Source organism: Paenibacillus sp. G34, assembly GCF_056856875.1.
Genome location: NZ_CM166469.1, coordinates 634,387 through 692,057, shown reverse-complemented (window position 1 = coordinate 692,057; position 57,671 = coordinate 634,387). Strand labels below are relative to the sequence as shown.

At 45.4% G+C, this 57,671-nt stretch carries 50 protein-coding genes, 3 rRNA genes, 1 pseudogene and 1 riboswitch (1 of these 55 running past the window's edge); of the genes and pseudogenes, 13 read left to right on the top strand and 41 right to left on the bottom strand.

From position 1 onward, the window contains the following. Window positions 1-148: 148 nt before the first annotated feature. From AC1VYS_RS03205 to AC1VYS_RS03195, 3 genes are all read right to left on the bottom strand, one after another. Window positions 149-1,510, bottom strand: coding sequence for a hypothetical protein (locus tag AC1VYS_RS03205; protein ID WP_482912970.1), 1,362 nt, complete (start codon window positions 1,508-1,510; stop codon window positions 149-151). After that, entirely contained in the window at window positions 1,507-2,088 is a 582-nt protein-coding gene (locus tag AC1VYS_RS03200) for an RNA polymerase sigma factor (protein WP_482912969.1), read from the bottom strand. Before AC1VYS_RS03200 ends, AC1VYS_RS03205 begins: the two co-directional genes overlap by 4 nt. Window positions 2,089-2,249: 161 nt before the next feature. Then, window positions 2,250-2,984, bottom strand: a complete 735-nt coding sequence (locus AC1VYS_RS03195; RefSeq protein WP_482912968.1) for a class I SAM-dependent methyltransferase — start codon at window positions 2,982-2,984, stop codon at window positions 2,250-2,252. A gap of 171 nt (window positions 2,985-3,155) precedes the next feature. Here AC1VYS_RS03195 and AC1VYS_RS03190 point away from each other — a divergent pair, with 171 nt between their 5' ends. After that, complete coding sequence (locus AC1VYS_RS03190) at window positions 3,156-4,511, top strand: MATE family efflux transporter (RefSeq protein ID WP_482912967.1); 1,356 nt, start codon at window positions 3,156-3,158, stop codon at window positions 4,509-4,511. Window positions 4,512-4,726: 215 nt separating this feature from the next. Here AC1VYS_RS03190 and rrf read toward each other — a convergent pair. The 6 genes from rrf to AC1VYS_RS03160 all read right to left on the bottom strand — a co-directional run bounded on the left by rrf (window position 4,727) and on the right by AC1VYS_RS03160 (window position 13,599). Beyond that, window positions 4,727-4,843: ribosomal RNA gene (gene rrf / locus AC1VYS_RS03185) — 5S ribosomal RNA — on the bottom strand. Window positions 4,844-4,992: 149 nt separating this feature from the next. After that, window positions 4,993-7,918, bottom strand: a 23S ribosomal RNA gene (locus AC1VYS_RS03180). Window positions 7,919-8,225: 307 nt separating this feature from the next. Continuing rightward, window positions 8,226-9,781 (bottom strand): 16S ribosomal RNA (locus AC1VYS_RS03175). The 16S, 23S and 5S rRNA genes sit together here, the layout of an rRNA operon. Window positions 9,782-10,388: 607 nt before the next feature. After that, window positions 10,389-11,612, bottom strand: a complete 1,224-nt coding sequence (locus AC1VYS_RS03170; RefSeq protein ID WP_482912966.1) for a TraB/GumN family protein — start codon at window positions 11,610-11,612, stop codon at window positions 10,389-10,391. A gap of 205 nt (window positions 11,613-11,817) precedes the next feature. Then, on the bottom strand, window positions 11,818-12,681 hold the full coding sequence (locus tag AC1VYS_RS03165; RefSeq protein WP_482912965.1) for a DUF421 domain-containing protein: 864 nt from the start codon (window positions 12,679-12,681) through the stop codon (window positions 11,818-11,820). A 168-nt stretch (window positions 12,682-12,849) separates the two neighbouring features. After that, window positions 12,850-13,599 (bottom strand): IclR family transcriptional regulator, encoded by a 750-nt coding sequence (locus AC1VYS_RS03160; protein WP_482912964.1) that lies wholly within the window; start codon window positions 13,597-13,599, stop codon window positions 12,850-12,852. 200 nt (window positions 13,600-13,799) lie between these two features. Here AC1VYS_RS03160 and AC1VYS_RS03155 point away from each other — a divergent pair, with 200 nt between their 5' ends. The 4 genes from AC1VYS_RS03155 (at window position 13,800) to AC1VYS_RS03140 (ending at window position 19,124) form a co-directional block, all read left to right on the top strand. Continuing rightward, window positions 13,800-15,035 (top strand): MFS transporter, encoded by a 1,236-nt coding sequence (locus AC1VYS_RS03155; RefSeq protein ID WP_482912963.1) that lies wholly within the window; start codon window positions 13,800-13,802, stop codon window positions 15,033-15,035. Window positions 15,036-15,056: 21 nt separating this feature from the next. Continuing rightward, complete coding sequence (locus tag AC1VYS_RS03150; protein ID WP_482912962.1) at window positions 15,057-16,763, top strand: CocE/NonD family hydrolase; 1,707 nt, start codon at window positions 15,057-15,059, stop codon at window positions 16,761-16,763. 322 nt (window positions 16,764-17,085) lie between these two features. After that, on the top strand, window positions 17,086-17,556 hold the full coding sequence (locus tag AC1VYS_RS03145; RefSeq protein ID WP_482912961.1) for a MarR family transcriptional regulator: 471 nt from the start codon (window positions 17,086-17,088) through the stop codon (window positions 17,554-17,556). Between the two features lie 149 nt (window positions 17,557-17,705). Continuing rightward, window positions 17,706-19,124 carry an MDR family MFS transporter gene (locus AC1VYS_RS03140; RefSeq protein WP_482912960.1) on the top strand — a complete coding sequence of 473 codons (1,419 nt, stop codon included), beginning with the start codon at window positions 17,706-17,708 and terminating at the stop codon, window positions 19,122-19,124. Window positions 19,125-19,376: 252 nt separating this feature from the next. Here AC1VYS_RS03140 and AC1VYS_RS03135 read toward each other — a convergent pair whose 3' ends face one another. From AC1VYS_RS03135 to AC1VYS_RS03110, 6 genes are all read right to left on the bottom strand, one after another. Then, complete coding sequence (locus AC1VYS_RS03135) at window positions 19,377-19,559, bottom strand: hypothetical protein (RefSeq protein ID WP_145407867.1); 183 nt, start codon at window positions 19,557-19,559, stop codon at window positions 19,377-19,379. Between the two features lie 187 nt (window positions 19,560-19,746). After that, the gene (locus AC1VYS_RS03130) at window positions 19,747-21,045 is read right to left on the bottom strand and encodes an ABC transporter permease (protein ID WP_482914894.1); all 1,299 of its coding nucleotides are present in this window, start codon (window positions 21,043-21,045) and stop codon (window positions 19,747-19,749) included. Continuing rightward, window positions 21,038-21,940: an ABC transporter ATP-binding protein gene (locus AC1VYS_RS03125; protein WP_090918540.1), complete on the bottom strand. Its 903-nt coding sequence runs from the start codon at window positions 21,938-21,940 to the stop codon at window positions 21,038-21,040. The genes AC1VYS_RS03130 and AC1VYS_RS03125 overlap by 8 nt, the downstream gene beginning before the upstream one ends. Window positions 21,941-21,960: 20 nt before the next feature. Further along, window positions 21,961-22,863, bottom strand: a complete 903-nt coding sequence (locus tag AC1VYS_RS03120) for an ATP-binding cassette domain-containing protein (RefSeq protein WP_482912959.1) — start codon at window positions 22,861-22,863, stop codon at window positions 21,961-21,963. 12 nt (window positions 22,864-22,875) lie between these two features. Next, window positions 22,876-23,265 carry a GntR family transcriptional regulator gene (locus AC1VYS_RS03115; protein ID WP_482912958.1) on the bottom strand — a complete coding sequence of 130 codons (390 nt, stop codon included), beginning with the start codon at window positions 23,263-23,265 and terminating at the stop codon, window positions 22,876-22,878. Between the two features lie 92 nt (window positions 23,266-23,357). Next, the gene (locus tag AC1VYS_RS03110; protein WP_482912957.1) at window positions 23,358-24,071 is read right to left on the bottom strand and encodes a hypothetical protein; all 714 of its coding nucleotides are present in this window, start codon (window positions 24,069-24,071) and stop codon (window positions 23,358-23,360) included. A gap of 217 nt (window positions 24,072-24,288) precedes the next feature. On the opposite strand from AC1VYS_RS03110, the gene AC1VYS_RS03105 reads away from it, so the two are divergent. Next, window positions 24,289-24,648, top strand: coding sequence for a hypothetical protein (locus tag AC1VYS_RS03105; RefSeq protein WP_482912956.1), 360 nt, complete (start codon window positions 24,289-24,291; stop codon window positions 24,646-24,648). 117 nt (window positions 24,649-24,765) lie between these two features. Here AC1VYS_RS03105 and AC1VYS_RS03100 read toward each other — a convergent pair whose 3' ends face one another. The 9 genes from AC1VYS_RS03100 to AC1VYS_RS03060 all read right to left on the bottom strand — a co-directional run bounded on the left by AC1VYS_RS03100 (window position 24,766) and on the right by AC1VYS_RS03060 (window position 32,487). Then, window positions 24,766-25,137 carry a hypothetical protein gene (locus tag AC1VYS_RS03100; protein WP_090918546.1) on the bottom strand — a complete coding sequence of 124 codons (372 nt, stop codon included), beginning with the start codon at window positions 25,135-25,137 and terminating at the stop codon, window positions 24,766-24,768. Window positions 25,138-25,216: 79 nt separating this feature from the next. Continuing rightward, entirely contained in the window at window positions 25,217-25,681 is a 465-nt protein-coding gene (locus AC1VYS_RS03095) for a DUF420 domain-containing protein (RefSeq protein WP_090918548.1), read from the bottom strand. 32 nt (window positions 25,682-25,713) lie between these two features. Further along, window positions 25,714-26,646, bottom strand: coding sequence for a cytochrome c oxidase assembly factor CtaG (ctaG, locus tag AC1VYS_RS03090; RefSeq protein ID WP_482912955.1), 933 nt, complete (start codon window positions 26,644-26,646; stop codon window positions 25,714-25,716). A gap of 172 nt (window positions 26,647-26,818) precedes the next feature. Then, a complete protein-coding gene (locus AC1VYS_RS03085) occupies window positions 26,819-27,139 on the bottom strand; it encodes a cytochrome C oxidase subunit IV family protein (protein WP_482912954.1) in 321 nt (106 codons plus the stop codon). A gap of 3 nt (window positions 27,140-27,142) precedes the next feature. Continuing rightward, window positions 27,143-27,769 (bottom strand): cytochrome (ubi)quinol oxidase subunit III, encoded by a 627-nt coding sequence (locus tag AC1VYS_RS03080; RefSeq protein ID WP_441927094.1) that lies wholly within the window; start codon window positions 27,767-27,769, stop codon window positions 27,143-27,145. Then, window positions 27,766-29,616 (bottom strand): cytochrome c oxidase subunit I, encoded by a 1,851-nt coding sequence (ctaD, locus tag AC1VYS_RS03075; RefSeq protein WP_482914893.1) that lies wholly within the window; start codon window positions 29,614-29,616, stop codon window positions 27,766-27,768. Before ctaD ends, AC1VYS_RS03080 begins: the two co-directional genes overlap by 4 nt. Before the next feature lie 71 nt (window positions 29,617-29,687). Then, window positions 29,688-30,740 (bottom strand): cytochrome c oxidase subunit II, encoded by a 1,053-nt coding sequence (coxB, locus tag AC1VYS_RS03070; protein ID WP_441927092.1) that lies wholly within the window; start codon window positions 30,738-30,740, stop codon window positions 29,688-29,690. A gap of 598 nt (window positions 30,741-31,338) precedes the next feature. Continuing rightward, on the bottom strand, window positions 31,339-32,094 hold the full coding sequence (gene map, locus AC1VYS_RS03065; RefSeq protein WP_482934469.1) for a type I methionyl aminopeptidase: 756 nt from the start codon (window positions 32,092-32,094) through the stop codon (window positions 31,339-31,341). 204 nt (window positions 32,095-32,298) lie between these two features. Next, window positions 32,299-32,487 (bottom strand): hypothetical protein, encoded by a 189-nt coding sequence (locus AC1VYS_RS03060; protein WP_017690840.1) that lies wholly within the window; start codon window positions 32,485-32,487, stop codon window positions 32,299-32,301. A gap of 395 nt (window positions 32,488-32,882) precedes the next feature. Between AC1VYS_RS03060 and AC1VYS_RS03055 the strand changes: the two genes are divergently transcribed. Both AC1VYS_RS03055 and AC1VYS_RS03050 read left to right on the top strand, forming a co-directional pair. Continuing rightward, window positions 32,883-33,155: a transposase gene (locus tag AC1VYS_RS03055; RefSeq protein ID WP_482912952.1), complete on the top strand. Its 273-nt coding sequence runs from the start codon at window positions 32,883-32,885 to the stop codon at window positions 33,153-33,155. 71 nt (window positions 33,156-33,226) lie between these two features. Continuing rightward, a complete protein-coding gene (locus AC1VYS_RS03050) occupies window positions 33,227-33,565 on the top strand; it encodes a DUF4870 domain-containing protein (RefSeq protein ID WP_123067295.1) in 339 nt (112 codons plus the stop codon). Between the two features lie 256 nt (window positions 33,566-33,821). On the opposite strand, the pseudogene AC1VYS_RS03045 reads toward AC1VYS_RS03050, so the two are convergent. After that, window positions 33,822-35,167 (bottom strand): annotated as a pseudogene (locus AC1VYS_RS03045) (nucleobase:cation symporter-2 family protein). 1 nt (window position 35,168) lies between these two features. After that, complete coding sequence (locus tag AC1VYS_RS03040) at window positions 35,169-35,756, bottom strand: xanthine phosphoribosyltransferase (protein WP_482912951.1); 588 nt, start codon at window positions 35,754-35,756, stop codon at window positions 35,169-35,171. A gap of 224 nt (window positions 35,757-35,980) precedes the next feature. After that, window positions 35,981-36,080, bottom strand: a riboswitch (purine riboswitch). A gap of 269 nt (window positions 36,081-36,349) precedes the next feature. On the opposite strand from AC1VYS_RS03040, the gene mscL reads away from it, so the two are divergent. Continuing rightward, complete coding sequence (gene mscL, locus AC1VYS_RS03035) at window positions 36,350-36,844, top strand: large conductance mechanosensitive channel protein MscL (RefSeq protein WP_482912950.1); 495 nt, start codon at window positions 36,350-36,352, stop codon at window positions 36,842-36,844. A 298-nt stretch (window positions 36,845-37,142) separates the two neighbouring features. On the opposite strand, the gene AC1VYS_RS03030 is transcribed toward mscL, so the two are convergent. After that, complete coding sequence (locus AC1VYS_RS03030; RefSeq protein ID WP_482912949.1) at window positions 37,143-37,445, bottom strand: hypothetical protein; 303 nt, start codon at window positions 37,443-37,445, stop codon at window positions 37,143-37,145. Window positions 37,446-37,524: 79 nt separating this feature from the next. Here AC1VYS_RS03030 and AC1VYS_RS03025 point away from each other — a divergent pair, with 79 nt between their 5' ends. Beyond that, a complete protein-coding gene (locus tag AC1VYS_RS03025) occupies window positions 37,525-38,322 on the top strand; it encodes an NUDIX hydrolase (RefSeq protein ID WP_482912948.1) in 798 nt (265 codons plus the stop codon). Window positions 38,323-39,457: 1,135 nt separating this feature from the next. Here AC1VYS_RS03025 and AC1VYS_RS03020 read toward each other — a convergent pair. Together AC1VYS_RS03020 and AC1VYS_RS03015 are read right to left on the bottom strand one after the other, a co-directional pair. After that, the gene (locus AC1VYS_RS03020) at window positions 39,458-40,258 is read right to left on the bottom strand and encodes a TrmB family transcriptional regulator (RefSeq protein ID WP_482912947.1); all 801 of its coding nucleotides are present in this window, start codon (window positions 40,256-40,258) and stop codon (window positions 39,458-39,460) included. 65 nt (window positions 40,259-40,323) lie between these two features. Then, window positions 40,324-41,145: a zinc ribbon domain-containing protein gene (locus AC1VYS_RS03015; protein ID WP_482912946.1), complete on the bottom strand. Its 822-nt coding sequence runs from the start codon at window positions 41,143-41,145 to the stop codon at window positions 40,324-40,326. 414 nt (window positions 41,146-41,559) lie between these two features. Here AC1VYS_RS03015 and AC1VYS_RS03010 point away from each other — a divergent pair, with 414 nt between their 5' ends. Next, window positions 41,560-44,265: a UvrD-helicase domain-containing protein gene (locus tag AC1VYS_RS03010; RefSeq protein WP_482912945.1), complete on the top strand. Its 2,706-nt coding sequence runs from the start codon at window positions 41,560-41,562 to the stop codon at window positions 44,263-44,265. Window positions 44,266-44,383: 118 nt separating this feature from the next. Then, complete coding sequence (locus tag AC1VYS_RS03005; protein ID WP_482912944.1) at window positions 44,384-44,752, top strand: hypothetical protein; 369 nt, start codon at window positions 44,384-44,386, stop codon at window positions 44,750-44,752. A gap of 78 nt (window positions 44,753-44,830) precedes the next feature. Here AC1VYS_RS03005 and AC1VYS_RS03000 read toward each other — a convergent pair whose 3' ends face one another. The 8 genes from AC1VYS_RS03000 to AC1VYS_RS02965 form a co-directional block, all read right to left on the bottom strand. Further along, window positions 44,831-46,501, bottom strand: a complete 1,671-nt coding sequence (locus AC1VYS_RS03000) for an ATP-binding cassette domain-containing protein (RefSeq protein ID WP_482912943.1) — start codon at window positions 46,499-46,501, stop codon at window positions 44,831-44,833. A 44-nt stretch (window positions 46,502-46,545) separates the two neighbouring features. Further along, window positions 46,546-46,974 (bottom strand): hypothetical protein, encoded by a 429-nt coding sequence (locus AC1VYS_RS02995; RefSeq protein ID WP_482912942.1) that lies wholly within the window; start codon window positions 46,972-46,974, stop codon window positions 46,546-46,548. Window positions 46,975-46,985: 11 nt separating this feature from the next. Then, the gene (locus AC1VYS_RS02990; RefSeq protein WP_482912941.1) at window positions 46,986-47,594 is read right to left on the bottom strand and encodes a CPBP family intramembrane glutamic endopeptidase; all 609 of its coding nucleotides are present in this window, start codon (window positions 47,592-47,594) and stop codon (window positions 46,986-46,988) included. 21 nt (window positions 47,595-47,615) lie between these two features. Beyond that, window positions 47,616-48,332, bottom strand: coding sequence for a hypothetical protein (locus AC1VYS_RS02985; RefSeq protein WP_482912940.1), 717 nt, complete (start codon window positions 48,330-48,332; stop codon window positions 47,616-47,618). A 43-nt stretch (window positions 48,333-48,375) separates the two neighbouring features. Next, on the bottom strand, window positions 48,376-49,287 hold the full coding sequence (locus AC1VYS_RS02980) for an ABC transporter ATP-binding protein (protein ID WP_482912939.1): 912 nt from the start codon (window positions 49,285-49,287) through the stop codon (window positions 48,376-48,378). Window positions 49,288-49,650: 363 nt separating this feature from the next. Continuing rightward, window positions 49,651-50,901 (bottom strand): radical SAM protein, encoded by a 1,251-nt coding sequence (locus AC1VYS_RS02975; RefSeq protein ID WP_482912938.1) that lies wholly within the window; start codon window positions 50,899-50,901, stop codon window positions 49,651-49,653. A 265-nt stretch (window positions 50,902-51,166) separates the two neighbouring features. Continuing rightward, window positions 51,167-52,237, bottom strand: a complete 1,071-nt coding sequence (locus AC1VYS_RS02970) for a Gfo/Idh/MocA family protein (protein WP_482912937.1) — start codon at window positions 52,235-52,237, stop codon at window positions 51,167-51,169. Window positions 52,238-52,275: 38 nt separating this feature from the next. After that, entirely contained in the window at window positions 52,276-52,752 is a 477-nt protein-coding gene (locus AC1VYS_RS02965; RefSeq protein WP_482912936.1) for a GNAT family N-acetyltransferase, read from the bottom strand. 250 nt (window positions 52,753-53,002) lie between these two features. Between AC1VYS_RS02965 and AC1VYS_RS02960 the strand changes: the two genes are divergently transcribed. Then, the gene (locus AC1VYS_RS02960) at window positions 53,003-54,064 is read left to right on the top strand and encodes a copper amine oxidase N-terminal domain-containing protein (RefSeq protein WP_482934468.1); all 1,062 of its coding nucleotides are present in this window, start codon (window positions 53,003-53,005) and stop codon (window positions 54,062-54,064) included. A gap of 326 nt (window positions 54,065-54,390) precedes the next feature. On the opposite strand, the gene AC1VYS_RS02955 is transcribed toward AC1VYS_RS02960, so the two are convergent. The 4 genes from AC1VYS_RS02955 to AC1VYS_RS02940 all read right to left on the bottom strand — a co-directional run. Beyond that, window positions 54,391-54,990 (bottom strand): hypothetical protein, encoded by a 600-nt coding sequence (locus tag AC1VYS_RS02955; protein ID WP_482912934.1) that lies wholly within the window; start codon window positions 54,988-54,990, stop codon window positions 54,391-54,393. A 125-nt stretch (window positions 54,991-55,115) separates the two neighbouring features. Continuing rightward, window positions 55,116-55,514 (bottom strand): RidA family protein, encoded by a 399-nt coding sequence (locus AC1VYS_RS02950; RefSeq protein ID WP_482912933.1) that lies wholly within the window; start codon window positions 55,512-55,514, stop codon window positions 55,116-55,118. A 193-nt stretch (window positions 55,515-55,707) separates the two neighbouring features. Beyond that, window positions 55,708-56,685, bottom strand: coding sequence for a M15 family metallopeptidase (locus AC1VYS_RS02945; protein WP_482912932.1), 978 nt, complete (start codon window positions 56,683-56,685; stop codon window positions 55,708-55,710). Between the two features lie 464 nt (window positions 56,686-57,149). Beyond that, window positions 57,150-57,671, bottom strand: partial view of a hypothetical protein gene (locus AC1VYS_RS02940; protein ID WP_482912931.1) — the 3' portion only. Its footprint extends 294 nt past the window's final position; only the last 522 of its 816 coding nucleotides appear in the window; its start codon lies beyond the right edge, outside the window — the gene reads right to left on this strand; it ends in the stop codon at window positions 57,150-57,152.

Here is a 57,671-nt window from a genome sequence, read left to right as displayed (position 1 = left end):
CCCGCATAGCTATGGAGTCCGTTTTCTGTTTATGGCTCAGGTATCAGTTTAGACGTTATGCTCCAAATTGAAAAGTACGTACCTTATTGTGCCTTGGTTCCTAAAAGTAAGTTGTATTTAATATAATTAAATACAAGGTTGTATCCCTCTACAATTTCCCCCTGCTAATCATGGTGATACGTCCATCTTCTTTATATTCGACCTCAAATATATCATTGGCAGACTCTAATTCAAAAGTTACCATGCCTAATGCATCGGCTTTTCGATGCAGCTTGTAAGCATCCAAATCAATGTTAAATATGTTCTTAATGATTGGCCCTGCTTTTTCTCTTATTATCGTTTCGTCCATATTATATAGTTTTTCATGGTAAGCCTCCATTTCTTTGCTATCTCCGATGAATGAACCATAATTATTAACATCTCGAACTCTATAACCCACTCCTTCTTTTCCTTCAGTCATTTCAACAAAGTAATTTTGATCAAATCGAAAAAAGAAAATCTCTCCACCCAGCTTATTATCCTTCGTTCGATGTATGCTTTCCAAATTTAAATTCGTTTTCCCCGACAAAGCGGCCACCGATTCCTTAGCATCTGCCAAAGCCGACCGAGATACCTCATCTGAATTAATTTCCCCTGAGACCGATGTGACCTTATCCTGCTCCCATTCAATATACCCAAAACTTGTTTCATTCTGTAATGCGAGTGTAGTACGTATTACAGGTAATATCTCCCCTTGGTTCATGTTTACAAAACGCCGAACAAGTATGGGTTTTAGCGTAGGAGCACTACCGATGCTCTCCAAAAGCGAAGGCACCTGACGCATATATCGATGTTCCAGCTTACTTGGCTGCATCTCGGCTCTCATCTGCACTTCACGAAGATTACCCGTCTTGGCGTCCAGCCAGATTTGGGCGTAATCTGTTCCTTTTTCCTGGCCTGCTTCGACGTATATTCTGCCAGACACAGGCAGATCTTGTACTTTGGTAATGCGTAGCTGTTTGCCCAGATCATCTCTCATCGTCATCGCAACATTCTTTTTCATCTGATCCGTAAGAACATCGACATTCAGGTGATCTGTAAACAACAGAGCTGAAGCTGGATTAATCTGTTCCATCAGCGGTTTCGCGAGTTGCCCGTCGTCCCAGTTCCACATAAAGATTCCACCTGCGATAACCAATGCACTCAACCCTGCAACGAGAATGCCTCTACGACTTTTTCTATGACGTTGATGACCTGGACCAACTTTGGATGCATCTTTATCTTTATCATTAACTGCATTTGTGACTGCGACTGTATCTTTGAATCCTCTTAATGAATTGGAACGTAAACCGGAGCGCTTCACTGAAGTCTCTGAGGGGCTCATTTCTTTCATTTCCTCCCCCTTGCTTCTTATCGTCCTTATCCACTCCAACTGTTGCAGCACCTTACGTTTGTGATCTTCAGTAAAAGGAGACGCTGCAAACGGCCCTTTACGGATTTCCTTTTCCCATTGATCATCCTCATGTTTCATTTACTTCTCTCCTCCCACTGCTTTCGAACCTTATCCTTAGCCCTGGATAGCCGTGATTTCACGGTTCCTTGACTAATTCGTAACATATCTGCGATCTCCACCGTTGTGAGCTCATACCTCAGATGCAGTAAAAGAATTTCCCGAAACTTCTCCGGCAGCGCCAGAACAATATCCCAGATTTCATGTACATGTGCTTTACGCATCACTTCCATCTCGGCGGATGGATGAGCAGTTCGCTCTCGCGTCATTGGTCCTGATCCCGATCGGTCTTGATCTGGCTCTCCTAAAGGCAACGTTGCTCCCCATAAGCTGCTTCGGAAAAACCTCGATTTTCGGTATGTAAACGTCGTGTTTCTTGTGATCGTCAAGAGCCATGTTTTAATCGAGCAATCTCCCCGATAGTTTGCGATTCCTGTGTATGCCCGGACAAACACTTCCTGTGACAAATCATCTGCCTGCTCCGCATTTTTAGTTAAAAAGTAAGCATAATTCCACACATCATTGCCATAATCGTGCATCAGACTGGCAAGTGTGTCATTGTTGATGGTCTGGGCCTCTGCCAGAAACGAATAGTCCAACTGATGTTCACCTCACTTAATAGGACTAAACCAGATGCCAGTTGGTTCCCTGAATTTGCACATTATTTCTTATACTTTAAGAAAAATAAAAAAACAGCATGTTCAACACACTGAACACGCCGATCTTCCAAGACTTATCTCCCATACATAGAAGCCTGTAATTATTCTTTCGTTGCAGCGATCATCAGAAACATCGGTCTTCGAATCTCGTCTGACATACCGGGAATCTGCTCCATCATCTCCAAAGAGGGTTTGGATTCTGCCACCTGCTCAATCACGAAGCCTGCACGAATCAACTCATTCAGATGTGTTGCCATTGTCCGATGATACTTCACCACATCATGATCCAAAAAGTTTGCGATCCGCTGTCCTTGTTCATGATAATGATCCACAGGCCAATGCAGTTTCTCCCCTTGAGCATCATAATACCAGTCCTGCTCTGCACGAGCGGTGAATATCGGATGTTCAACAGACAAGATAAACATCCCGCCAGATACTAGACAATGATTGATTTTACGATACACTTCATGCAAATGTTCGATGTAATGCAGAGCAAGTGAGCTCATAACCACATCGAAATGATTCTGTTCAAAATGAATATCTTCGATGGGCAATTGCCGATATTCAATCTGTGGATCATCCGTCAGCTCACGTGCACGCTGCAGCATATTTTCGGATAAGTCTACACCGATGACAGAAGCCGCCTTTTGTTCACGCGCATATCGGCAATGCCAGCCGAAACCGCATCCCAAATCAAGTACTCGTTTATCCTTCAGATCAGGTAATAATGTTTGTAGTTCATGCCATTCTCCAGCTGCATCCAGCCCTCCAACGGAGCGATCCATCTTGCTATAATTCTGAAAGAATGTATCTTCATCATACTTGTTTTGCTTCATTGATCTTACCTCCCTGCGTAAATCCTCTCTCATACTCTATCAAATAATATCAAATAAACGTTGTGAATTTCAGAAAAGTTGCCAATTGAATTGTACTCATGTTATTATACAGAACGAACGTTCAGTATAATATATTGCAGTGATTTTTTAAACTTACTATCGGAGGTCATTATGAGTACGAATTGGACGCATCCACTTGAGAGGCAAACCGTAGGCAAAGCTTTTATCAGCTATCTGGTGCCTTCAGTCCTGGGGATGCTGGTCATCGCATTTAACTTTATTATCGACGGCATTATGGTAGGGCACAAACTTGGGTCAACCGCCATGGCTGGAATCGGCATCGCTTCTCCTGTATACACCTTGTTTGTGGCGATGTCTCTGTGGATCGGCATGGGCGGAGCTACGTTATACTCTAACCATATGGGCAGGAAAGAAAATCAAAAGGCCAAAGAAGTGTTCACCAAATCCATTATTCTCATTTCGCTGGCTACAGTGGTTATTGGTTACACGGCCTTTACATTCAAAGATAAACTCGTATATGCACTGGGTGCAAATGCGGATACCTTTCCCTTCGCAGCCGACTACATGAATATCATGTTACTTTTTGGGTTTGTTTTTACGATCGAAAATGCATTATCCGTGTTTGTTCGCAACGATGGAGGTCCAAACACTTCAATGTATGCCCAGATTACCTTTGCTGTGGCCAACATTGTAATCAACTTTATCACGTTATATGTGCTGGAGTGGGGAGTACGAGGGGTTGCAATGGGCACCATTGTATCAGCAGCTTTGGCATTGCTCGTGCTGTTCAGTCACTTTTTCAAAAAATCAAACAATCTTACATTTACAAGGTTCACATGGAGCACCAAATTGCTAGGCATGATTGCTCTCATTGGCTTTCCCAGCTTCCTGGCTGAACTCGGTATGTCTGTCTTTTCGGTCTCACATAACATCTCTATGGAGCGGATTGGAGGAACGGATGGTGTTGCCTCGTTTACGGTTTTAAATTATATCCACGGGGTTGTCTTAATGGCATTCCTTGGTTTAGCTTCTGCTGCACAGCCTCTAATCAGTTATTATCATGGTGCACAGCGAGCAGAACGAGTTCAGGAAACGATTCGTATTGCGGTAAAAACAGCTTTATCCTGCGGTGTAGTTCTGCTTCTCGTTGTTCAAGTCGGAGCTCCCTATTTTGTACAAATCTTTGGTAACTTCAGCAGTAGTGTAACGGATCGTGCCGTATACGGGCTACGGATCTTCACTATCGCCTATATATTCATGGGAGTTAACTTTGTCATGAGTACGTATTTCCAATCCATTGGTAATGCCAAAATGGCGATCTGGATTACAGCCGCACGTGAGATGATTATTATGATTGCTCTGATTGCCATTCTTCCTTCATTCCTGGGTGTTACAGGTGTATGGCTGGCTGTACCTTTATCTGAAATGCTCGTGCTCATCACGATAGCACTTTATTATCGCAAACGCTCCCTCACTGAGCGGGTCGGCTTGTTACAAGCAGATTAAACATCATCGAGATTCGAAGAAGCAAAATAGATGTAATATGGATTGCCAGTATGTTGAACTAATAGATCGAATCTAACCCCAGCCAAATCTTCAGAGATTAGGCTGGGGTTAGCCTGTTTACAGATGTATTAACAATCATATCCTTAATAGTATGAACAAGAGTATCGACAATACAAAAAGACACACCTGATTTTCATCAAGTGTGTCTTTGATTTGCTTGGCGGCGTCCTACTCTCCCAGGACCCTGCGGTCCAAGTACCATCGGCGCTAGAGGGCTTAACGGTCGTGTTCGGGATGGGTACGTGTGGAACCCCTCCGCCATCGCCACCAAACGCGATTGGATCGAAGCAATGCTTCTTCCATTCATTCAGAACTGAAAATCATACACACACTCGGTGATGTACCCATTTTCACTTCATTCAGAGTGTTGTTCTCTGAAAACTAGATTCGAAACGAAACTCATGCGAATTAAAACTTGCTATTGGATAAGCCCTCGACCGATTAGTACTGGTCAGCTCCATGCATTGCTGCACTTCCACCCCCAGCCTATCTACCTCGTCGTCTTCAAGGGGTCTTACATACTGGGAAATCTCATCTTGAGGGGGGCTTCACGCTTAGATGCTTTCAGCGCTTATCCCGTCCGTACATAGCTACCCAGCGGTGCTCCTGGCGGAACAACTGGTACACCAGCGGTACGTCCATCCCGGTCCTCTCGTACTAAGGACAGCTCCTCTCAAATTTCCTACGCCCACGACAGATAGGGACCGAACTGTCTCACGACGTTCTGAACCCAGCTCGCGTACCGCTTTAATGGGCGAACAGCCCAACCCTTGGGACCTACTTCAGCCCCAGGATGCGATGAGCCGACATCGAGGTGCCAAACCTCCCCGTCGATGTGGACTCTTGGGGGAGATAAGCCTGTTATCCCCAGGGTAGCTTTTATCCGTTGAGCGATGGCCCTTCCATGCGGTACCACCGGATCACTAAGCCCGACTTTCGTCCCTGCTCGACTTGTAGGTCTCGCAGTCAAGCTCCCTTATGCCTTTGCACTCTTCGAATGATTTCCAACCATTCTGAGGGAACCTTTGGGCGCCTCCGTTACTCTTTAGGAGGCGACCGCCCCAGTCAAACTGCCCACCTGACACTGTCCCCGCACCGGTTTACGGTACCAGGTTAGAACCTAGATACGATCAGGGTGGTATCCCAACGGTGCCTCCACGCAAGCTGGCGCTCACGCTTCAAAGGCTCCCACCTATCCTGTACAGATCGTACCCAAATTCAATATCAAGCTGCAGTAAAGCTCCATGGGGTCTTTCCGTCTTGTCGCGGGTAACCTGCATCTTCACAGGTATTAAAATTTCACCGGATCTCTCGTTGAGACAGCGCCCAAGTCGTTACGCCATTCGTGCGGGTCAGAATTTACCTGACAAGGAATTTCGCTACCTTAGGACCGTTATAGTTACGGCCGCCGTTTACTGGGGCTTCGGTTCACAGCTTCGGATTGCTCCTAACCACTCCCCTTAACCTTCCAGCACCGGGCAGGCGTCAGCCCGTATACTTCGCCTTACGGCTTCGCACAGACCTGTGTTTTTGCTAAACAGTCGCTTGGGCCTTTTCACTGCGGCCCCCTCGTGCTATTCACACTACCGGGGCACCCCTTCTCCCGAAGTTACGGGGTCATTTTGCCGAGTTCCTTAACGAGAGTTCTTCCGCGCGCCTTAGAATTCTCTTCTCGCCTACCTGTGTCGGTTTGCGGTACGGGCACCTTCATCTGGCTAGAGGCTTTTCTTGGCAGTGTGAGATCATGACCTTCGCTACTGTAATTTTCACTCCCCATCACAGCTCAGCCTTACGGTTAGCGGATTTGCCTACTAACCAGCCTTACTGCTTGGACAGGCATCCATCAGCCTGCGTCACTACCCTACTGCGTCCCCCCATCGCTCGTAACGATTTACGGTGGTACAGGAATTTCGACCTGTTGTCCTTCGACTACGCCTTTCGGCCTCGCCTTAGGTCCCGACTTACCCTGAGCGGACGAGCCTTCCTCAGGAACCCTTAGGCTTTCGGCGGATCAGATTCTCACTGATCTTTTCGTTACTCATACCGGCATTCTCACTTGTATAATGTCCAGCGCTCCTTACGGTACACCTTCAACCCTTATACAACGCTCCCCTACCCCTGATGCAAAGCATCAAGCCATAGCTTCGGTGGTGTGTTTAGCCCCGTTACATTTTCGGCGCAGAGTCACTCGACCAGTGAGCTATTACGCACTCTTTCAATGGTGGCTGCTTCTAAGCCAACATCCTGGTTGTCTGTGCAACTCCACATCCTTTCCCACTTAACACACACTTGGGGACCTTAGCTGATGGTCTGGGCTGTTTCCCTTTTGACAATGGATCTTAGCACTCACTGTCTGACTCCCGGAAGTAAGTCTATGGCATTCGGAGTTTGACTGAGCTTGGTAACCCTTGCGGGCCCCGCACCCAATCAGTGCTCTACCTCCACGACTCTGTTTTCCGAGGCTAGCCCTAAAGCTATTTCGGGGAGAACCAGCTATCTCCGAGTTCGATTGGAATTTCTCCGCTACCCCCACCTCATCCCCGCATTTTTCAACATGCGTGGGTTCGGGCCTCCAGTGCGTGTTACCGCACCTTCACCCTGGACAGGGGTAGATCACCCGGTTTCGGGTCTACGTCCACGTACTATGTCGCCCTATTCAGACTCGCTTTCGCTGCGGCTCCGGCTCTTCACCTTAACCTTGCACGGGAACGTAACTCGCCGGTTCATTCTACAAAAGGCACGCCATCACCCCTAAAACGGGCTCTGACTTTTTGTAAGCACACGGTTTCAGGTTCTATTTCACTCCCCTTCCGGGGTGCTTTTCACCTTTCCCTCACGGTACTGCTTCACTATCGGTCGCTAGGAAGTATTTAGCCTTGGCAGATGGTCCTGCCGGATTCATACGGGGTTTCACGTGCCCCGCACTACTCGGGATCCGTCTCGGAGGGAACAGACTTTCAATTACAGGGCTTTTACCTTCTTTGGCGGGCCTTTCCAGACCTCTTCGCTTAACCGGTTCCTTTGTAACTCCATGTGAGACGTCCCACAACCCCAAAGAGCAAGCTCTCTGGTTTGGGCTTCTCCGCGTTCGCTCGCCGCTACTGACGGAATCACTATTGTTTTCTCTTCCTCAGGGTACTTAGATGTTTCAGTTCCCCTGGTATGCCTCTACATAACCTATGTATTCAGTTATGAGTAACTGGATATTACCCCAGCTGGGTTTCCCCATTCGGACATCCCCGGATCAAAGCTTGCTTACAGCTCCCCGAGGCAGTTTCGTTGTTCGCCACGTCCTTCATCGGCTCCTAGCGCCTAGGCATCCTCCGTGTGCTCTTAGTAGCTTAACCAGGTCGCTCGTGTTCGAGCTGTCGCTTCCCTTGTTTTGGACTACGTCCAAAGCCAAAAGTCGCTCCATTTCGATCACTCGCTCCAGCAATCTACCGTTTTTATTGAAACTTGCTATACACAAGTTCAGCTAAAAAGGAATGTTCTAATTCGCGTTTGTTTCGTTTCGATATCTAGTTTTCAAAGAACAAGCTCCATAATAAGCAAGCTGTTTGAGAGTTTGAGCTCTCAAAACTGAGCAACGAGTGAGTAGTTTGCAGCTGAGCTGCTTATTTGAATGTCTTCGTTGCAGAAGACGATTCTCCATAGAAAGGAGGTGATCCAGCCGCACCTTCCGATACGGCTACCTTGTTACGACTTCACCCCAATCATCTATCCCACCTTCGGCGGCTGGCTCCTTGCGGTTACCCCACCGACTTCGGGTGTTATAAACTCTCGTGGTGTGACGGGCGGTGTGTACAAGACCCGGGAACGTATTCACCGCGGCATGCTGATCCGCGATTACTAGCAATTCCGACTTCATGCAGGCGAGTTGCAGCCTGCAATCCGAACTGAGACCGGCTTTGGTGGGATTGGCTCCATCTCGCGATTTCGCTGCCCGTTGTACCGGCCATTGTAGTACGTGTGTAGCCCAGGTCATAAGGGGCATGATGATTTGACGTCATCCCCACCTTCCTCCGGTTTGTCACCGGCAGTCTATCTAGAGTGCCCACCCGAAGTGCTGGCAACTAAATATAAGGGTTGCGCTCGTTGCGGGACTTAACCCAACATCTCACGACACGAGCTGACGACAACCATGCACCACCTGTCTCAACTTTCCCCGAAGGGCACCTGATGCATCTCTGCTTCGTTAGTTGGATGTCAAGACCTGGTAAGGTTCTTCGCGTTGCTTCGAATTAAACCACATACTCCACTGCTTGTGCGGGTCCCCGTCAATTCCTTTGAGTTTCAGTCTTGCGACCGTACTCCCCAGGCGGAGTGCTTAATGTGTTAACTTCGGCACCAAGGGTATCGAAACCCCTAACACCTAGCACTCATCGTTTACGGCGTGGACTACCAGGGTATCTAATCCTGTTTGCTCCCCACGCTTTCGCGCCTCAGCGTCAGTTACAGCCCAGAGAGTCGCCTTCGCCACTGGTGTTCCTCCACATCTCTACGCATTTCACCGCTACACGTGGAATTCCACTCTCCTCTTCTGCACTCAAGTCACGCAGTTTCCAGTGCGATCCGGGGTTGAGCCCCGGGATTAAACACCAGACTTACATGACCGCCTGCGCGCGCTTTACGCCCAATAATTCCGGACAACGCTTGCCCCCTACGTATTACCGCGGCTGCTGGCACGTAGTTAGCCGGGGCTTTCTTCTCAGGTACCGTCACCTTGAGAGCAGTTACTCTCCCAAGCGTTCTTCCCTGGCAACAGAGCTTTACGATCCGAAAACCTTCATCACTCACGCGGCATTGCTCCGTCAGGCTTTCGCCCATTGCGGAAGATTCCCTACTGCTGCCTCCCGTAGGAGTCTGGGCCGTGTCTCAGTCCCAGTGTGGCCGATCACCCTCTCAGGTCGGCTACGCATCGTCGCCTTGGTGAGCCGTTACCTCACCAACTAGCTAATGCGCCGCAGGCCCATCCCCAAGTGACAGATTGCTCCGTCTTTCCAGTTCTCTTCAGGCGAAGAAAACAAGTATTCGGTATTAGCTACCGTTTCCGGTAGTTGTCCCAAGCTTGAGGGCAGGTTGCCTACGTGTTACTCACCCGTCCGCCGCTAAGTATCAGGAAAGCAAGCTTTCCATCCACTCCGCTCGACTTGCATGTATTAGGCATGCCGCCAGCGTTCGTCCTGAGCCAGGATCAAACTCTCCAATAAAGTATTGAAAAGAGCGATAAGCTCATTTTGAATCTGACGAGATTAAAAATCTCAATTGTGTTCCAGTTTTCATACAGCCGGATGGCATGTACCAAAACCTTCACGTTCATTCTGCAAGCAGAATGTTTTACTCACTCGTTGTTCAGTTTTCAAAGATCAAACTTGTTTCCGTTACCGAAACCAGTTCGTTTCAGCAACTCTTATATAATATCATGTCCGAACCAACTTTGCAAGCTCTTTTTTTAAGTTTCTTTCGAAGCTTATTTCATTCGCTTGCCGCACCGTGTAAGCTGTGCTTTCTTGGCCGGAATAAGAATATACCATGGTTCCCTTCTACTTGTAAAGCATTATTTATTAAATTTTTATTTTTCTATATTCACCCAATTAATTAAGTACCCAAAGAATATTACAATCTATCCATGTCCTCACTATCCACCAACTATAATTGTTCTATTATCATTTAGATAATAAAGACGCTTATTATAGAAGGAAGCCCTCTCAGACTAAACATCTGAAAGAGCTTCTATTTCCAATCTATTTTTAGAGAATGCTACGGTTTATCATAAAGAGTAAATCATTAGATAAGATACCACACCTAATACTCACCTTACTTGCGCTCTACCTTATATCCTTTATCCTCTAGCAACTTCACAACCCCGTGGTCCCCTAAATAGTGTGCTGCTCCAACTACGATAAAGTACTCTTCGCCTTTGCCGTTTTTCAGGTAACCATCAATCTTGTCGGCCATACCAATATTTCGGTCTACCAACATCGCTTTGTTGTACTCTTCATCATCGGAGAAGGTGTTGGTCAACTCCAGCAGTTGCTCGTCATTACCTGTTTTCCACATCTCAGCCATCTGATTCGCGGACTTGTCCAGTACATCGAAGTTGTCGATTGTGGAACGCAGTGTTTTTTCCTGTAATTCTTTGGAGAAATTATCGAACATCCCTAATTGTGACTCGTAGGATTCAAGTTCAATCACAGGTATTTTACGCTCAATCGCTTTTTGAATAAAATACAAATCTACACCCGACGCTGCTTCCAGTCCAGCTGATGACATTTTCAAACTTCCCAGTGTAGTTTCCACCACCCAAGGCTTGAACGCATCCAAGGCGTTAGGCTCTAATCCCTTTTTCTTCAAAATATCACCAAGCTTGCTGTATGTCTCACTGGAAATATGATCCTTCAACGTTGTACCATCCTGATATGAACCCATACTTAAAACCAGCTTCTGTTGTTCTTCGTCTGCCGCTTTACTCAGATCTATTTCTACGCCAAGATAGTCCGCTTCAGCAAACGCCTCTTCAAATTCAGGACGCAACGGGTAAAAACTTTTGTCTGCTACATGCATCGACCCTACCAGATATACGGTATTGCCATTGCTCTGCACTTCCCACATGAAGCCGCGTCCACCGTTTTGGGCGATTTCAACCGTGCCGTCGCCTTTGGATACCAGCAACACGGTTCTTTTAGCCTTATCCCAACGAACCTCATATCCTGCTGCATCGCCAACGATACGAATTGGCGCATAAGTAACACCATTGATGCGAACAAGCTTGCTTTTCAGTGTAATCGTCTTGCCATTGACGATTGCTGTGATACTGTCATCGGTTGTACCCGCCAGTTTGGCATCCAGTGCATCCAGCGTTGTACGGAGTGGAACGAGAGTCGTTCCTTTTTCAACAATTGGTGCGCCTGCAGTGTATGTAACGGCCTTATTGTCGACCTTAACAGCTGTGTCTGGCGGAGCAGCCATTGCCGGAACTGCTGATGCGAGCAATCCTGCTGAGACGGTAAGAGATAAGAGTACGTGTTTCCATTGCTTCATATATTGTGTATTCCCCTTCTTCTTCTAATTTCCACATTTTTGATGTAGACAAAGATTAACTAGGTAACTTTCACTTTTTATATTACGTTCTAATGTGAATCTCGTTTCAGAAAATTTTCCAGATATTCATAGATTACTATGGATTATAAAAAAGAACCCTGGCTTTAGCCAAGGTTTCGAATGGTTTTGTTATGTACGTACCTTCTCACGACGGATTCGTTTTTTGATAAGCATGCATTGCCGTTTGAAATTGATCTAGCGCCTCCTGATATTTAAGACGATCTTTGTCATTCGCTGCAAGTTGTTTTCTCATAATCAAATCGTCCTGTAATCGTTGTACCAGATCTTTGATCTGATCATTTGGATTCGATTGAGCTGGTTTGGGCAAAGCCTCCGTTCCAGTCTGCACAGTCAGTTCTCCTTTACTATCCACCTGACCGATTGAAACTTGGCTTAAGTTCAGACCAAGCTTACGCAGTTCTTTTTTAACCCAATCCTCACTCACTGCAGCAGAATTTAAAGTTTCAGGTAGAATGCGACCATCCATTATAATCGTTCGCGGTTCCTTTTCCGAAGAAAGACGATACCCTAGCATGTCTGCCGTAAGCGGTTGATATTCCTTTTTTAATAGTACACTGATATCTCCGCTCTGTTCCATTACCGCAAATTCCACATCGGCCACCCGAAAAACATCTTTCTTACGAAGCTGTTCCAGAAACTCATCAATCGTCAGTCGTTCCTTTTTCAGATTTTTCTGAATGACAGCTCCATTTTCAACAAGGATCGTTGATTTCCCATCCACAATATCTCGAAACTTTTTACTTTTCATCGTTAGATACTCCGCACCTGCCGAGAAAGAAACCCAAACCAGCACAGCAAGGAAGCCCAAATACCAGCTTGTATCGGTATCCAAAGAGATGTAACCTACCAGGTTCCCGAGCGTGATCCCCGTTATATATTCAAACAAGGATAGTTCAGAGATCTGCCGCTTACCTAAAATTTTCGTAATGAGAAACAGCATAGTTACCGCAGAAATCGTTCGTATAATAACCTCTAACCAATCAGGCACGTCGCATGCTCCTTTCCGAATGAAGTCATATTCCTCAGATGACATAACTTCATTATTAAAGGTTATAATTAACTTGCGCGCCAGATTGTATGCATGCAACATTACGTTCTAATTGATATAAGTTTTTGGGGAAACGTTCCGTTCTTCGCAATCTAATAGACGATTTTTTTATCTCACTTGTCCAAGATGATATGAAATTTCTTTGGATGTCTCTAAAATTTTATCAATCATAACACCCTTCTCTTCCTCTTTATACAAACTCAACGGGATTGCGAAAATAATGCTTCCGACTACATTGTGCGCGGCATCAAAGATAGGAGCACCAAAACCGATCGACTCATTTTTACGTTCACTGAACGTGTAGGAGTATCCTTCAGTCCTGATCCTCTCGATCTCCACTATAATTTGCTTTGCTTCATCTAATAGCACACCTTCCTGATTCAACACTTCCTTAATTTGTTCATCTGTTAAAAATGCTAAAATGGCTTTCCCGCTGGCTCCAATATGAATGGGTTGAAGCACTCCGAGCTCCAGGCGATACTGAAGAATGTTGGAACTATGAATACCTAAAATGAATGATAGCTTCTGGTACTGCTCTTGATATTGTGCCAAATACACGGACTGTCCCACTTCATGCGACAATGTCTTAAGGTAAGGTTCAGCTACGGATTTCAATCCAAAATTAGCACTAATAAATGATGAAAGTCGTACCCACTCATTCCCTATCGTATACTTGTTCGTTTCCGGAATAATCTGCAAAATGTTCTCTTCTTTTAATGTCTTCAAAATACGGTGTATGGAACTTGGCGGGCTTTCTAGATATCGGGCAAGATCATTGACTCCCCATACCGCTTGTCCATCAATGAAAGCCTTCATAATAGTTAATGTTTTCAAAGTTACGTTAGATTTATTGGTCATTAATAAGGCACCTTTCATCGTTAATCTTTATCTTGATTATAATGTAAGCGTATGCTACTATTCCAATCATACAACACACCCATTCCATATTCAAGAACACCATTCCATTATACGGAATGATAATTCAATTCTACTCATTAGGTTGAATACCATTCCATATAGTGGAATGATAGGGGTGTGCACACATCAGGGGGGACAATATGAAAATTCACTATGCTTGGGTCATTTTTTTGGGATGCTGTATTATATCCTTCGTTGGTTTCGGATTAACGATCAATACAGCTGGTTTATTCTGGGGAGGAATGAGCACAGATTTAAATTTGACGCGTGCTGAAATCGCTCTCAATGCAACCTTTGGCGGGATCGCCGGTGCAGTTTCTTTGTTGTTTGCTGGTACAGTGTTTAAAAAGGTCAATACCAAACTGCTGCTCAGTCTGTCTTTCGGAATAACAGGCCTTTGTTTTATAGCATGTTCATTCATTCAAAGTGTCACTCCTTTCTACGGGATCAAAGTAGTCTTGGGAGTCGTTCAGAGTATCTCCATTGTTATTTCCATCCCTATTTTGCTCGGTAACTGGTTCGAGAAAAAGCTGGGGATTTTGTTTGGAATTACAGGTGCGCTGACCGCTGTCGGAGGCTCGTTCTTTAATCCGATAATCAGTCATCTTATTCTTGAACATGGATGGAGAACAACTTATATTATCGTAGGCGTTATATGTCTTGTCGTGCTTTTACCGACTGCCCTTCTGATGAAATTCAAACCTGAAAATGGTTTGCTTCCTTATGGTGCAGAAACGAACCATACAGCAGCAGAATCAAATCAAGCAGTCAACAATGTGGAAGCGAACGGTCTGTCGATAAAAGAGGCATCCCGCACACCTATCTTTTACAGTTTTATCATAGCTATTATCTGTTTTCAGGCAGCTGGCTCTCTGGCACAACATGTACCGGCACTTATTCAAAGCTTAAACTTCAGTTTACAAGTAGGTGCAAGTGTGATGTCCGCCCTGCTTATTGGAGCCGCCGTTGGTAAACTGCTTATGGGCTTTATGTTGGATCATGTTAAACCCGTCATCGTACTACTTATTTTCACGCTCCTTGGAGCTTCTGGATGGTATAGTACAGGCGTATTCAACAATGTTGTCTTTTTGAATGGTTCCGGATTTCTGAGCGGGATGGGACAAGCCATTGTACTTACTGCAATCCCTTTATTGATTCGTGGATCTTTCGGAACGAAAGACTATAGCCAAATCCTTTCTATTATTCTCATGTTCGGTGCATTTGCCAATGCTGTTTCTGTATATATACATGGATCGATGTTTGATCACACCAATTCCTACTCAGCTTCATTGATTTTAAACGTGGTAGCGTATACAATTGGTTTCCTTTGCCTTGCATTTGCTATTCAATTCAGAAAAAGAATAACCACATCATAAATTCGTTAGAAGGTGTAAAAAATGAGATCATTCCAAGTAAATCCCCAATGGGAAGGTTTAACTAAAACGATCGAACAGGAAAACCCACCTTGCAAATATGAAATCCACGGTATGAGTGAAGCCATGGTTTCGATGCGAGATGGCGTTCAGCTTCATACTCGGATTTACCGGCCCCATCAAGGTGATTCATGGCCATGCATTTTGGTCCGTAATCCCTATCCCAATAACCAAGACTTGCTTGAAGCAACCTATACACAATTCGTCAGGCATGGTTATGTTCTAGTTATTCAATCCTGTAGAGGAACAGGACTTTCAGAAGGGGAGTGGTCTCCCTTTGTGAATGAACGTGAAGATGGCATTGATACATTGGAATGGCTAGTCCAGCAATCTTTCCAAAATGGAAACATCGCACTCTTTGGCCAATCGTATTGTTCATTTACAACCTGGATTATCGCTGATTCTTTGCCCAAAGAAGTCAAAACCGTATTTCTGGATCTTTTTGGAGTAGATCGCTATGGACAGATGTATATGAACGGCATGTTTCGGCATGACATATATACGTCTTGGGCGTTTGCGAATTCTGGAGTAGAAACGACGACTGATGCAGGTGAGCTCTATCAGGATTCTCTTCGCATGGTGCCTCATAACCAAGCAGACGAGAAACTTTTGGGCCGTACACTTCCCTTCTACCAAAGTTATATTTCAGAGACGAGCCGTGAATCAAAATACTGGCAGGAAGGAATATGGGCAGAGCTGTTAAACATTCCTGCGAAGATCAATATTCCAGTGTTTATGGTGGAGGGATGGTTTGACCATCATCTGGAGGGAGCCTTCAAAGGCTACAACCTGCTTCAAGATCATGTAAAACGTAAAAGCAGATTTGTAGTCGGCCCTTGGGATCATGTCGGGAATTCACCGGGTGAACGGACGTATCCGGATGCTAACCTACTGGGAGCTTTTCGAATAAAAGCAGCATTGGAATGGTTTGATATACATTTAAAAGGGAACCCCGGCACATTCAGCCCAATTTCCTTTTATCGTATCGGAGCTTCTCAGTGGGAAGAACGTCAGTCTATAACCGATCAGGACGCAACCTGGCGTTTGTACTTTTCAAATAACCCAGGAAAGCAACTAACCGACAAGCCATCGCAACCGTCAACAGTGAAGTATGTATACGATCCTTCCTCACCCGTACCTACGCACGGAGGAAGTGCCTTGCTTGCTTGGATCATGCCTTCGTTTAAGGGTGCACCACATGGTAGTTTGGCCCAACCTGACTTTTCTAATCGCCACGATGTCGTGAGGTTTGACTCTGGTGTACTGGATGAGAACAAACAAATAACAGGTGGTATTAAAGTGTGCTTAGAGGTTAGTACAGATGCGGAGGATACGGCTTTTAGTGTGAAGATCTGCGAGGTATTTCCGGATGGTCAAAGTTTCAATATCGTCGATGGCATAACTTCTCTGAGATATCGGAATAACAGTGATCAACCCGTGGATTATACGCCCGACCAACCTGTTCAGGTCATCATTGAGATGTGGCCAACAGCGTGGGAGCTACAGAAAGGTTCTTTTATTCGAGCAGAAGTATCTTCTTCTAATTTTCCTGCTTACCATGTTCATTCCAATGTGAACGAACCTTGGGCTTCCACATCCGAATACAAGATTGCAACTCAGACCCTGTACACAGGCTCTAGTCATTGTAGTTATATCGAATTCCCTGAATAGATTGTATTTCTAAAGGATTGCAGGCTATTTAGCAAATTGTGCTTGCTTTAATTCATCGGATCAATTCATTGGATCAAAGATAAATAGGTGCCACTCCATTGCCGAGTGGCACCTATTTCAGTTACATGTCCCTTCCATTTTGAAAATACATTCACTAATTACGACTCCCAGAATCCAATCATTTGATTTCATCTTATAAAAGGTTATAGTTTATCGTAGGAGACCATCGTTGTCAGTGATACTAATTCACGAACTACTATGTAAGATGGTGCTTCTATGCACTGTCTCACTTTATCTTATTACTCAAATGGGGTGACTAACCATGAACAAGCAAGAACAGGTTATGCTTAATTTCAGGGATTTATTTAATAAGTTAGTCTGGATTAATAAAGCGAAAATGGAAAGCAGTCTTCAAGGGTATAAGCCTTCTGAAGTCCATTGCATTGAATTTATAGAGAAAAATGTAGATTCCAATGTAACCAAGCTGGCGGAGTCCATGTATATGACCAAGGGCGCTATAAGTAAATTAACGAAGAAACTCATTGAAAAAGGCCTGATCGAAGACTATCAGAAAGCGAATAACAAGAAAGAAGTCTTTTTTAAACTCACCCAGCAAGGCAGAGTCGTTTTTGACATTCATGAGAAACTGCATAAAGAGTTTCAGAAAAGAGATGAATCGGTATTCAACCATGTAACGGAAGAACAATTCGATCACATGCTGAACTTCATTGACTTGTACAGTAAACATTTGGACACTGAAATAAAGAAACAAGGTTTAGATATAACGAAGTGAAACACCTATAAATGAAGAATAAAACCAAGAGCAACCTTCTCTAAAGAGAAACGGATGCTTTTTTTACGTTCTTTTTATTGTTGACAAGGAAACAAAATTTAGATAGAATTTTGGTTGACGAGGAAACAATATGATTAAAGGAGTGTAATATGCGTACAAACAAAGTAAAAGAAACCGGAATACCTAAACATATCCTGATTACCGCTTGGGCCATTGCTCTTGGAGCAATTGCTCCTATGTTGGATTCTACCATGGTGAATATCGCGGTAAGTCAACTCACAAAAGATTTTCATACCACATTAAGCACCATTCAATGGGCCATTACAGGATATATTTTAGCCCTTGCGATTGCAGTTCCGGTATCTGGTTGGCTTATGAATCAATTTAATGGTAAAAAGGTCTTCATTGGAGCGGTCATTGCTTTTGGTGTAATTTCTATTCTAATAGGTGTTAGCTGGGATATCTCCAGTTTTATCTTCTTCCGTTTGCTTCAGGGATTTAGTGCCGGAGTCATTACCACCCTCATGTTCACCCTCTTGGTTAAGACAACCGGACAAGAGTATTTAGGCAGAGTCATGGCGATCGTAAGCACTCCTATGATCTTTGGTCCTATTTTGGGACCCATCATCGGAGGCTTCATCGTTCAAGTCGCATCTTGGCCGTGGATCTTTTTCATTAACGTGTTCATTGTATTGATATCTGCACCACTCATGATCAAAAAGATTCCAGACTACGAGCCTTTTAACAAAGAGAGCAAGCTGGATCTTTTTGGAATTATCGTTTTATCCATGATGAGTGCAGCTTTAATATACGGAATTACCAAAGCAGCGGATTATGCCACTTTCAATAATCAGGAAACCATTTTGTGGATGGGGATTGGCCTTGCTTCGGCTCTCATTTATCTCGTTTATAATCGTATTAAAATGAATCAAACGGTTCTGCCCATGAATTTGTTTAAGCATAAGAACTTTGCAGCCTCAAGTGCCGGGCTATTCTTCGCTAATATCGCCATCATGGGTCCGATGTTAATACTCCCTTTGTTTTTTCAAACCTTTCGACACTTCACAGCCATTGAAACAGCAGTTGCACTCATCCCTCAAGGCGTTGGTATGCTGATCACCCGACCTTTCATTGGAAAAATGATCGACCGCATTGGTGCAAAATATGTGCTGATCGTCAGTCTTTTCCTTTCCCTTATTGGGTCCATTCCTTTTATCTTCATCACAGATCATACAAGCATGATCTGGATTTCAGTAATCTTATTTATTCGAGGTGCCAGCGTTGGAGGCATTAGTCTTCCGTTAATGAGCGAAGCATACAATGGACTGGACAGCAAGCAGCTTCCGGAGGCGGGTGTTGGGATAAATATCATTGAAAACCTCGGTTCAAGCTTCGGCTCAGCCATTATTGCGACGGCTGTTGCAACAGTCATACAAGGCTTGCATCCAACCATTGCAAATCAATTGCAGGCGTATCATATCGGTTTTCTTTTAGCCGCGATCATTCTGGCACTGATCTTGATCCCTGGCCTGTTTCTTACGAATAAACAGAAGCAAAAGACAACTTAAACTAGATTCACGAACTGAAATCGTAAATAACAAAAAGGCGCCACTCCATTGCCGAGGGGCACCTTTTCTCTCATCCAACGTTAAAACGAATCCAGGCCAACACAACACATACAATCCCTGATACCACCAAGACAGACGGGATCCGGATATCACTTCGAAATTTAATGCCAGAGTAAGCACAGTCAATAGATATCGAGCAAAGGAGGGTTACCATTCTGAAATGATATCCTATGCCTTTCCTTACTTCTTCATTCACTTTTTACTCCCAGCCATCCATAGACCTACAGCTGCGAAAACAGCTCCAGCTCCCATCATCACCCCTTGAACGGCATCCTTCACTACAGAGCCTTCTCCACTGATGACTGATGCTAACAATAGAACAACTACTCCTGCACTCATTAACTTATAGGACTTTGTATTTAATTGATTAATCATATTAACTACCTCCATAGTGTGTATTTGAATTATTTTTAATTTTATGCCCACTACAACATTATTCTAGCCAAGAGGTTATATTACGTTGTTTTAGGTAAATAAATATGCATAAATATACATTTCTCATAAATTTTGAAAATACTTTCACTAATTTTGACAACACACTGCAGCTGCGTAGTTTGAAATATTAAATCTTGTACGCCTTCATCGCTTTAAACAACTCTTTGAAGGTTGGACGTTTGCCGTACATCAGTACGCCCGTACGATAGATTTTAGCTGCAAGCCAGCCAAAGACCAGAATGGATACAGCCAGAATGGCAAGAGACGTCAGAATCTCCCAGGTCGGTGCAACGCCTGCCCCGATCCGTACCAGAATTGCTGTTGGTGATGTGAACGGAATGAAGCTTGCAACTTTGAGCAATAAAATATTCGGTGCAGAGATGCTGAAGAGTGCAATGTAGAAGGATACCAGGGACAGCATCGTGATTGGCAGAACTGCCTGCCCCAGCTCTTCCGTACGGCTGACCATGGAACCAACGGCTGCGAATAGCACTGCGTACAGGAAGTAACCCAGGATATAGAAGATCAATCCATACACAATCACAGCAACATTAATGTCGCTAACACTCAAATTGAAATCATCCAGTACTGCGCGGTTGTGCGGTAATAGAATATTTCCCGCAATAACGGCTCCGAAGATGCCGATCTGTAACATACCTACCATGAAGATACCGATAATTTTACCAAACATCTGACTGAGCGGAGATACACTCGTGATCAGAATCTCCATGATCCGTGAGCTTTTCTCTGCTGTGATCTCGGAAGCAATCATATTACCTGTCATCATCGTAGATGTGAACAGCAAGATGATTAACAAGTACACGACGATATAGTTGATTGGGCTCATTGATTTTTCCGCACCAGCTCCAGCCTCACCATCATCGGCGCTTAGACTCTCTGCAGTCAGCTTCACAGGTGTTGTAATCAATGCCTTCTGTTCAGGTGTCAGTACATCCTTGACTACGACATCCAGCTTCACAGTTTGCAGAGCAGATTCAATAGCCGTAGTAATCTGAGGTGAAATGTCATCTGTGGAATATAAAACAGGCTTCGGAAACTCCTGTCCTGCTACCATTTCAAGTTTCAAATAACCATCAATCAGGCCTGCTTTCGCATCTTGTTTCAATGCGGCTTCATCCTTATCACCACTCACGATGAAACGATACGCCTGATTTCCCTGAGCAGCCGAGAAGTCTTCCAGTTTCTGTGCTACATCCTGCTGCTCCGTGGTTAGGAGACCGATGTTGACAGGATTACTACTTGAAGCTCCTCCACCAATGGAGCCGCCATTAAATAAGGTAATGAAATATGGAACATTGAGTCCAATCGATATTAAAAGTGCAAGTACAATGGTGGTAACCATAAACGACTTCGTTTTTACTTTGTTTTTGAATGTGAAACCTGTAATTGTGCCCATTTTATTCATTCGACTCACCTACCTCACGAATAAAGATTTGGTTAAGCGTTGGTTCCTTAATCTCAAAATGCTCCACAGTCGTCTGTGCCATTGCCGTTTTCAAAATTTCCTGAGCCGCAGCGACCTCACTGACCTGAATCTGATATCCACGTTCGTTTTGCTCCACTCGTTTCACACCTGCCAGCTGCTCAAGTCCTTCTACCTGTCCAAGAGTACTGAGGTACACTTGTTCACGCGGATAACGGCTCTTAATCTCCTTAATCTCACCTTGCACTACCGTGTTAGAACGATGAAGTATCGTGATCTGACGACACAATTCCTCAACATGTTCCATCCGGTGTGTAGAGAACAAAATGGCTGTACCTTCATCACGCAATTCTTTAACCGTTGATTTAAGCAACTCTACGTTAACTGGATCAAGTCCACTAAAGGCTTCATCCAGAATGAGAATCTGCGGTCTATGTACCACCGCGGCTATAAAGCCCATTTTCTGCTGGTTTCCTTTGGATAATTCCTCGATTTTTTTATCATAATACTCAGGCACTTCGAAACGCTTCAGCCAATACTTCAGACTCTCATCGGCATCCTTGGCTTTCATTCCGCGGAGGCGTGCCAGGTAATTAATCTGTTCGCTAACTTTTACCTTGGGATACAATCCGCGTTCTTCGGGCAAATATCCCATAATCTGTTGCAGCTCCGTATTATATGGCTTCCCGTTGTACAGAATGTTACCTCCATCCGGGTGGATTAGACCGAGCACCATGCGCATCGTTGTTGTTTTACCGGCGCCGTTCGCTCCAAGCAATCCGTAAATCTCGCCCTCTTTTACATTAAGCGTAACTCCATTGACAGCTGTTTTGTCTGCGTACTGTTTGACGACTTGCTTTAATTCCAATCGGTTCATTCAGAATCGTCTCCCTTCGGTTATCTCCACTGTACGGGTGCATACCCGGCAATCCAATATTCCAGCACTTCTCCCAGTTCCAAATTACGGATTTTGAGCACCTGATGATTGGACAACTCCAACCTCTCCTGCGCTTCACTCACCCGGGTTGTAATCACACGGATCAGGCCATTCTCTTCCTGAAAAGATTCAACTACACCAGGAATATTCTCGGGCCGCAAATCCCCTTCATACCAGATCTCCTTCCACTGCTCAAGCACAAGGTCTTTCTCCGCCATACCCAGAACCTGCCCGCGGTGCATCAGTACGATGTAATCTGCCAGCCGCTTCACTTCATCTGCAATATGCGTGGCAATCAAAATGGTTGTGTCTCCACCTTCCATATAATCGCGGAACTGCTCCACCATTACCTTCCAAGCAAAAGGATCAAGACCGGACGAAGGTTCATCCAGAAGAAGGAGTTTAGGACGAGCAGCAAGTGCTGCGGCAATTTCAAACTTCCTTCGTTCTCCCTTGGACATCTTGGTCAGCTTCACATCACTTGGCACGTCCATGTCTGTTATAAGCTGTTTGAACAGCTTCATGTCCCACCTTGGGTACCAATGTGATCTAAAATCTGCTGCCTCCTGCGGCGTCATGCGATTCTCTTCAATACCGCTGTTATCCGCCACAAAGCCAATCTGTTGTCTAAGCTCAATCGGAAGTATCCCCGAATGCTTCTCCTGTCCGAACCATATGATCTCACCACTATCCGGTAGTACAACTTGTTGCAACATGTTAAGCAATGTGCTTTTGCCAGAGCCGTTATGCCCTAGAATGGCAACAACATATCCTTCTGGAATCGTGAGATCAATCGGCCCAATAACCCTGCGTTTACGCATCTTGGATACACCATTTAATTGAACAGCTATCGGTTCCACCATACCTCCCCCTCCTTACTTCGAATAATTTGCTCTTAGGGCTTGCCGGAACAAAACTTCCATTTCCTCTTCAGTACACCCCACAGCTTTGCCTGACTGCACTGCAGCTTGCATCGCTTCCTCCGCAGCCTTCAGCCTGTAGTTCTCTCGCTCTCCTGCCTCAACCTGGGCCACAAATGTTCCTGTCCCCTGCTTCGTGCGAAGCAGACCTTCATTCTCCAGATCCTGATAGACACGTCTAACCGTAATCACACTACAATTCAGTGCGCCGGCAAACTCACGAATGGACGGCAAATGTGTCCCCTCCCCAAGTTGACCCGTTATAATTAACGACCTCAATTGATTCTCAATCTGGTGATACAAAGGTTCAGCGCTATTTTCATTTATTTGAATGGGTATCTTCACATCTTGCACCTCGCCCTCCGGTACACTTCATTCACTTACCTGAACGTGCCGGTTTCATCCTATATTCTTTTTATCAATAATTCTGCTGCCTTCTAACTCAAATCTCTCAAGGCAAGCTTCTTCAGCGTCAATCGACTGAACCCCCATAATGCCGCCAAACCTGCAACCACCGAAATCCACATGATCGGGGATAACAAACCCCACAGTTTACTGTATTGAATAACGTACCAGAATCCATAAGTGCCCGAGAGACGGATCAGCACAGATATCACAACGGCGACCGGTAAGAACATAAAGCTGAGCAACAAATATTTTTTACCACTGAACAGAAACTCTCCGTAAATATATAATCCCGTAATTAGAAGTCCATATCCTGTGCAGCTCAGCGCAAAGGCTAAATACTGATCCCATGTGAAACTCATAGTGTGCAGTCTGACCGCATATAATGCTCCGTAGAAAAAGAGTCCATTATATGCAAACGCAATCAGTGATTGCTGCAATCTCGACCACATCACCGCCTCATTCGAAATCGGAAGCCTTCGGTAATAGGCCAGCATCTGTGTATATGAATCTTCCTGTATGTAGCGAAAGGAACGTCTGGAAAAAAGAAATCCCTGAAACGGCAGCATAATTAAAAAGAACGCATCCACTACCGGGTTAATAAAATTACTCTGTTGCTGTCCTATCAGCATCACGCCGCTCATACTGCCTGTGTAGATCATAAATATGGCAGACCATAACCACTGCAGCTTATCCTTTCTATACTCGTTACGGGTTAACCACCACGCTTGCTTCCATGCATCCATATCTATGCCTGCCTTTCAACTGTCTTCCTTCTTCTGGTTTACTGTGCTTTTGTTTTGATCACTGTGATTACTGTATATATCAATATACACAGTATACAGACCTATCCATTGTCCCGTCAACCCCTTTTTTTCCTGAATCAGGAAAGTAGGATAGGAAAAGAATCCATTCTGCGATAAAATAAACACAGCGATTTTAGTTGAGAGGAATGATCATACGATGGGATGGCTTATTGAGCCCGTACTTGTTTTCATATTCATCCTTGCGATGATCTGGCTCATCATTCGCAGCGAGCCAGGTCGGGTTCAGAGCAAAAGTGAGGTCAAAAGGCATTCTAGACAGTCTGGACATCATCATCATTCGTCTGGATCTGCTACGTCTTCTTCGATGATAAGTTCTGACTTTCCAACAGATTCTCATCACAGGCATAATCATGACCACCGACCTCACCTCGATCACAAACATCACGATACGGATTCTTCTTCCGGGTCCCATCATCATTCTGGCAGTGATCACGGAAGCAGTGACAGTGGCGGGGATAGTGGTGGAGGTGGAGATAGCGGAGGCGGCGGAGATTAGCGGCCTATCGCGATCAAAAAAAGAGCTGTACCCGGCACTGTGAACAAATCACAGAAGGGTACAGCTCTTTCACTCTCTTTCTTTTCCGGTCACCTGATAGCAGAAGAGGCTCATGTTTTACACGAGGTTGTAGCCTGTTGGCAAGCTGCGGTTTCTACGAATGGCGCGAATCTCAGCCAGAGTGAGACGCTGATTGGTGGAGATCAACGACTCTACATCTTCGCCGCGGATCAAGTCATCCAAATCTCTCAGATTGGTGTTCCCGCGATAGACACGGAAGCCGCCCTGGAAGTTTGGCCGTGTAAACAGCACAAGTGTTGCATTCGAACTCGTTGAAAAGAAGCGCAGGCTCTCAACCCCGTCCAAAATATTGTCCAGGTTGCGAAGTCCTGTGTTACCACGATAAATGCGGCTTCTTCCTCTGTAGTTCTCTTCGGAATACACGGTAAGACGAGGATACGTTTGACTGATGCTGACTGTTTTTTTCATTTGGTTCCCCCCTCTCAAACTCATTCTATGAATGAATAAGAGAGATGGCATGGACGAATCATCTGCGAGATTCATCCATTTAAGCGCCGAGGATAACTTCCCATACCGGACTGGTATGTCCTCCCGGATAGAGCAGATATAACAACACATATACCACCGTACCTGTCAGTGCGGAGCCAAACCAGATGATGGAGGTGAATTTCCCCCAGCGGCGATGTTTTCCAAAATTCTTTTTGAAACCAAGTACCAGAGTCGAGATACCGAATACAGCGGCAACGGTAGCCAGAATGATATGAAAAATCAGAAAGATGCGGTAAAAGATCTCCATATCCGGGTCTCCGCCCCAAGCCGTATTACCAACAAATACAGTGCGGGACATGTAAATTACAAAAAAGATTAGAGCTGCGATCGCTCCCGCTACCATGGCAGACTGGTGTGCTTCTCGTTTGCCACGAATAATTAAAGCCCAGCCAATCGCCACAAGTATCGCACTAAGCACAATGAAAGAAGTACTGATTGTAGGTAGCCAAAAATACATATCCATCGTGTGTTCCCCCTTTTGTCGTCACATTAAACTCACGATTTGGCGGCCGGATTGAGCGGCCCCTGCTCATTACCACCACCAGCAGGCGAGAGATCATCATCCTCTTCCTGTCTCTCTTTCCGATACCACTGAGAAAACACATAAGCCAGCATGGACACAAAGATGCCCTCCTGAATAAATTTCATGAGAATCCCGCCCACCTGCTGATCCTCCTTCGTGGAAGACAGAACATTAAAGAACCCCGGCCCCCCGAATGAACGAAGAATCGCCGAAGAGTCACCCGATACGCAATACCTCATCGCTTCAGCCCATACAGCTGGATTGCTATACGTCTGATACAGCGGTTCGGAGGCAAAAATAATCAATCCACATGCAGGCGTTAATAACACCATGTTCAAAAAGATAAATCCAACCTTCGACAAACCTGACGCTTGTCTACCCTCTGGCAGAGGGTTAAGTAACGTCCACCACATCAGCATGGATGTGATAAAAAGTACGATATAATACAACCGGTGAACGGTAAAATTCAACATGACATAATCATGCACAACGGGCAGATGATACAAGGAAAACAGTCCGTTGAACAACACTGCCGCTACAATGGGATGCGCCAGGAAGGCTAGCTTGCGAGTAGGCAGCCAGCGCACAATACCGCGCCATACCCAAGTCGGCAAACCTTTCATCATCAATGGCGGAGCAACAAGGTAGGATAATGCCATGCTCACCATATGGAAACTGAACATCACATGACCTAGTAGATTGAAGGGACCCGCTTGTGCCAGATATAAAACGAATAGACCTGCCAGAAATAATACTTTCTGTCCGGCTGTTGCTGGCTCTGCGTCATGAACTCTCTCGCTGAACGGACCCACTAATACGAGATAGGCTGCAGCGATAATCAAAAATAAAGCAAGAATAAGCGGACTCCATAAGTCGTCAAAACTAAAATATTGCAACCCGAGCATACGGGAAACCTCCCCGTGACCTGTTTTGGTGAACATTTATTTCACTTACCACGATGTCTATACTCTCTTGATGACGGTATCTTGGAACGATCCAGAGATGTACACTCCATCACTCATCATTCACTCGTATAAAAGGGGAAAAGACGGCGGCAATACGCCGCCGCCATCTCTCTTACCACCAGACCCAGAAGAGGGCCATAATAATACATGTAAAGGCTACGAAGAATCCAAAGGCCATAAATAGAATTGGCATCAAGTGGCCTTTGTCCTTCAAGTGCATCCAGTAACCAAGCTGCACAAATACCTGCAGAATGGCCATAACAACCATGATAATAATGGTGAAGGTGGTGTTAACCCCTCCAGCTGAAGCTGCCGCAAATGCGATCAATGTAAGAATGATCGAGAACACAAACACAACAACATGCTTCGAAGGACCTTCTGCACGGTGACGGTGCTTCACCGGCTGTTGATCACTTTGATCCTGAGCGGACATGTGTTACCCCACCTTTCCGAGCAGGTACACGACCGTAAAGATGAACACCCACACAACGTCGATGAAGTGCCAGTACATGGCGGAAACATAGACTTTCGGTGCGGTTACGACCGTTAATCCTTTTCTGAACAACTGCCCGATAATGATTCCGATCCACACAATACCGAAGGCAACGTGGGCTCCATGGAACCCGACCAACGTGTAGAATGCCGAACTGAAGGCACTCGTAGTCATACCAAACTCTTTATGTTTCACATACTCGTAGAACTCGTAAATCTCCAGACCAAGGAATCCCAGCCCCAGAACAACCGTAATCCCCAGCCACAAGGCAAGTGAATTTCGATTCCCTTTGTGCATCGCCTGAATGGCGAATACACTCGTCAAGCTGCTGACCAAGAGAATAAACGTTGCTGCTGCCACAAGCGGCAGATGGAACAGTTCATTCGCCGTAGGTCCATCATTGGTCTGCCCGCGGAGTGCGAGGAAGGTAGCGAAAAGTGTACCAAACAGTACCGTCTCGCCGCCAAGGAACAGCCAGAAGCCAATCAGCTTGTTGCGTCCTTCCAGCGTTGCCTTCTCCGGTTCATGCGGCAACTTGCCATTTACCGGCTCGGCATGTGAGGTTGTCATGTTCTCGCCCCCTTCTCGTCCTGATCCTCGGGTTCAATGTGCCAGCCGTGATCGTCATATAATGAGCGTAGTGCCATCGCACCAAATGTAATGAGAAGACCGATAATAAGCACGATATAATTATTGAAGATGATATTCATGAATTCCAATTCGAATGTGTCTTTGCTGAACATCAGTCCAAGTCCGGCGATAAAAATACCTACCGACATCACAAACGGCAACGGTGTAGCAGATGGCATATGAATGGAACCTACCGGCTCCGCCGGAGTCATCTCCTTGTTGCCTGCCATCTTCTCTTTCCAATATGCATCGATACCACGTACCAGCGGTGTTTGTTTGAAGTTATACTCTGGCGGCGGCGATGGAATCGTCCACTCCAGTGTACGACCGTCTTCCCACGGATCGTTTGGTGCATCGATTGGTTTCTTTGTCGTGATGACGATGTTCACCAGGAAGATAATGACCCCTACGCCCATGAGGAACGCCCCGATGGAGCTGACCAGGTTAAGCAGGTCAAAATCCTGATTCGGCAAGTATGTAACAATCCGGCGTTGCATCCCCATCAGACCGAGGAAATGCTGTACGAAGAAGGTCAACTGGAACCCGATCATGAATGTCCAGAATGTCCACTTCCCGAGTGACTCACTTAGAATACGACCAAACATCTTCGGCCACCAATAATGGAGTCCGGCGAACAATCCGAGTACCAGTCCGCCCACGATAACATAATGGAAGTGAGCTACGACAAAGTATGTGTCATGGAATTGGAAATCTGCCGGGGCAGAAGCAAGCATGACACCGGTAACTCCCCCCATGACGAAGGTAGGTACAAATCCGACAGCAAAGAGGTTTGCCGCCGTAAAGCGAATCTGTCCGCCCCACATCGTGAAGAGCCAGTTGAAAATTTTGATCCCCGTCGGTACAGCAATGAGCATCGTTGAGATCGAGAATAACGCGTTGGCCACGTTACCAAGACCTGTCGTAAACATGTGATGCGCCCATACCATGAAGCCCAGGAAGGCAATCAGGATGGTTGCAAATACCATGGAGCTATATCCAAACAACCGTTTACGCGAGAAGGTTGGAATAACCTCCGAGATAATGCCGAAAGCCGGCAAGATCAGAATGTATACTTCCGGGTGTCCGAAAATCCAGAAGATGTGCTGCCAGAGCACGGGGTTACCGCCGCCTGCAACATCGAAGAAATTCGCACCGAGAATCCGATCAAACGTTAATAATACAAGGCCTACCGTAATGGCAGGAAAAGCAAACAGGATAATGGCGGATGTAATAAACGTAGTCCAAGTAAACATCGGCATCCGCATATAGGACATGCCTGGCGCACGCATGGTGATAATGGTAGCCAGGAAGTTAATCCCCCCGATGAGTGTACCCAAACCGGCGATCTGAAGACCGATCGTATAGAAGTCCACACCGTGTGTTCCGCTATACTCCGAACCGGAGAGAGGTGTATATGCTGTCCAGCCTGCATCCGGCGCGCCTCCCATAACCCAGCTCAGATTGAGCAGTAAACCACCGAACAAAAATGTCCAGAAGCCTAGAGCGTTAACAAAAGGGAAAGCTACGTCACGTGCCCCGATCTGCAATGGTACTACCGCATTCATAATGGCAAAAATAATCGGCATGACGCCAAGGAAAATCATCGTGGTTCCATGCATCGTAATCAATTCGTTAAACACCTGCGCCGATACAAAAGTGTTCATCGGCTTCATCAGTTGAATCCGGATCAATATGGCTTCAATTCCGCCAATGCCGAAGAAAAATCCGCCCGCAATCAAATAAAGAACGGCGATTTTTTTGTGATCGACGGTGGTGATCCAGTCCATCAAGCCCCTGTACCGCTTGACGCTATGCGCATGAGCCAAGGTTGTGTACCCCCTTCTTCATCCTTGCTGTTCTATTCGTAGTCCAATTTGTAATTGGCCAAATACTCGGCAATTCCGTCGATCTCTTCATCCGTCAGTCCCAAACTTTTCGGACTTGGCATCGTATTGCCCGGCTTCACTGCTTGTGGATCATGAAGCCACTCTTTCATGTTATCGAGCACCGGTTTGCCTTCTTCCTGACCTTCACGCTGATTCAGCAAAATGCCTGCAACGGATTCCTTACCACCAATACCTGTAAGGTTCGGTGCAGCAGGTCCGCCTTGGTCACCTACAGCGTGGCAAGAAAGACAGTTTGTTTTGAATTTCTCAGCGAGTTGCGCATCCTCAGGAAGGACAGCAGGTGCCTTCATGGTGTTAACCCAGCGGTCGAAAGATTCCTGACTCACAGCCTTCACTTTGAATTCCATGAATGCATGCGATCTGCCGCATAACTCGGCACATTTACCGCGGTAAACGCCTTCATTCGGAGCTGAGAAGCTGAATTTGTTCAATGTTCCATCCGGGTTTGTGTCCATTTTGCCCGCAAGTGACGGCACCCAGAAGGAATGAAGCACGTCAGCGGTTTTCAATTCGAATGCAATTTTCTTTCCGGTCGGGATGATGAGGTCTTGAGCGGTGGTTATGTCATACTGAGGATAAGTGAATTCCCACCAATACTGATGTGAGGTTACCTGGACCTTAACTGCGTTTTTGTCATTCGTCAGATCTTCACCATGGGCAAAAATCGTCTGCACGGTTGGTACAGCCAAAATAATGACCAGCAGAAGTGGAATGGCTGTCCATATTACTTCCAGTTTGAAGTTTCCTTCAACCTGTTCGGGCACTTCGGTCTGCCCTGCTCGCCTGCGAAACTTGATCAGGACATAGGCAGCAATCGCAAATACAATGATGAGCACCACGATCATAATCGCAATAGACAGCTTCATCAGATCTAATTGGTCTTGCGCCACAGGACCCTGAGGTTTCATTGCCGACAAGTCTTCCCGCCCGCATGCGGATAGCAGCAAAGAGAACACTGCCAGCAAGGGAAGGATTCGCTTTGCAACCTGCCACTGTTTCATCATTGATCTACCCCACTTTTTTACGTTTTCGTAGATTACGGTTGTCGTTCGGTACAAAGCCAACACATGTACGTTTTGCACGATAAACATAATCCTCTTCTTCATATAGAATACTTACAAAAATAACGCTTCCAGTACTCCCGTCATTTCCTGCCCAGGGCATGTCTGCGCATTCTTCCAATTCATTCTATATGCTTCAATCACTTATTAAATATAAGTTGAGGGTATGATTTTGTCAATCTTTGGACACATGTTCACAAATTGTTCACTTTATGTAAAAAACCGCTCTACAACTTGATTTGCAAACGATTTCAGTTTAGATTATTACAATTCGATCCTGAAAAATTTTGCCATATTTCGGTGATAAAATCAGATTTCTTAGCGACTTTTATCACAATAAAAACATGTGATATTATGCAAAAAGATTCTTCCCTCTTTACAGGAAACCATTACCACATCAACTGGAAATGGGTAATTCTGCCCCATGCACCTTCGAGTCGAATTGGCATGGAGCATTCACGACAGTTCTGCATTCTTTCAATCATTCCATTATAGAGTTTTCGTTTCTTCTTTTCTGCATCTGATTGAGTACTTCAAATTCTCAAGATCCATCCGTCAGAATCAATGGTCCGTCCTTGGTAATCGCTACGGTATGTTCATACTGCACGCCCCAGCTTCCATCCAGTGTTCGGACTGTCCAGCCATCATCATCCCATACTACGGCCCCGGAACTCCCCTTCGTGAAGATCGGCTCGATGGTAATGACCATACCTTCGGTGAGCATCATTCCTGTTTTCCGTTTCCCATAAGGCAGCACATTCGGGGGCTCGTGAATGTATTGCCCGATGCCATGACCAATGAGCGGTTTCACAATCCCGTATCTATACAACCTTGCGGTTCGTTCAATCGCGCTTCCGATGTCTCCTAGTGTTTTACCGGGAACAGCCTGCGCAATGGCTTTGTAAAGCGCTTTTTCCGTACGCTTCATGAGCCTGCGGATGGATCTGCTTGGTTCATCTATGGCATATGTCCAGGCCGAGTCAGCAAGCCAGCCGTCTTTGTTCACCACCATATCAATGGTCACAACATCTCCACTTGCAAGCGCCTGGCTTCCAGGAAACCCGTGACAGACCACTTCGTTAACGGAGGCACATGTCGCGTAGGGATATTCTTTATATCCCTTTTGCTCGGGTGTAGCCCCATGATCTGCGAGAAATGTCTCCACATGTTCGTTAATCTCCGCTGTTGTTGTGCCTGGAACCATATACTTCTCGATATGCTGATGGCAGCTTCGTAATATCCGTCCCGCTTCCCGCATGTAACCAATCTCTTCTTTGGTTTTCAATATAGGGTCCACATGCCTTCATCCTTCCTGCTATAGGTGTACTCCATATATATGCAAGAGACACGGAACAAAGCCCCTAAAGTGATACCAGAGTCCAAGATCATATAGATACATGCTAATTCCGTCCGCAAACGCAAAAAAAACCGTCTGCCGGAGCTTAAGCCCGAGAGACGGTTCTATTCATATCGGAACAGTATAATCAGAGTTGGTGTTGTTTCAGGACACGGAAGAATCCATCTTGACAAGCTCATGCTCAACTACAGAAGTCAATTCTTCCTCGTATCCACCCGTAATCCGGTATTTTCTCACATACTCCTTCACGAATTTTTTTGGATCTTTAGGACGGAAAATCCGAGTCATTTCCCTCAAACTTTCTTTGACCTCATTGTGACCTTTCGTTGCCATTGTAATTCCCTCCCAAAACGTTGAAAGTGAATGCTCCGTTTAGAGAACGCCGAATAAGTCTTAAATGCCATTCATGAAGTTGTGTGCGCGGCTTAAAGCAAGCTTTAGGTCGGGAACCTCGCCGAATAGCAAGTACCTGACACTATAAATACCCGATATGATTCAGGTTGAATCATAATCTTATTGTATCATATTCGGAACCTCGTTACGACTTGACGATTTTTCCTAATATATATAACGGTTTTACTGCCCAAAAAGTTTAATTCCGAATCATATTTTATAAAATGTTTTTTCTATACGGATTAATTTAACCAGCATAACCCCTAACTATTCGGGGGATATTATCTTGGATCACTAAATCAGTTAACTATATGGAACTAAAAGGAGGACCTGTTATGGAGCGCAAAGAACAGGATATGCTGCCCCTTTCGCATGAAAAAGTAGAGGTCGACGGCGTTTATATCAATGAAGCTGGACAGGAAGAGCACCTGCACCGAGGTCAAGATTTCCCCGCCGATCCCGTACTCGGCAAGACCGAATGGAAGTTGACAGAGTATGCCTTTGATAATCATCACGATGGGAAAACCGATGAACGTCTGGTGCCTAAGAAAGATGATGAGGATAAAAAGGGCAAAATCACCAGTCCTCGCAGACAAATTCAAACTTAGTCCACTCATCGGTTCAGTTCTGTCCAGCTCCTACATAGCCTATATAAAAAGGACAAAGGAGGCTGGGCCGAATGTCTCCCATGAAGTCGTCCAGCGGTCTGGATGAAAATATAGCCGGCATGTTGTGTTACTTATTCACGTTTGTAGGTGGAATCATTTTTCTTGCTGTAGAGAAACGCAGTCGATTTGTGTTATTCCATGCCCTTCAATCCGTGACAGTTTTTGGTCTCATCATGGTCGGGCATGTGTTGTCGACCTTTCTCCCGCTGTTCGGCCCTCTTGTAGCTTCACTGTTATCCCTGCTTGGTGTAATCGTATGGCTACTAACGGTAGTTACCAGTCTGCAGGGAAAATGGCTCAAACTGCCTTGGGTCGGTGATTTTGCCGAGAAGCAAATGAGACACCTTTAATGTCACAAAGAACAAAAAAACACCGTAACAAGGGGCTCTGCCGACCCCGTTGTTGCGGTGTTTCCTGTGTGTATATTATGTTAACTGTTTAACATTAAGGTTAACTTGTACTTCATCTCATTGATATTTTATGAGGTAAATAATATAAGTAATGAATCATTCATATCCTGACTCAACATGCGTTATGCCATGAATAATTCATCATGTACGCTTTACATAACAACCCTTCTGACCAAGTATCAGAGTGAAGGTACTTTTATGCAGACTTGCTGTTTTCCTGGGCCATCTCATCTGTATGCTGTGCACCCAATTGGGCAGCAGTTTCTTTGCTTCCGAGGCCATTAAACAACAGATTCATGAAGATTGCCGTAAAGCTACCTGCAATAATGCCATTACCCAGCATAATTTGAGCCCAGGCTGGTGCACCTGCGAACAACTGTGGTACCACCGTTACCCCCAGCCCCATGCCAATAGAACATGCAATGATGAACAGGTTCTCATGACGGTTCAGGTCCACCTGAGTGCCAATGATGCGGATACCCGACGAAATCACCATACCGAACAATGCCACCATAGCACCGCCAAGCACTGAGCCAGTGCAGCAATTTTCGGTACAAAGCCAATAACGATCAGCAAACCGCCTGCGACAACGATGACATCACGTGTCTTCACACGTGTCATCTGTACAAGCCCTACATTTTGCGAATACGTTGTATAAGGGAATGAGTTAAAAATCCCCCCAAGCACAATAGCCAGCCCCTCTGCACGATATCCACGCGCCAAATCCTTGGAGGTCAGATCCTTGTCCAACATTTTGCCCAGAGCCATAAATACGCCCGTAGATTCGGCCACACTGACAATCGCGACCAGAATCATCGTCAGAATAGGAACAATCTCAAAGGTTGGTCTTCCGAAATAAAATGGCTGAACCATATGGAACCAGCTTGCATCAAGAACGGGAGCAAACTTCACCTCACCCATGAAGCCAGCAGCCACTGTGCCAACGAAAAGTCCTATCAGTACAGAGATCGAGCGTACAAAACCTGTTGTGAAACGTGTCATTAATATGATGAAAATGAATACTCCGAAACCTAGCAGCAAATGCACACTGCTACCAAAATCCGCCGCATTCTGACCCCCACCCAAATCGGTGAATGCAACGGGAATCAGTGTCAGACCAATAATGGTGACCACAGAACCTGTAACAACTGGCGGAAAGAGCCGAATGAGTTTGCCAAATAAACCGGAGAAAATCAGAACGAACAGACCGGAAGCAATAATGGCACCGTAGATAGCAGATACGCCACTGCTCTTCCCGATCATAATCATCGGAGATACGGCCTGGAAGGCACATCCCAACATAACTGGCAGTCCAACGCCGAAATATTTATTGCCCCAGACCTGAAGCAGTGTAGCTACACCGCAGGCAAGCAGGTCGATCGCAATCAAATAGGTTAGTTGCTCTTGGGTAAATCCGAGCGCGCTACTGACAATAAGCGGTACAATGACAGCTCCGGCATACATTGCAAGTACGTGCTGCAAGCCGAGTGAAAAGGTTTTGGCCGGATGCCGGTGACGTTGAAAAATACGTTCGCGTGCCATACTAGTTTGTGCCCTCCTCATCTGCAAAGGTTACTTGTCCATTGGACAATGCTCCGATGCGAACCAGGGATTCCACGCGGTAACCCGCTTCTTTCAACAGACGGCCTCCGGGCTGGAATGCTTTTTCAATCACGATCCCGATGCCAACGACTTCCGCGCCAACCTGTTCTACAATGCGAGCCAAGCCAAATGCAGCTTCGCCGTTCGCCAGAAAATCATCAATGATCAGCACGCGGTCGCCAGGGTTCATAAACTTCTTCGCTACTGTGATTTCATTCGTCTCCTGTTTGGTAAAGGAATACACTTTCTCCACCAAAATATCTTCGGTTAGGGTAAGTGACTTCTGCTTACGGGCGAAGATCAGCGGAACATTGAGTTCCAGTGCTGTCATAATACCCGGCGCAATCCCGGATGATTCAATCGTCAGCACACGTGTAATGTTCTCCCCTTGAAACCGGCGAATGAACTCTTTGCCCACTTCCTTCATCAACACCGGGTCCATCTGGTGGTTCAGGAATGAGTCTACTTTGAGTACCTGCTCGGACAGGACAATGCCTTCCTGTCTTACTTTGTCTTTTAACAATTGCATCGTTTTCTTCCTCCCAAATGCCCTCTACCGCCATGTACAGTCTGCTCCACAATCTCTCTCCCATGTAAAAAACAAAAAGCCCGCCTGTTCACACCTGCGGGATGAACCGGAGACGGGAAAGACGGACTTGTTCCTGTATGGACAAGCCGTGCGAACACTGTATACGCCACGAGGTGACGCCCAAGGCATACGTAGGTGTATGCCTGACCTCAAACCCGCGCAAAGCGCAGCAGCATCCTTCCCGTAGTCCAATCATTCCGGTGATCGGGTAGAGACATGCAGGCCTATTCCTGCACATATACGAGTAACGGCATATTCAATTCATTTTTCATTTTGGCTTCACGATTCGTATCCATGTATAATTGCGAACCTGAATTAAAAGTGTAATCTCACTGATAATGTTAGAAGTATACCGAATTGGCGGCTTGAAATAAAGAGGTATTTTCATGGAATTTGCGGAAACTATGTTTCTTTTGCATAATGGGGATGATTGATTTTCAATTTTTATGTACAATATGAGAACAAAAGCGTGTCCTGACGGGAATGAACTTGGGGGATGTGCTCAGAATCTAGTCGTTAAAGGAGATTGTTACATGAAAGGCATACTGAAAGAATTTAAGGAGTTTGCTGTTCGCGGCAACGTCATTGATCTGGCGGTCGGTGTAATTATCGGAGCTGCTTTCGGAAAAATCGTTACGTCCCTTGTGAATGATATCATCATGCCACCGGTTGGGAAATTGCTTGGCGGGATTGATTTCAGCCAAAAAATCATTAACCTTGATCCGGATATAAAAACAGCTGGCGGTCAAGATATCACTACACTGGCCCAAGCCAACGAAGCAGGCGCTACCGTCATTGCTTACGGTCAATTTATCAATGTGATGATTGATTTCATTATCGTGGCGTTCTGTATCTTCATGTTGGTTAAAGGCATTAACTATCTGAAGCGTAAAGAACATGCCAAGCCTGAGCCGAAAAAAACAACGAAAGCCTGCAAGTACTGTCTGTCTGAAATTCCGGCTGCAGCTACTCGTTGTTCCCAGTGCACTTCCCAGCTCGAGGCTGAAGGAAGCAACGCTCCGGCATAAGGGTTGGATTTATTGATATGTACAAGAAAATAAAACAATGATGCAGGTTTGATTTTTCATACCGCTATGTATGTTGGAAGCAAAATTAACGGTTATGTAGTCATTGTGGTATGCATATTAAGATATGTTCAAATGTTCAACGCTAGTGGGTTGAAACTTATTATAACTGTGTACATTGCATACACGTATCAAGTACATCAAACCTGCATATGTCCAGGTTCCACCTTAGAGGTGGGACCTTTTTTATTTATTATTTATCTTGCTTCTCAGCCTTGTTTGTCGGTCATGTGCTCTGAACTTAGAAACGTTTGGGCAGCAAGTGTTCCAGAATCGATTTGAGGTCTTTGTCTTCCTTGTAAACCTCTTGTCCGGTATCCAGTTCAGTGACCCGAATGTACTCAAAATTGGCGCTGGCATCCGTCGGTTTAAACAGCAACTGTGCCTCGTCCTCCAGACGAACATGAAAGCCCATGTCTTTAAACATCGTCGTAAGCTGGCTCGTGGCCGGTTCCTGACCTTGCCCTACAAAGATAAGTCCCCTAAGGGCTTTACGCTCCTGAGGTTGCGGATAAATCACCTGAAAGTGTACAATGCATTCCATACAATCGTTCCCCTTTCGTTAAAAAGATACTTTGTGAAATTTTGAACTTTAAATTCTGCTATATAAGGAGATACGTTTCATGACCCCAGAACGTTTCGACATTTATGACGATCAGCAAAAATGGATCGGTACAGCCCCCCGAAACGAGGTTCATGCCAATGGATATTGGCATCGTTCCTTTCACTGCTGGATCGTGCGTGATGCAGGCGACAAGCGCATGGTTCTGTTTCAGCGGCGGCGGGATATTAAAGATACTTTTCCCGGGTACTACGACATCACGGCAGCAGGTCATCTCACAGCCGGTGAACAACTGCAAGACGCACATCGAGAGCTGGAAGAAGAGCTTGGTGTGCATACGTCATTTGATGCGCTGACTTATTTGTTTACAGCTACGCAGCAGCTACAAGGTGAGGTGCGTGGTGTTCCATTTCTGGATCGGGAATTCAGTGCTGTCTATGGTCTGTGCCTGAACCAACCACTGGAGTCCTATGTTCTCCAGGCTAACGAAGTGGATAGTCTCTATGAGGCATCACTGGATGACTTGCTCGCCCTGTTCCGCCAAGAGAAAGATGCCGTGCAGGCATCTGGTGTGCGTGCGCAACAACAGGCATTCATGCAAGAAGGTGAAGCGTTATCTACACCATCAGAGGATGACACATCTTTATCGACATTCCTACGAAATAGTGAATCACTGTCCGAGTTCATCCATGAAATCACAATGACAGCAGCTGACCTTTCGTCCAATCACAGCAATTACAAGCATTCAGCAAGCACTGCACGCCTCATTTGCGAAGTACGCGCGGCGGATTTTGTACCGCATGGCTTCACGTATTATATCGACGTACTCGAAGCGCTGAAACGAGTACACGGGGTCTAGGGCGTGTCTTGAAACCTCTTGAAGTGCATCTTTTCCCCCTTTTTCGCCCGCTGCTACGTCACTTCCCCTTGACGTGCCCTGGCACGCCTTCGGGAAACTTCCTTGCATGGAACAAAAATTCGGCGAAATCTGCTTTCTTCAGTGTTTTCAGACACGCCCTAACTTCATTTTCTCAAAATTAGCATCACTTCATACGTATAACTAATCCCTAGACGAATACCTTCATTATTCAAGTAGCATTACTCCTTAGGTATTCCAGTAGCATTACGCTTTAGGTGTTCCAGAACCATTCCTCTACTATCAACCGGATAGCAGACCAATGCTGTAACAAGCATCACTGCATTCGAGTTCTGAATTGTATCATTGTACCTCTGAACCACCTAGACGTTACGTGATACGTTGAAGATGTTGCTACGGCATATCAGGGAAATATCCCAATATGCACACTCTAACAAGCAAAAGCAAAGTACGAAACAACAAAGTTAGCCTAATCTACGTAAGTCTCATGATGGAACAGAGTAACCTAAAGTGAATGTGCGCTAGCTTAGGCTCAACAAATTCTAACGATCACAGGGAACGTTATTTGCCCCTTTTCGGGGTCTCGTGAAATCTAACGATCACCAGAGACGTTATTTAGACGAAACTGGCTTCATTTGCGCTAAGAAGATGGCTTGGGGACGAAATAGCGTTCCTGAGGATCGTTAGAATCTCAGAAAGGTCGATTTCGCCAAAATAAGGCTTGTGGTGATCGTTAGCGCTCAAACTATCCCGTTTCACCCGCTTCAAAATCTTGCCTTTATAGAAATTGAAGAATAGCTATGAAGAATAGCCCTCTTAAGATGGTCAATGCCTTTATTAACCACAAAAGGACGAGCTGTGAATTCATCATTCGCATCTCGTCCTTTATCGTTTCCATTTTACAGCCACTACTTTAGCTTGTGTCTTGAAAACCACTGAAGTACATCTTTCAGTGCCTCTTCGCCCCCCTGCTGCATCACATTCCCTTGATGTACTCCGGCACGTCTGCGATAAACTTCCTGGTTCGGAACGAAAATGCAGCAAAATGGGATTCCTTCAACTTTTTCAAACAACCCTAGTTTAATGACTAATTTTTATTTTCTTATTCCAACGGTTACTATTCATTCTCTGGTGCAGGGGATGACCAATATCGTGCAGCAATGTCTGCATACCGTCGTCCGTAACGACCTTCCAGTTCCTCACCGATATCCTGCTCCAGTTCATACAGCACCAGTTCTTGTGCAAAATGATTCAGCAGCAATCCGGTCATCACCGGATGCGCTGTGACTACAGCCTGGGTAGGACATGAATCCCCTCGCATACCTAACATGCACCAGCGTCGATCCACAACCAGCGAGAACTTACGCCCGGTGCCCGTGCCATATGATGGTAACCCGGGCAAAGGAAGCGGCTGATCTACCATGCCTTCCCCGCCTTCACAGGACCACAGCAGACGTACTCCGCGAGCCTCAGCTTGCTGTAATTCCTCTCGAAGCAGTTCAGCTTCCTCCCGCCAGACATCCACAACGATCTCATGCCTTGCTGCGGCAAGTTCACGACTGAGGTTTTCAAAAACATTTTTGTCGCCTTCCACATTGTAAAATACAGGCTTCTCCGGCTCGCTCTTCGGCATACTTCGCTCAACGTAATCCAGAGAGGTGTGCATCTGATCCGAGATCATGCGTGTCATCTCTTCAGGTTTCAGCATGCTGTACTTCACAGGCTCTCCCGGACTGCACCGGAGAAATCCCCGTGATTCCAGCCGTTGCAAGGTGGCATATACATTGGAACGGGAGACGCCCAGCCGTTTGGCTACCTCATATCCCGAGGCTGACCCCTGACGGGCTAATTCCACCATAATTTTAGATTCCATCTCGGTGAACCCGAGATGACGTAAATGATGCAGCAGTTGGTCCATATTTCTGTCCCCCCATGCTGTAAGCAACCAGCACTGCCTGACGGCAGCACGTCTACTACATCAGATCAGATCTGCTCGGCTCCGCAACGTGGGCACCACTTCGAGCCTTTTGGCAATTCGGATGCACAAATCTGACACTTCACCATTTCACGAGGTACTTCCGTCTGTACATCCACGGTGTTTACAATCGGATTATTTTCTTTCCAATAGCGAATGCGCTCATCCAGCTCTTGCTGGCGCTCACGTTCCCGCTGCATCTCTTCTTCGCGCCGGCGTTCCCACTCTGCATCGAACGCTTCCTTCTCTTCTTGTGTAAATTCGGTGCCGTTATATCCCGGTTCCGTCTCCAGATCCGCGATCGATGGGATGACCGTATGATACGGCTCGGTTTCTTCGTGTTCTTCCACAGCTGGTGCATCAAAAATCGACTGCTCCGCAACCGGGTTTTGTGCAGCGGCTGCCTCTTGGTTTGCCGTTTTGACGGCTCCTGTAGCCCCTGCAACTCCCGATGCAGATGCAGATGCAGTTGGTTTGGATTCGCCCAGCTTGCGTCCACATTTCGGACAGAAATTGGCATCCAGTGAAGCGACATGTCCGCACTCGCACAGACGTTCATTTTTCAACTCGGCAATCTTGCCGCGCAATGCGTCGATCTCATCCTGTAGTTCGTCACATAGATTAGACAGATCCACCATCTCTTTTTCAGCGAGCGTCATATCCTGTGCACGATAACCTTCATAGAAGATCCGGCCCATATCGGTAAAATGGACTTCCTGTTCCTGTTGCAAGCCCACAATCTGATTGTTCAATTTGCCAATCTCAACAGCGTGCTGTGCTCGCTCTGTTGCTTTGTTTGCTCCGTTTTTGATGCGCTGAAGCAGTTTCATAACCATTCCTCCTCTGTCCCGTCAAAACAATATCATGATCATTCTTCATTAGTTAATAGGTCAGCCATTCGCAATATGCGAAATACCCTAGATATATAACTTATACGATATGAAGCCAAAAAGTTGCGAAAAATCGCGCTGACACCCCATTTTATGCGGATATTGGATCAAAACAGGGGCTTTCATCAAGACCATACGTTCGGTATAATGGAACTTTGGCTCCATATCCATGGAGTACTCCATCTATACCAATGAAACCATAATCCTATATCTCATAGAACTATGACATATGAAATACGTATGATTAACAATTAACTCTATCTTACCAATTTACAATGCGATTGTGAAAAGGGCAAATTCTTTACTTTTGAAAGGATCGTTCGATCCCTGAATGCATACAGAGGTGGATGAAACATGTTAAGTCCGAACTCAACGTTCTACCCCCGTCCGCTGGGGGTGAACCCCGCGTCCTCCCTGCCTCAATCTCCCTCGGCTCCGCTGGAAACCAGCCGGCAGCTTGTGGGAGATGATCAGCAGGACGCCTATTATTTCCGCTCGCTTGAAGAAGCCGGCATCAAACTCAATGGCCCGCAAATCTTGGCCGTTCGCCATGGCAGAGGCCCCATACTTACGCTTGCAGGAGCGGGCTGCGGCAAAACAACTGTACTAGCTGCAAGAGCAGGCTATCTGATGGAGGTCAGCGGTGTACACGCAGGCAGCATTCTGCTCGTGACGTTTACCAACAAAGCTGCCGCAGAGATGAAAGACCGGATTGCTGCCTTACCGGGCATAAGACCTGCTGCGGCAAGAGCCGTACAGGCTCGCACCTTTCACTCGTTTGCGCTGACTTTGCTGCGCCATTACGGTGTGCAGGAAGATATTTTTGGTGAGTCGCGTGCCCAGCATACGGTGCTTAAAATGTTACTGCGCCAGAATGGCATGAGCGAAGCGTTTCAACCAGAGAGTCTGCTAGCGATGTTATCCGCCTGGAAGATGCAAGGTTCAGACACCGCAGATTTGCCGGAGAAAACGCAGGATGAGCGCGATGCCAAGCGGGTATTGCTCGGATACGAAAGCTGGAAGCAGGATCGCGGCAAAATGGACTTTGATGACATCCTGCTGCGCGCGGCTGCGCTGCTTCGTGACCCGGCCGTGTTAAAGCCGCTACAGCGGCGTTTTCAATACATTATGGTGGACGAATTTCAGGATACGAACCGGCTGCAATACGAGATTGTACAGATGCTCGCTGCGGGTCACCGCAATCTGATGGTTGTCGGAGACGATGACCAGACGATCTATACGTTTAACGGCGCACGGCAGGAATCGATTTTGGAATTCGATAAAGTATACCCGGGCGCACGCATCGTGACGCTGGATATCAATTACCGTAGTGATGCACGTATTCTGGGACTCGGCAGTGAGCTGGTCGCCCGCAACAAACGTAGACGGGATAAACGGCTGCGTGCAGCAGGACAGCGCGGGGATGCGCCTCGGTTTGCTACCCCGTCTAACGCCGAGGAGGAAGCCGCCTGGGTTGTGAATCAGATCTGTCAGCAGGTAGAGGAAGGACAATATCCGTATCGGGACATTGCCATCCTGCACCGGACAGCCAGCAGCAGCCGGGCAGTGTTTGAGCAACTGGTACTGAAGGATGTGCCCTTTGTACAACACGGGGCCGCTCCGGTGTTCTATGATCAGTCCCTGATCAAACCGTTGATGGATCATATGCGACTATCCCTGAACCCACGAGCGATGGATGCTCTGCCAAGCGCACTCGGTCCGCTGTATGTGTCCCGAGATGCCGGTCTAGAGTATATCCAGCGCCGTGAGCAGGAGCAAGCCAAGAAATATCCGCTGATCCATCTGAGCAAATGGGACAAGCTGAAACCTTTTCAACAGGAGCAGGTCAAGGAACGCATCAAGCTGATCAAATCTCTGCACAAGCTGAAGCCGATCATCGCGATTCAGGAGATGCGCCGCCAGTTCTACGATAAGTATATGGAAAGCGGCGACCCGACTATTTTTACCCACTATAAGGAAACGATGCTGGAAACACTGGATGAATTCGAAGCGGCTGTCAAAAAGTTCGAAACCGTGGAAGAATTCGTGCAATTCGCAGACGAGCTGTCCCGCAGACATCGCGAGATGGAATCACTGCGCCGGGCGCAGGATAGTGATGCGGTACAGCTCATGACCATTCACCGGGCCAAAGGACTGGAGTTCCCATGTGTGTACTGGATCGGAGCCAGTGAAGGCATTGTTCCGCATAGCACTGCCCTGCGTCAAGATATTCCGGAAGATCAGAAAGCTGCACTTACCGTACAGCAAACCGATGCCGAATTGGATATGGCACTTGAAGAAGAACGCAGACTCGCTTATGTAGCCATTACTCGTGCCAAACAGCATCTATATGTGACATCACCTGCGAGCCATCACGGCAAACCTGCGGACGTGTCACGCTTTCTGCTTGAAGCCTTTGGCATGGAGGTTCCGGGCAAACGTAAACCACGGGAAGAGGCACGCAGCGGCAGCACGTCGTCATCTAGCAATCATGGACACGCAAGCTATAACAGGAACAACAACGGAAATAGCAACAACCGAAGCAGCAACGGAAACTGGAAAAGCATCGGTAACGCTAAAGATGAAGGCAAACGTGAAAATGGTAAGGGTGGTACTGCACAACAAACTTCATCTTATGTGCAGCACGATCGGCAGCGTAGTGCAATCAACCATAAGGATCATCGGGAAATGGAGATGCTGGATGAACGGGATGAAGATCGTCTCAGCGAGAAACGCGGCAGCGGAATTATTCGAGATCATAAAGCATTTAGTACACCCGGACTTCATCCGAAGGCTGCCAGTACAACCATGACTTCGAGCACTTCCCGAAATGCTGATTCTTCTCGAGCAGCTGCGAGCAAAGCTGAGCGTACAGAGACGGTAGCTGTCTGGAAATGTAGCTCGGCTACATGCAAAGCATGGTTGAGACAGAAACCGGCTGTGCCTTCCGGCAAAGCCAAGAAAAAGCCCTCATCAGGGCCTCCGGTCTGTCCACTATGTTCAGGAACGATGATCGCTGGCACTCGGCAGGTTCCGTCGACAAATACTTTTGGGAAATAGGCATACGGAATCTTTCGTTTCAGGGCGCTTACTGCTGTTTATTAACAGTAGAAGCGTCTTTTTTCCAATTGAACAGTGCAAGCGTCTCTTTTTTCAATATCGAAATGGGGGTTGGATTATGGCGGACGGTAAACAACATCTGTATGTATCGGTAACTCATAACCTGATTGAAAAAACGAAGAACGAATCTACACCGTTTGAAGTACTCGTTGATGACGGGCAATTGGCAACTTTGCAGGATCTGATGAAAGTACTTAAGGATGGGGATGATTACTCCTTGCAGCGGGCACCCGTACCTTACAAGTCGGCAGACCATGATGATGGAAATGAACGACTTACAGATGGCGTAACGATGCTGTACACTTTCCTTTACGATCACGGCACACCCGAGACCAGACAAGCCATCGATGGCATGAATGTGCTCCCCAAGCTGCAAGATACCGACTACGATGACCCGGGATACGAGAAGTCACCGATGAATAAATAAAACCAACAAAGACTTCCTCTTCAACAATGCCGAACCAAAAATCGGCTTTTGAAGCAAGGAAGTCTTTGAATATCACCATCATACGATGGCCCTATCTGTTGTTGCATGCCCCCTAAAAACCTCCTCATACCTTCCTCTCTGAATGATTTCTCCGCGATCCATAACGATAATCTCATCAAATTCCTTTAAACTTTCGTCATACTCATGAGTAATCATTAAACATAATACCTCTTCCATCTGACCAAGCATCTCTTTTAAGCGGCTACTTGTATCAGGGTCCAAGGCAGAATCCGGTTCATCTAACAGCAATACATCTGGCCTTCTATGCAATGCTCTAGCTATGCATATCTTCTGGCGTTCTCCACCTGACAAATTCTCTCCGTGATCACCTACTACAAAATCCAATTGTTCTGAATGTTTATTAATGCATTCATGAAGCTGTAGCTTGTCAAGGATGAGCTGCAATTCCTCCGGACCCGTAGATTGAACATCTTGTCCAATGATTATATTTTCCCGAATTGTTGTATTAAATAAATAAGCTTGTTGATCAATATAGCCTAATTTCTCATAATTTGCTTGTCGGATATCGGTATTATCCAACAAAATCTTCCCTGAATAATCTGTAATTAAACCTGCAATAATCTTGATTAAGGTAGACTTGCCACTTCCGTTTCCTCCAATAATTGCATACTTCTTTCCAGCCTCCAGCGTAATCGATATCTTTCTTATTGCAGTCTCATTCTGATACGGATATATATAACTTACATTCTCCAGCCGAATGGTTTTGAATTGCTCCACACAGAGCTTATTAGCCTGCTCGTTTTCTTCAGACCATTTCACTATAGCATCGATCTGATCCCGAATCGGTCTGGTCGAACGAACCGTATTCAGATCCTGAGTAATATGAATGGCCGGCTCAAAAATATACATTACCAATTGTGTACATGCAATAAGGGAACCAACCGTCAGCGTACCTATACTTACCGCGTAACCGCCAATCAAAAAAATCAAAAGCAGTAAAATCATCGAAGAACTTCCGAATGTAACATTGGCTAGAATGAGAATGTCTCCGAACTGTTTACTCTTTCGTTCCATTTTATTTATTTTCAATCGATGAACGTTCAGTATATAGTCTATAAGTTTATAAACCTTAATGGTTTCATAGCCATACAAAACTTCGGTTGTTGATTTTGTATATTCCTCTGTTTTATGGATCAATTCCTTTTTTAACAAGAGTATACGTTTAGTAAACAGAAGTGGAAATATGCCAAGCGCAGCAATGACTATAATCAAACTTACAGTCAGCAATGGATTCAATATAAGAAGAGTAACTAGTGATACCACCAACAACAAAGATTTTGAGATCAGATTAATTGTGGTTTTGAAGTAGTCTTCTTCTAATACCGGGATATTGGTCAGTAGAAGCGATGTGTATTCATCATTTTTCTTGGATTTGAACTGCCCGTAATTGGATCTTAATAAAGCCTTCATTACCCCATTTCTAATCTCGATTGTTCTATTCATAACATAAGTATTATTCATTCTTCCTGTTATATAGGTCATGGCCATTTGAGCGACAATAACGACAAGCGCCACGAATAAGTAAAACCTGAATGAACTTGTATCACTGACAATCAGGAAATCTGTAACTTTCATTAGTGTCAACGGAAATAAAATTGAAACGATCGACAACAAAAGATTAGCGCCAATCAAAACAAAGAATGGTAAGTCTCTCTGGATATATTTCATAGCCTGCCCTCCGGTTTCTTTGAAGAACCGCTCAGAACATGTAACTAATGGAGTTTGATTTTACGTTTGAGTACGGAACTCGAAATAACGTAATGCAATACAAGAGTCAGCACGATGATAATGAAATAGGCAAACCACGGTGAACTGCTCGTTGAGATGTTGACATAGTCAGATTTATATTTTTGACTAGCATCAAAGATCGTACCTATATTTTTGCTAATAATGTAAGAGGCCACTGAGGTATATATCAAGCTTGGGATGCTAAATATAATGCCGACATTTCCTGCTTTTTCCGTTTTCTCTTTGATCCAAAACATCTGTGCAGTGAGTCCAATACCTAAACTTGCTACAATGGGCAGAAAAACCAAAGCAAAGATTTGAAGCACATCGATCCGACTCTGAAATGTTACAAGAACATATAACATAACGATATGAATAACACATGATAGGATGAATAGCAGCTTTGTTTTCATATGCATCCTCCCTAAATATTCATAAGATTATATGTGAAATGAAAGAGTATCGTATAACGCAAGTTGTTGGTCTTCACATAAATGATCCCCATCAAAATGGAACCTGGTAATCGATACAAAACATTATCCATAAATGGTTCGTTCATATGTGTGACAAATGCAAAGCATGTACTGCTTAACAGCACAACAAACCATGTTTTGTTATATAGTTTTCGGATGACCAAGCACATGGCTCCCCGTGCCCAAAACTCTTCTGTCACAGCGACAATAAACATCTGTACACTACTTAAAATTAGCACTTGTGAACTAATGCCTTTACCGTATAAATAAAGATACAGAGCAGCTAATGTGATACCTATGATAAAAATTTCTAATGGACGGAACACTACAATCCCCAGTTCCTCACGCTGCACTTGATATAATTTTCTAAGGTACAGGTAAGGTACCCCTATAAAGCCTACACTCATACTGACTCCGATAATTAACAACAGTGAAGCCCATTCATTGTTCCCTGGTACGACAAAACTCATTATAATCCCGCATATAGACACAATAAGTGTTGGCAAAATTAATAGAATAATGAAATGCCCCATGACTTCCGCTTTGGTTTGTTTCTTCATGTTGTTACTAAAAGCTCTCCATCAGAGATCCCTACTTTCAAACTTCCGTATCCCTATTACACTGAAAATGAAGCTGTACAAAGCCACTAATGAGGCATTGGCTATAAATAGTTTTACTGCCTCAGAGGTTCGGGTTAAATCCAGTTCTGCAAACTTTGAGATGTAATATGTGATGGACAGATACTGAATAACTGGAAATTTCGATATGAACATTGACCCAATTAGGACAATACTAAAGATAATGACGGCTGTATTCGTTTTAAAAAATACACTTAACATTACACTGAATGTAATCGTGAAAATATAAATAAGTACGATACACAAAAAAAACAGGAACAAACCTGCAAGTTCTTCCACTTTAAATAATTGCTTTGTCACTAAATCCTCACGTTGGATCGCAAAAGTATAATACATCACCAGGGTTACGACTAAAAATGCAATACATATGATGAAAAAAGCTGTAATCAGTGAGTATATCTTGGCAAAGTACATTTTGGGACGATTATTGATGCGCTGTGTATATAATAAAATGCTCTTGTTTTCGATTTCTCCTCCCAAAGAACGAACAGATACCAACGATAATATAAAATAATAAATATATACTGCATTCACAAAGTTGAACATATTCACAATAAAACTCATACCATACTCTTTCTCCGCCCCAGTGAACACGATAACGGAGGAGTTGAAAAAAATGCCAACACTATAGAGAGCAGGAATGGCAAGCATAGTGAGCATGATCCACATATCCTTGCGATAAACCAGCTTTCGTAATTCAATATTACTTAGGTTCCTGAAGCTCAGCATGTTCGACATCTCCTTCAAACAGTCTTATAAGTGAGCCTTCAATCACATTCACATCCTGTAATTTCACCTTGTGACTTATGATTTCTTCCATAACCTGATTGAATATGTGCATATCTGTAACACGAATCGTTTTCTCCAGCACATCAACATGGTCTATTTTCTGCAATCTCTCTATTAAAGCAGGCAAATCGGGAGAGGCATCTTCCAATATAATTTCATATTTACGCCCATCATCAAATACACCGTCGTATTTCTTGACACCATCTTCAATGTAAATAATTCGATCACATACGTCCTTTACTTCGTTGAGATTATGATCAGAGAAAATAACAGCCTTGTTTTCCTGTTTTGCTTTTTTGACTATGATGTCTTTGACCAGTTCTCTACCCATAACGTCCAACCCTACTAGAGGTTCATCCAATATCAAAAAAGGTTTGTCATTCAGTAAAGCCTGAGCGAGACCCAGCCTTTGTTTCATACCGAATGAGAATTTTTTGACATATTCCTTCTTTCGTTTAGACAGACCTACGAGTTCAAGTACCTCATTTAATTGATGCTCCACTTCTTTCATATTCGAAACACCGTCAGCAAGCATAAGCAGTTTCAGATTATCGTATGCGTTCATGTAATCTAAAAAGCTGCTTTCGATCAATACTCCAAAGCGGGAGATGAGAGACGGGTTTTCGTGAACATCCTGCGAATCAATAACGACATGACCTGAAGTGAGTTGAATATGTCTGACAATGCAGTTCATAAGTGTTGTTTTGCCAGAGCCATTCTTGCCAATCAAACCTACGATCTCACCAGAACAGATGCTTGTTGAAAAATGATCAAGAGCTAAATGTTTTCCGTAAAATTTCGTCACATCTTTCAGTTCAAGGATCATTGTTCTACTCCTATACTTTTTAATAGAATGGGAGACCCAGAAAGTCCATCCCTGATCCGAGTCTCCTAAAATTATAAATCAGAAGAATTTACCACTTATTTCCGAAACTTACACAGACATATACCCCAACACTGACACAGTTTGATTTGGATAATGCTTTACGAGTCGAAAACAACATGAAGATCATCTCCTTTTATAATTATGACAGCTCTGAATCAGGTATTCACCATTTATTACCAAAACTTACACAGACATATACGCCTACACTTACACAGTTAGGTTTAGATACAGACTTTCGCGTAGAAAATAACATGTCTCGTCCTCCTTTCTTTTAAAAGATAATTTATTATCAAAAATTTCAACTCAGGATTCAACGAAGCCAATAGACTCCTTTAATCTTTCAATCGAATCCTTATAGAAATTTTTAATAAACGGACAAAAGGCATCTCGGTTGTTCAAGGTGCGGTGATATAACCAGCTTCTCCCTCTGCATCCACCACCACATAGATATCGATACTTACATTCCTTGCATTCTTCGATATGATCAACATTCATTTCTAAGAAGGGATTGCCTGGATGCATTAATAATTCATCTAGCTTATTATCCAAAACGTTACCTAAACTAAGGGAGGCATCATGCAGCATATGACACGGATAAACGGTACCATCTGCTCCTATGCTGACCATCTCTTTGCCAACTTCACAGTTTCCCCTGCAGGTTAATTCAATCTCCCCTGCCGGCATATCATAAATAGGAATATTTTGATCCAGTCTCGATATTTTCTTGGAAAACTTCACTAGGGAGTGGTTATCAAATATGTAAGGACGAAAATATTCGTCTTCTGGATCTACTGTGAAAATACTAAACGATAGCTTAACACCGAGTTGTTTAGCGAAGTTTAGGTAATCATCAATGTGATCAATATTTTGCGCATGAATGGTTGCAATCAGAGTCACCGAAGCCTTTTGTCTTAAAAAGGCTATGTTTTCAATAATCTTGGGCATGATCCCCTGATCTCGAATAAACCTTGTCTCTTCATTGAATCCATCAACGGAGATACTGAGTGCATCGATATAGTTGAAGGCCTCTTCATGACGTTTATAATTCATCGTACCATTACTGATTACATGCAGATTATGAATACCCAGATTCTCTTTTGCAAACTTGCAAATTTCCACGATATCATTACGAATGAACGGTTCTCCTCCTGAGAAGACAATCTGCTCAGCGCCGCTTTCCTTCAACTCGGTTAACACATGACATATCTTCTCAAAAGGTAATGCATCCTTAAGATTCCGTTCTTCCACATAAGAATAACAGCCTACACAATGCAAATTGCATCGATCCGTAAGATGAACATAAGCAGCTTTGAGCCTTGTCTTCTCTTCTTTGAAAAAGTGATTCTCGATCATACATTCCATTAACAACTCTTCGTCTTCATCCAGCTCTACGATCACTGCTCCTTCGGTCATTCGTTGGACCAACCTCACACCTTTGGCATCCAGCCCGATGATAGAGCCATTTCTGGTATTACCAATCATACGTATTCCGTCAATTTCAAACTGCCGGATATCTTTGTGTAATTGGTACCGATCATCTGAAACAGAACTCACGATATCACCTCATACTTTGATTTATTAAGTTGGAATAAATGAATCAAAGATATACGTTATCATTCGTTGCTCTGAGCAGCATGTGTTTCTCTATAAACGATCATAAACCATATATTATGTAAATAAGAATGATATTTGTCACTAAATGTAATCATAATTAAAAAAATCTATATTATTCCATAAAAATGGCTCAGGATCGATATTCATCAGATCCCAAGCCTTAATATAAAAAATCACCATTTCGAAACTGTTTGTATGGAGAAGCCTAATCCAGCCTGATCTCCTGCCCTTTTTCGGCAGACTCATAGATGGCGCACAACATACGCGTGGAGGTCACCCCATCCGCGATCGGACTGATAGGCGGCGTACCGTTCAGGCAGCATTCTACAAAGTGATCGATCTGATTCTGGAATGCACCGTGAATATCCAGACCGGAATGATCTGTCTGAGGTTCGATGTTCATGATGGTGTCATGTTTCTCGGAGACAATGAGCGTTTTGGGCTCCAGTTCAAATCCGCCGCGTTCACCATACAGTTTCACAAAGGACTCATCCTCACGGGCATGGAGGGTAAAGCTTACATCTACCGCCAAGGAAGCACCATTTTCAAAACGAATCAGGGCATTCGCCATATCTTCGACGTTATTGATCGCAGCGCTGTAGTCTGCCGCTTTGTAAAATGAGAGATGTTCCACATTCGCACGATTGCCGAGTTTACGATACGTATTCCCGCTGACGGATACAGGCTTCGGTCTGCCCATCAGATACCAGCACTGGTCGATGATATGTACACCCAGGTCAATTAATGGGCCGCCGCCGGAGCGAGCCTTGTCCGCAAACCAGCCACCTGGGTTACCCAGACGCCGCAGAATCGATGCTTTGGCATAATACAGCTCGCCAAACTCGCCTGCATCAATGAATCTGCGCAGCATCTGCATGTTGTTATCATACCGGCGTACAAAGCCGACAACAAAGGTACGCCCGCTTTTTTTTACCGCCTCCTCAATCCGTAGTGCATCTTCCACGTTCGTAGCCACCGGCTTTTCCAATAACACATGTTTACCTGCGTCCAATGCCGCAATAGCAAATTCCGCATGCGTATTATTCCATGTACAGATACTGACCGCATCGACATGCGGATCTTCCAGCATCTCACGATAGTTGGTATATACGGACTGAGCGTCATACTTCTGTGCAGCCGCCTTGGCTCGTTCCTCGTTCAGATCACAAATGGCGTAGATGACAGCATCTTCATTTTTGGCGTAACACCTCATATGAAGATCCGAGATGGACCCTGTGCCGATCATGCCGATATGCAGCATTTGCTTTGTGCTCATCTTCGTGCTCCCTCCCTTTTCCAAAACTTCGTTAACGTCTAGTCTGCCCGCAGCATGCCTTCGTAAATACCCGGTGTTGAATTTTCGATCTCCACCGCGCCCAGCGTTCGTTTGTAGAAGTCCATTGGCCCAGCCGATCCGATAATTGCATATCCATAGCCATCTGCTCTCATTGCGTGCATACAAGCCAGCAACAAGGCAGTCCCCACACCCTTTCCACGGGCATCCGGGCTTACTCCAGTAGGGCCAAAAAAATTACGGCAGGTCGCTTCATAACAGGCAAAACCAATCATTCTCCCCTGCTCCAGTGCAATATAACAGGTCACAGGCTGACGTGCAAAAGCAACATCACATTCATCTACCCAAGCCTGGTTAAAATGGGTTCTCACCCAGTTCAGCACCTGCTGCTTCTCCGGGGCAATCGCTCTGCGAATGACAATGGATGCTGCCTTCAGTTGATCCAACCCGCTGTGCTGTTCCGGCAAACGATAAAGCGCGACCAACATATCACTCATCGGTTCGTTTCCTCCTTATATGGCATGGAATGATCCGCATACTTTGAATTTAACCTAATCCTACTGCTGATAACCTGCCTCTTACGCAATAATCCCAATTGAAACGAACGAAAGGCGCTTACAGTGTTTATAATCCACTGCAACACTCAGACAGGTTATCCCGTCAGTAAAGGTGAGATGCGGTGATCTGTATAAAAGTTTACCGCGACACAACGTAGATGAGAAGGGATGATTACGAATGAAAAACAACATGAAAAAGGTAAGTACAGTCATGGCTCTTGCTATGGCACTGAGCGGTGGAGCCGCTTATGCTGCGTCACTAGATAACACCGTACAGCCTATACAGGAAACGGTCACTTCTGCCCCAAGCACTGCTACAGGAGTTGTACATGTATCCGTCAATGGTGCAGCGGTTGCTAACGGGTACTGGACTCAAGACGATAAGACAGCCATGATCCCGCTTCGAGCGTTGACGGAAGCACTCGGAATTGAGCTGAAGTGGAACAAGGAAGACAAATCCGCAGAGCTGACTCGCGGCGCCTTGTGGACTCAGGTTTTTGCGGATAAAGATCGTTACTCCGTCAATAAAATGCTGCTGACCCTCGGCACAGCTCCTGTAATTAAGGATGGAACACTTTATGTGCCGGCTGTTTTTGCCGAAAAGGTACTGCATACAGGGCTGAGCACAACTGGCAATCAGGTGACGATTACAAGTGAGGAGGACGTTAAGACGGTTACAGAACGCGGTGTGATTACTCGGATTTCAAATCAGGATAAATATCAATCCATTCAGATTGGTGGCGCAGGGCAGGATGGTATCGTGCTGAATCTGAGCGAGAATACGCAGCTCATTTCGGCGGAGGGAAAAGAAATTAAACTGGCTGACCTGTCCATCGGTATGGTTGTGGAAGCTGAGCATTTATTAATGATGACTAAAAGTTTACCTCCACAAACACCAACGTATAAAGTAACCGTGCTGGACACAGCGGCTGAAACAGCAGCGCAGCCCAAAGAACTTTTTGGAACATCAGGCACGATTGAACATGTATACATGAAAGAAGGCACGGTATCCCAGATTGAAATTAAAGGCACACGTCTGGCTGAGACTGCACCAGATCATGTCATTTTGAATATCAACAAAGAAACTTCGCTAGTGAACCAAAGGGGCGAAATTGTAAAAGCCGAGCAACTGACTGAAGGTGCCAAAGTGATGGGTTTCTATAGCCCAATGCTGACACGCAGCCTGCCTCCAATCGGCACAGCTTGGAAGGTTGTTGTTGAGATTCCGGCAGTGCAACCCGAAGCCAAATAAAGGCGGTAGGTTGTGCCGATAGGAAGTTAGAATTAGCCTATAGGCAAGTAGAGTAGAGTACATGTGGAATTACGCGAAATTGCGAAATTACGTGGAAATACTATAAACGCTAAAAACCTTTCCCTCCTGTCTTCTGCCAGGCGTGGAAAGGTTTTTTTACGAATGAGTCCGTATTAAAACTTCTAATTGATGCTCTTAGACGAAAAAATGAAGAAGCAACTTTGTTTTGTAAGGGTCAGCCACTAGGTTGACCTTTTTTGTCCTTTATAAATATTATTCCAGGGGCACATCTCTGAATATTGTCCTATTGTATTGGCGCCCTTTTATTAACTATTAATCGGTAATTTTTTGAGCTCGAAAATTGTTGCCTCAGATAACAAGATAAGCCTCTCGTTATTAACAACAAAAAAACTTAAACTTACAGGTATACTCATTTTTGTAGAAGGGTTACTTACATCTATTGCTTTTACTACATCTTTTTTATTTAAGTCTGGAATATCTATTTTATATGATCTATAAAAAGAATCTTTATTATTACATGTCGCTGTAATTTCATATAACGGGTTTCTTAGTTCAGTTTGATATTGACTGTAGTTTTTAAGCCCTTTTGAGGAAAAAAAGTCTTTTTTAGTTATAATTTTATCCCCAATAAATTTTTGCCCTGTTGGATATTCGGAAGCATCATTATACGAATTAGCAAATCCAAGAAGCTTCTCAACTTTCCAAGTTCCATAGAAATAATTTTCAGTTTCACTATCCAAACTTGTACGCTCTACTGAACAGTAATCACTATTCTGCTGTGTTGTTACTTGTTTACTAGGAGACTCACCCGAACCTTGCGTATCGGTTGCAGACTTACCTAATCCACCACACCCTGAGAGCAAGATGAAACTCAACACCATCAATACACCGAGTGCTTTTTTCAACCCTAAAATCTCCTTTCGTCTACCCCTAAGAGATTATATTAGAGCGAATGAACCTAAGAATGACACAAAATTAACATTATTCACTATTAAAAAATGGAATCCAAGGCCGGATATAAAATGTTTGATTATGCCTCATCCGAAGAATCTATGATTGCTTCAGCCTCAATCTCCACCATTAGCAAGGGATCAATGAATGCACTTACTTCGACCATCGTAGCTACAGGCTGAATCTGTCCGAAAAATTCACCATGTGCTTTACCAACCTCTTCCCACTGCGAAATATCTGTGACAAACATCCGTGTTCGAACAACATCGGTCAAGTCAGCGCCAAGCTCTTTCAGTGCTTTTTCAATCGTCTGCAAAATGAATTTGGTTTGCACATACGGGTCACCCGCACCCACAACGACACCATCCTGCATCGCTGTTGTTCCAGCAACCTCTACTCGATTCCCTACACGAATTGCGCGGCAATAGCCAACCAACGGTTCCCAAGGGGAGCCGGTAAACACCTGCTGTCTGCTCATTCTCTTGTCCCTCGCTCTATGTAATTTATAATTTGATTAAAGATGAATTATATCAGTCTGTCTTCATCTCAATCAATGGTATAAAACTTGATTTCAACTTTATTTTCTCAAACGGAAAAATCCCCTGAACAAATCACATTCACCTTGAGTAAGGTTTGAGTGTTCAGGGGACGTGTATAACGAACAAAGTGAATTACAGTTTAATATTAGCTTCGTCAAAGTAATCTTCCAGCGTTAATCCACTCTTCACAACATCGGGTGCAATATCTGCACCAACATAACGAATGTGCCAAGGCTCATATACATACCCCGTCTTGCTCTCTTCACCTTTCGGATAACGAATGATAAAGCCATATTCGGCAGCATGTTCATCCAGCCATTTGCCTTCTTTGGATGAGCCGAATACCTCCTCCAGCACATTGCCCACGCTTGGACTCGATACATCTATGGCAAGTCCTGTCTGATGTTCGCTTCGGCCGGGAACGGCACTTACACGGGAAGCATACTCTTCCCCTTTGGTTTTCACATTATTGTTGTAAATGGATACCTGACGCTTGTAAGACCTATATCCCGATACGGCACGAAGTTCAATCCCGTCAGCTTTGGCACCGGCAAACAGTTTCTCCAGCGCTTCCGCAGCTTCTTTGCGCATATGCCGCTTCTCATGCGGCCCCTCGAAGGAGAACGGCACGTCAGGCTCGACCAGATCACTCGGTTCATAGCCTTCTGGTAGACTACGCTGTTTGTTGACAATAACCGTCATCGCCTGCGCATTGGTCACCACGGACTGAGAATCTACAGTTGTCTGAAGGGCACTGATGCTCCGTTTCTCCATTAGCGGGTCTTCTGATGTTGCCGCACCGCTTCCATTGTCTGATGAACCCTGTTCTTCTCCTGCGGATGCGCTGTCTGAGCCTTTGTCTGTCCCTTGTTCGCTATCTGAATTTGCGGCCTGATCTCCTTCCACACTTCCCTTGCCATCGGAGCTGGATTCATCGGTTAAATGTACGGTTGTGCCATCGGCCCCCTGCTCCGTATTCGGTGTTCCGTTCGCGTTCTGATTGCCGTTCGCATCGGAACCGTTCTGGCACGCTGCTAGCAAGGCTCCACATATCATAAGTGAGGACAGCAGAACCACGATTCGGCGCTGTCTTCCTGTTCCTGATTTCATCATAAAACTCCTATCACCTTAGTAGAATGAATATCTTTTTTACGTTTTCTCATGGTTACTATGATGTTCCCTGCGACAGTATACCTTAAATATGCGATAAGCTCCACCTGTAAAGAGTTCCTTCTCCCCGTCTCTATGCAAAGATATACCCTTTATACAGCTTGTAGCCTTGATTTCTGTTTATTTTATGCAACATCCCAAACTTAGGGAGTGTCTGAAAAGTCCGAAGGAAGCAGATTTTGTCGGGTTTTCGTTCCAAGCAAGGAAATTTTCCGCAGGCGTGCCGAGGCACGTCAAGGGAAAGTGACGCAGCAGGGGGCGAAAAGAAGGTAAAAGATGCACTTCAGCGAGTTTAAAGACACGACCTAGATAACTTCAGATGGAAACTGGAAATGAAGGCTAGGCTCCACAACAAACAAGCAGGGGCGATCTGGTGATCTCCCCCGCTGTACATGTGTGATGCATTATTTGGTAGCCGGGCTGTCCTTGTGCTTCTGGACAGCCTGCCACATCCGCGCAGCCACGCGCTCGCGGATAAGATCCAGACCTGCTGCTGCGGGCACTCCCGTAAGCAGCGCGGTCAGCTCGGGCAGCGCGGGCGGTTTGTCCGGCTGCGCGAGCCGCACCTCCACGGCGCCGAAGCCCGGCCCCGGCTGGTGCATGGCGCCGTCTGCGGCGGCCTCGGCGATCCACTCGCCGACGGCTGCGCCGCCTTCGCCAGCCCGCGCCTGCGGGCGGCCCGCCGTCTCCGCTGCGCGGCCCGGGCCGCTGGGATCATGGGCAAGTTCCTCTGCCCATGATCCCAGCACGCCGGCGAGCAGCGCTTCGCGCGGCAGGCCGGCGTGCGCCAGCAGCTGCAGCGGCTCGGCCGCGAGGTGCGCAGCAACGGCGCGCTCCGCCGCCGCGGCATGCGCACAGCCTGCGCGGCCGCAGGTGCACGACGCTGCTGCTGGCGCGGCACCGAGCACGGCTGCGCCTGGCGCGTC

Coding starts and splice junctions, on each gene's coding strand:
- AC1VYS_RS03205 (WP_482912970.1), bottom strand. CDS start 1,510: ATGAAACATGAGGATGATCAATGGGAAAAGGAAATCCGTAAAGGGCCG.
- AC1VYS_RS03195 (WP_482912968.1), bottom strand. CDS start 2,984: ATGAAGCAAAACAAGTATGATGAAGATACATTCTTTCAGAATTATAGC.
- AC1VYS_RS03190 (WP_482912967.1), top strand. CDS start 3,156: ATGAGTACGAATTGGACGCATCCACTTGAGAGGCAAACCGTAGGCAAA.
- AC1VYS_RS03170 (WP_482912966.1), bottom strand. CDS start 11,612: ATGAAGCAATGGAAACACGTACTCTTATCTCTTACCGTCTCAGCAGGA.
- AC1VYS_RS03160 (WP_482912964.1), bottom strand. CDS start 13,599: ATGACCAATAAATCTAACGTAACTTTGAAAACATTAACTATTATGAAG.
- AC1VYS_RS03155 (WP_482912963.1), top strand. CDS start 13,800: ATGAAAATTCACTATGCTTGGGTCATTTTTTTGGGATGCTGTATTATA.
- AC1VYS_RS03150 (WP_482912962.1), top strand. CDS start 15,057: ATGAGATCATTCCAAGTAAATCCCCAATGGGAAGGTTTAACTAAAACG.
- AC1VYS_RS03145 (WP_482912961.1), top strand. CDS start 17,086: ATGAACAAGCAAGAACAGGTTATGCTTAATTTCAGGGATTTATTTAAT.
- AC1VYS_RS03140 (WP_482912960.1), top strand. CDS start 17,706: ATGCGTACAAACAAAGTAAAAGAAACCGGAATACCTAAACATATCCTG.
- AC1VYS_RS03135 (WP_145407867.1), bottom strand. CDS start 19,559: ATGATTAATCAATTAAATACAAAGTCCTATAAGTTAATGAGTGCAGGA.
- AC1VYS_RS03130 (WP_482914894.1), bottom strand. CDS start 21,045: ATGAATAAAATGGGCACAATTACAGGTTTCACATTCAAAAACAAAGTA.
- AC1VYS_RS03125 (WP_090918540.1), bottom strand. CDS start 21,940: ATGAACCGATTGGAATTAAAGCAAGTCGTCAAACAGTACGCAGACAAA.
- AC1VYS_RS03120 (WP_482912959.1), bottom strand. CDS start 22,863: ATGGTGGAACCGATAGCTGTTCAATTAAATGGTGTATCCAAGATGCGT.
- AC1VYS_RS03110 (WP_482912957.1), bottom strand. CDS start 24,071: ATGGATGCATGGAAGCAAGCGTGGTGGTTAACCCGTAACGAGTATAGA.
- AC1VYS_RS03105 (WP_482912956.1), top strand. CDS start 24,289: ATGGGATGGCTTATTGAGCCCGTACTTGTTTTCATATTCATCCTTGCG.
- AC1VYS_RS03100 (WP_090918546.1), bottom strand. CDS start 25,137: ATGAAAAAAACAGTCAGCATCAGTCAAACGTATCCTCGTCTTACCGTG.
- AC1VYS_RS03095 (WP_090918548.1), bottom strand. CDS start 25,681: ATGGATATGTATTTTTGGCTACCTACAATCAGTACTTCTTTCATTGTG.
- ctaG (WP_482912955.1), bottom strand. CDS start 26,646: ATGCTCGGGTTGCAATATTTTAGTTTTGACGACTTATGGAGTCCGCTT.
- AC1VYS_RS03085 (WP_482912954.1), bottom strand. CDS start 27,139: ATGTCCGCTCAGGATCAAAGTGATCAACAGCCGGTGAAGCACCGTCAC.
- AC1VYS_RS03080 (WP_441927094.1), bottom strand. CDS start 27,769: ATGACAACCTCACATGCCGAGCCGGTAAATGGCAAGTTGCCGCATGAA.
- ctaD (WP_482914893.1), bottom strand. CDS start 29,616: ATGGACTGGATCACCACCGTCGATCACAAAAAAATCGCCGTTCTTTAT.
- coxB (WP_441927092.1), bottom strand. CDS start 30,740: ATGATGAAACAGTGGCAGGTTGCAAAGCGAATCCTTCCCTTGCTGGCA.
- AC1VYS_RS03060 (WP_017690840.1), bottom strand. CDS start 32,487: ATGGCAACGAAAGGTCACAATGAGGTCAAAGAAAGTTTGAGGGAAATG.
- AC1VYS_RS03055 (WP_482912952.1), top strand. CDS start 32,883: ATGGAGCGCAAAGAACAGGATATGCTGCCCCTTTCGCATGAAAAAGTA.
- AC1VYS_RS03050 (WP_123067295.1), top strand. CDS start 33,227: ATGTCTCCCATGAAGTCGTCCAGCGGTCTGGATGAAAATATAGCCGGC.
- AC1VYS_RS03040 (WP_482912951.1), bottom strand. CDS start 35,756: ATGCAATTGTTAAAAGACAAAGTAAGACAGGAAGGCATTGTCCTGTCC.
- mscL (WP_482912950.1), top strand. CDS start 36,350: ATGAAAGGCATACTGAAAGAATTTAAGGAGTTTGCTGTTCGCGGCAAC.
- AC1VYS_RS03030 (WP_482912949.1), bottom strand. CDS start 37,445: ATGGAATGCATTGTACACTTTCAGGTGATTTATCCGCAACCTCAGGAG.
- AC1VYS_RS03025 (WP_482912948.1), top strand. CDS start 37,525: ATGACCCCAGAACGTTTCGACATTTATGACGATCAGCAAAAATGGATC.
- AC1VYS_RS03020 (WP_482912947.1), bottom strand. CDS start 40,258: ATGGACCAACTGCTGCATCATTTACGTCATCTCGGGTTCACCGAGATG.
- AC1VYS_RS03015 (WP_482912946.1), bottom strand. CDS start 41,145: ATGAAACTGCTTCAGCGCATCAAAAACGGAGCAAACAAAGCAACAGAG.
- AC1VYS_RS03010 (WP_482912945.1), top strand. CDS start 41,560: ATGTTAAGTCCGAACTCAACGTTCTACCCCCGTCCGCTGGGGGTGAAC.
- AC1VYS_RS03005 (WP_482912944.1), top strand. CDS start 44,384: ATGGCGGACGGTAAACAACATCTGTATGTATCGGTAACTCATAACCTG.
- AC1VYS_RS03000 (WP_482912943.1), bottom strand. CDS start 46,501: ATGAAATATATCCAGAGAGACTTACCATTCTTTGTTTTGATTGGCGCT.
- AC1VYS_RS02995 (WP_482912942.1), bottom strand. CDS start 46,974: ATGAAAACAAAGCTGCTATTCATCCTATCATGTGTTATTCATATCGTT.
- AC1VYS_RS02990 (WP_482912941.1), bottom strand. CDS start 47,594: ATGAAGAAACAAACCAAAGCGGAAGTCATGGGGCATTTCATTATTCTA.
- AC1VYS_RS02985 (WP_482912940.1), bottom strand. CDS start 48,332: ATGCTCACTATGCTTGCCATTCCTGCTCTCTATAGTGTTGGCATTTTT.
- AC1VYS_RS02980 (WP_482912939.1), bottom strand. CDS start 49,287: ATGATCCTTGAACTGAAAGATGTGACGAAATTTTACGGAAAACATTTA.
- AC1VYS_RS02970 (WP_482912937.1), bottom strand. CDS start 52,237: ATGAGCACAAAGCAAATGCTGCATATCGGCATGATCGGCACAGGGTCC.
- AC1VYS_RS02965 (WP_482912936.1), bottom strand. CDS start 52,752: ATGAGTGATATGTTGGTCGCGCTTTATCGTTTGCCGGAACAGCACAGC.
- AC1VYS_RS02960 (WP_482934468.1), top strand. CDS start 53,003: ATGAAAAAGGTAAGTACAGTCATGGCTCTTGCTATGGCACTGAGCGGT.
- AC1VYS_RS02950 (WP_482912933.1), bottom strand. CDS start 55,514: ATGAGCAGACAGCAGGTGTTTACCGGCTCCCCTTGGGAACCGTTGGTT.
- AC1VYS_RS02945 (WP_482912932.1), bottom strand. CDS start 56,685: ATGAAATCAGGAACAGGAAGACAGCGCCGAATCGTGGTTCTGCTGTCC.